Source organism: Nocardia seriolae NBRC 15557, assembly GCF_007990715.1.
GTDB lineage: Bacteria > Actinomycetota > Actinomycetes > Mycobacteriales > Mycobacteriaceae > Nocardia > Nocardia seriolae.
Window position 1 is genome coordinate 57,265 of record NZ_BJWY01000004.1, and the last position, 55,700, is coordinate 112,964.

Genomic DNA, 55,700 nt, shown 5'->3' on the forward strand with positions numbered 1-55,700 from the left:
GCGGATCGGCTGAAGCGGCTGCTGGACGCCGCACTCGAGACGGTGACGGTCCCCGCCGACGCGGCGGTGCTGTTCGAAGGCTCGCTGGCCGAGGGCTTCGGCAACGCGGGCTCCGACATCGATTTCCTCGTGGTGGCACCCGGTTCCGGCGAACTGCCGACCCTGCCGACCCTCCTGTTCCTCGACGGCCGCCGGGTGGAGGTGCGCACCCGCTCGGCCGCCCAGATCCGGCGTCAATTCGAACAGGTCCTCGCCGCGCCCGACGAGGACGTGCTCAACCGCTGCCAGCGTTTCCTGCGGGCCACGGTCCTGGTACCCGGCACGGTGGACCTGCACGAGCTGCGTGCCCTCGTTCCCGACGACGCCTTCGCCGCCCGCCTGGGTGCCTGGTGGACCGCTCGCGCCCGCCACGCCCTGCGTTACGCGATCGCCCTGCGCGCCTTCGGCTCCCACACCGAAGCCCTCGCCTGGGCCGAGGACGGCCTGCTCCAGGCCGTGAAGGGCCGGCTCGCTCACCGCGGCGAAACCTACCTCGAAACCAAATGGCTGCCCCGGCAACTGGCCCGGGTCGAGCCGGACTCACTGATCGAGCGGTACCGCGCACTGACCGAGGCGACGCCCGATCAAACGGACACGGGGGTCGAGCCTCACGGGGGAGCCGAATCCGGTGAACACCCTGCGGGAACCTATTCCACCACAGTGGATTCCGTTCCCGATGCGGCCGAATCGGCGGCAGACCGGGACGATTCGGTGGGCGCGATCTTCGGGGCGAAGCGCGTCCCGCGCTGGTCGGCACTGCTGGAGTTGGCCACCGAGCTCGGGGTCGACGGGGTCGAGGACGATCCGCATGCGGTGATCTTCACCCGGCAGGCCGGGGTGACGACCTGGCCGCTGGCGGGACGGCTGCACGTACTGCGCTCGGGCGGTGAGGTTTTCGTGCTCTCCGAGCAGGGGGCGCGGGCTTGGCGATCGGTGGTGTTCCGGCAGTCGATCCGGGATGTCGTGGCGCGGGCGAGCGGCGATATCGGGGCCGAGCTCGCCGAGTTCGTGCGGTTGGGGCTGGTGGGATTGCAGTGGCGGGGCGGGGAGGTGCTGGAACCGGCGCTGGCCATGTGCAAGCCGGTGCAGCCCTATACGCCGGTGCCCGCGGTGACCACACCCGCGCTCGGCCTCACCGGCGCGGCGGGCGGCGAGGGCATCGCCACGCTCTCGCCCTTGCCCGCCGGGCGGTTCATCGGCTGCGGGTTGAATCTGGTGTGGTCCAACGTGGTGCTGGAGAACGCGCGCGAGGACCTGGTCGGGGCCGTGAAGGACGGGCAGGGCGGGGTGGCCGACATCGCGGCGCACCGGCTCGTCGCCATGAGCGTGCGAGTGTTGCTGAGCGCGTTCGGAATTCATCCGCTGCCCGCCGACGTGGATCCGGTCGGCACCGTCGCGCGGCTGCTGCCCGGTTCCGCACCGGATCGCGACGGGCTGATCGCGGCGCTGGAATCGGCTGTCCGCGTGCGATTCTCGCGGACGCTGCGAAACGGCGGCGACGCGCTCGACGATCTTGCCACCGTCGACACCGTTGTCACCGCGGTGCGCCGCCTGACCGCCGTCGCGGGTGCGGGCCGGGAGTTCCCGGCCTCCTTCGACTCCCGCGAGCAATGGCAGCGGACCCTCACCCTCGGCTACGACTGGCTGCGGCTGGCCGGGTACCTGGACGCCTCGTTGCCCCTGGACGAGGCCCGGGACCTGCTGGCCAGCGGCGGCCAGCAGCCGCACCTGCGAGAGAGCGAGCAGTCATGACCACCGAGAACACCGTGGCCGCACGAGATGCCGTGGCCGAACGCGTCCGGCAGCTGGTCGCCGCCATGGCCCCCCGCCCGGCCGCCACGCTCGACGACGAGCTGCGGCTGATCGAGGACCTCGGCTTCGATTCGCTGCGGCTCATGGAACTGACCGTGGTGCTCGAACGCGGCTTCGACCTACCGCGCTACCGGCCCGAACAACTCATGGGCGTGCTGCGGGTGGGCCAGGTCGTGGACCTGATCACCCGGACCCTGGAGGTGCGCGCATGAGTGAACGTCACGCCGTGCTGCTGACCGGAGCCAGCGGGCTGGTCGGCGCGGAGGTAGCCGCCCGGCTCGGCGACGCGGGCCGTGCAGTAACGGCCGTGCTGCACAGCAATTCGGAGATCCGTCGCAACGACGGCACGCCGTACGCGCCGGAACATCGGGTGAACGGGAATATCCGGCGGCCAGGATTCGGGCTCGACCCCGCCGTCTCCGCCGAGCTCGCCGACCGGGTGGGCATGATCGTGCACTGCGCGGCCACCACGGCCTTCGACGCTCCGCCCGAAACCTATGACGCACTGAATGTGGGCGGCGCGCGCAACGCGGTCGAATTGGCGCTCGCCTGGGACGTGCCGCTGGTGCACGTGAGCACCGCGTATGTGTGCGGCATGCGGCACGGGGTCATCGGCGAGGATGAACTGGATGCCGGTCAAGGCTTCGGAAACGGTTACGAACAGAGCAAACTGCGTGCCGAGCAGCTGGTCCGGGCTGCGGGCGAGCGTGGCTTGCGGTGGGCGATCGTACGGCCGGGCATAGTCACCGGCGCGGTCGCCGATGGCGTGATCCGCGAATACAAGAACCTGTACACCGTCGTGAAGCTCATGGTCGAAGGCAAACTGCGCACGCTGCCGGGCCGCTACGACGCGACGCTCGCGCTGGCCCCGGTCGATCACGTCGCGGAGGTGATCGCCGCGGCGGTCACCGGATTCGACGGCGTCGCCGGTGCCACCCTGCACGCGGTCGGACGCGACACCCTGTCGCTGCGTGAGGTTTCCGACGTGCTGGCCGAATACCCCTCCTTCGAGGTGGCGACCTTCGTACCCGAATCCTCCTTCCGCGCCGACGATCTCGACTCGATCGAGCGCGAGTACTACCTGCGCATCGGCGCGCTCTACACCAGCTACTTCCAGCGCCGCCTGAGCTTCGACACGTCCACCGCCGACCGCCTGCTCGACCGGCTGCCGCCGCGCACCGGGAAGGACTATCTGCGCGTGCTGCTCGACCACTGCCTGGAATCCGGGTACCTGGGTGCGCCACTGCCCTCCATCGAGGAAATGCTGGCGCGCAACGGCATCGGCGCAACTTTTGCGGGGACGGGGGACCGGTCATGAGCGACGACGACCTGCGCACCCTGCTCGCCGAGCTGACACCGTCCAAGGCCAAGGTCGACGCCTACCTCGCCGATACCTACGTGCTGGAAACCGTCGATCAAGCCGCACGCCTGGGCATCGACGCCGGTCGGTTCGCCACCGAGCACTCGTTGCTGCTGCTCAAGCCCGACGCCATCCTCGCCCGCGCCGTGGAACCGACCCTGACGTGGCTGGCCGACAACGACTTCCGGGTCGTCGCGGCCCGCCGCGTGGTGGTGGACCGGCATGTGGCGCGCGCCCTGTGGTACTTCGCCTGGAATATCGCCTCCCCGGAACGGCGGCTGCTGGCCGACCTGCTCGTCGGCATCTCGGACGTGCTGGTGCTCGTCGTGCGCGGACCGGTGACCGAGCTGCCGACCCCGATCCGCCTCGCGGAGGCCAAGGGCGCGACCGATCCCCGCAAACGGCGGCCCGGCGAGCTGCGCCACCTGCTCGGTCGGCACAACTACCTGCTGAATCTCGTGCACTCGCCCGATGATCCGGCCGACGTGCTACGCGAACTCGCCATCTACTTCGACGCGAACACCCGCGCCGAGGTCTTCGCCCGCGCGCTCGAAGCGAAGGATGCCACCGCGACGGCCGCCGCGGTGGCGCGCGAACTCTACGACGGGGCTCCGGCGCGCAGCTTCGAACGGGGAGATGCGGTCGCCCGGCTGACCGCGGGCCTGGACACCGCGGCGCTGCGGGCACTCGATGATCGGATGGCGGCCGTCGAACCCGGCTCCGACGCCGCCCAGGCCGCGCTTCTGGACGTGGCGTGGTCCAGCGGCCTCGACCTCGACCCGTGGTCGCTCATCGTGCTGGGTTCCTACGTTCTTCCCATGCGCACCGGGTCCGGATCGCAGACGCTGCGGCCCGTGGGCGCGACCGACTGGCTGGAGGCAAGACCGTGACGACCACACAGCCCCCGCGCACGACACGAGCCATGGCACCGCCCGCCCGCCCCGGAGTGCGCGCCACCCACCTGCGCACCATTCCCCGCGCCCTGGCGCATCGGCATTCGGTCGCGGAGGTCTTCGTGACCTCCCTGGCAGCCGAGGGCGAGGACAGCTTCGTGGCCGGGGCCCAATTGCCGCGCATGCACGGGCATTACGGTGATCACGCCGGAGCGCTGGCCGATCACCACGATCTGATCGCGGTCATGGAGGCCGCGCGACAGGCGTCCATCGCGGTCACCCACGAGTTCTACGAGGTGCCCACCGACCGGGCGTTCCTGGTGCGGACCTTCAACGGCAGCGGAATCGAGAGCGCCGCTTGGGAAGTCGGGTTCGCGCCCGCCGACCTCGAACTGCGGGTGCGGGCGCTGCGCAAGCACGATCGGGGCGAGGCGTTGCAGGGCCTGGATCTGGTGCTCGACATCTCCTGCGGCGGCGTCGCCATGGGTACGGTGGACGGCTCGTTCTCCTGGGTCGACCCCCGGCAGTGGGCGGGCATTCGCGCGGGCTACCGGAAACACCTGGGGCTCGGGCCCTTCGAGACGCCCGCCTCCGCCGGTCCGCGCGCCGCGGCGGCGCTGGTGGGCCGGGAGAACCCGCGCAATGTCGTGATCGGCGTCCCTGAGGCCACGCCGTCGCGGGCCCGCGCCGCGGTGATCGCCGACACCACCCATCCGATCCTGTTCGACCACCAGCTCGATCACGTGCCCGGGAATCTGCTCATCGAGGCCTGCCGACAGACCGCGCTGACCACCATGGGACCGGATCTGCGCCGATTGCTGAGCGTGACAAGCGCTTTCGACCAATTCGTGGAACTCGACCTGCCCGCCGTCTGCGTCGCGGAACGCGCCGAATCCGCCGTCGACACCACCGTGGTGCACTGCGAGATCCGCCAGGCCGGGGGCGTGGCCGCCCGCATCGACCTCGAATTCGCCGCCTCCTCGCGGGAGGATCCGCGCCGATGAACACCGACCTGCTGACCGGCACCCGCGCGGTCCGCAAACACCTGGATCTGTCGCGGCCGGTGGCGGATGCGGATATCCGGGCCTGCCTGGAGATCGCGATCCACGCGCCCAGCGGCTCGAACCGGCAGCCGTGGCGGTTCGTCGTGGTCCGCGACGCCGAACTCAAGGCGCGGATCGGCGAGTACTACCGGAAAGGGTTCGCCGCCAACCTGTCCGGACGCACCCCGCGCCCGGACCAGCTGGCCGACCTGGCCTCAGGGCAGTATCTCGCCGACCATTTGGGCGAGGTACCGGCGCTGATCCTGGTGTGCTCGCTGGGCCGCCCGCCCGCCGAGCCATCGCCGCCGCGGCTGGCCAGCTTCTACGGGTCGATCTATCCGGCCGTGTGGAACCTGCAATTGGCCTTGCGCGCACGGGGACTGGGCTCGGTCATGACGACCGCGCACCTGGCCTACGAACGTGAGGTCGCCGAGTTGCTGGGGATTCCGTTCGCTGAGGTCAGTCAGGTGGCGATGCTGCCGGTCGCGCATCTGCTGGGCGGCTCCGGCAAGCCGGTCCGGCGCACGCCCGCCGCGGAACTGACCGGGTGGGACGGCTGGGAGCGTCCGGGATCGGAAGGCGCGGCCCGATGACCGATCTCGCCGAAAACACGGTCGGCACCGGAGTTTTCACCTCGGTGCGCCGCATAGCGCGATTCACCCGGGTGATGTACAAGCCGCATTATCTGCTGTACGGCATCCTGTGGGTCTTCGCGCTCGAAGGCACCGCCGCGCTGCTGACCGATCCCGACACCGGCTGGCATCCGACCGGCGCGACCGCGGCCCGCATCGCCGTCGTCGCGATCGTCCTGCTCTACCTGCGCATGGTCGACGAGCAGAAGGACCTCGAATACGACCGCATCCACAATCCGGACCGTCCCCTGGTCACCGGTGCGGTCAGCGCGGTCGAATTGCGCAGTGCCATGGCCGTTATCGCGGTCGTCTCGATCGCCGGGAGCCTGGCCCTGTCGGTCCGCTCGGCCCTCGCGATCACCGCCGTGCTCGCCTACGGGCTGATCCTATGGGCCCTCGAACGACTCTCGGCCACGATTCGCACCGATATCGTGCTGAACCTGCTGGTCACCTACCCCGTTCAGTTGCTGGTGACCGCCTACGTGGTGCTCTCGGCCATCGACACCGGCGAGGCCGCCGCCCGCGGCCGGGTGGCCTGGGTCGTGATCGTCTTCGCGGGCGCTTTCCTGCAATTCGAATTCGCGCGCAAGACCGCCCGCCTCCCGCGCCCGGGCGAAATGTACTACTCCAATACCCTGGGTCCGGTGGGCAGTGCCGCCGCCTCGCTCGGATGCGCGACGGCCGCCGCGGTCTGCGAGATCGCCCTGGCCCAGCCCTGGGAACGACACGGTGCCGCCGCCGCGATAGGTTGGATCCCCCTGGCGCTATTGGTGATTCCGGTTTCCGGCGCGTTGCGTTTCGTGCGATCGCAGGACGAGGAATACCCCATCCTCCCGGCGGTCCTGTTCATCTTGACGCTCTATCTCACCCTCATCGGACAGGCCGTGGTAGCAACCGGCACGTGAGACGTGGCCGAAATCCAGTGGAGAGGGCCCGGCTCGGCAGGTTCCGGGACGGAGGTAGCGTCGGGTGTCATGATCGTTTCTTCGGATATCCCGACCAGTACCGGAACCGATCGCGTGTGGGGGCTGCCGATCGTGGTGCTCGGCGGGCTGCAATTGCTCACGGTGCTCGATGGGACGGTCGTCGCCCTGGCGCTGCCCCGGATCCGGGAGGGCCTGGGACTGTCCGAGGCGGGCGGGAATTGGATCATCACCGCCTACGTCCTGGCCTTCGGCGGACTGATGCTGCTGGGCGGCAGGCTCGGCGACGCCTTCGGGCGCAGACGGGTATTCGTGGCCGGGGTCGCCGCCTTCACCCTCACCTCACTGCTGTGCGGACTCGCCTGGGGGCCGGTGAGTCTGGTGGCCGGGCGGGCATTGCAGGGGATGGCGGCGGCGGTGGCGGCACCGACGTCGATGGCGCTGGTCGCGACCACCTACACGCCGGGGAGAGCGCGCAGTCACGCCTTCGCGATCTATGCGGCGCTCAGCGGCATCGGGTCGGTGGCCGGACTCATCGCCGGGGGAGTGCGCACCCAAATGTCGTGGCGTCTGGTGTTTCTGATCAATGTTCCGATCGGGCTGCTGGTGACCCTCGGCGCTCTGGTGTGCCTGCGGGAATCCGGGGGCGAGCGCGGTCGGCTCGATATCGCCGGTGCCGTCCTCGCGACGACGGGCGTGACGCTGCTGGTTCTCGCGGTGAACGAAGGCCCGGGCGGATGGGTGCGCCCGGTGGTGATCGTCCCCGGAGCCGTTGCGGTGCTGTTGTTGTCCGGGTTCGTCATGGTCGAGCGGCGCGCGGAGAATCCGCTGGTGCCTTTCGCGCTGTTCGGGAATCCGAGCCGGGTCGCGGCACTGCTCGCCATCGTGCTGGCGGGCGGGGTGATCATGTGCCTGGCGGTGTTCATCTCGCTGTATCTGCAAGGAGTACTGCGGTATTCGCCGATGCAGAGCGGATTCGCGGTGATTCCCTTCGCGATCGGATTCGCGGGAGCCGCGGCGGCGGCCGCCCGGCTGGCGTTGCGGGTGCAACCGCGCTGGCTGGTGATCGCGGGTGGCGGGGTCATCGTGGCGGGCTGCCTGTACGCCGCGGCCATCACATCGGGGCGGCCCGCGTACTTTCCGGGGATCGCGCTGCCGATTCTCGCGGTCGGGTTCGGGGTGGGGTTCGCGGTCGTTCCGCTCACGCTGTCGATCGTCGCGGGGGTGGGGGCGCGGGAGATCGGGCCGCTGTCGGCGTTGGCGCAGGTTGCTCAGAATCTGGGTGGTGCCGTGGGATTGGTCGCGGTGGGCGCGGCGGCTGCGTCCCGGGACGGCCTGGCCGAGGGCTACGGGCTGGCGTTCGTCTGCTGCGCGGGGATCGCGGTGGTGGCGGGGATTGTCGTGCTGTTCATGCGATTCACTCCGGCTCAGGTTGCGGAGGGACAGTTGGCCGAACGGGCCGCGCACGGCGAGCAGGGGCTCAGCGGTAGTTGAGGCGGCGGAAAGAGACGGCGGCGCAGGTGAATCCGATTGCGGCTATGACGGTGCACCAGAGGATGGCGGGGGCGGTGCGGTCGGCGGGGGTGCCGTCGAGGAGGCTGCGGATGGTGTCCACGACGGGAGTCGCGGGCTGGTGGTCGGCGACCGTGCGCAGCCAGGTGGGCATGGTGTGGGTGGGGACGAACGCGCTGCTGACGTAGGGGATGAAAGTGATGGCGTAGGTGAGGCCGCCCGCGGCCTCGGGGTTGCTCGCGGCCAGGCCGAGGGCGACCGCGATGGCGGTGATGGCCACCACGAACAGCGAGATGAGCGCGGTGGCCGCCAGCCAGCCCAGGGGGCCCGAACCCGGGCGGTAGCCCAGGGCGACCGCCACGCCCACCGCGATGGCGATGGCGGCCATGGTGCGGGCGAAACCCTCGGTGAGGTGACCCGCCGCCAGGGCCTGGCGGAACATGGGCAGGGTGCGGAAGCGGTCGACGCTGCCCTTGGTCATGTCGGTGCACACGCCGGTGGCGGTGATGGACGCGCCGAAACCGGTGCACAGCAGCATGATTCCGGGGACCACGTAGTCGAGGTAGGAGCCGCCGACCGCGATCGCGCCGCCGAAGACGTAGGTGAACAGGAGCATGACCAGGATCGGCATGGTCAGCGAGATGACCAGGGTGTCGGTGCTGCGCAGGGTGCGCCGGGCGCACCGCCGGAACATGACCAGGGTGTCGGGGACCAGGTAGCGGACGGCGGCGAGGCTGGGGGAGGTCACCGCGCGGCGGCCTCGATGAGATCGGCGGCCCGCTCGACGGTCCCGGTGGTGCGCAGGGTCTTCGCGAATTCCCCGACGCGCGTGCGGCGTTCGTCGTTCAGCAGCGGGGCCAGTTTGTGTTCGAGACGGTCGGCGGTCAGCTCGGCGAAGGGCAGATGCGCGCCGACACCGAGCTTTTCGACCTGACCGCCCCACATGGGCTGCTCGAACGACACCGAGCACACCAGCGTGGGCAGGCCCGCGCGCAGGCTCTCGAACAGCGTGCCGATACCGCCGTGATGCACCGCCGCGGCGCAGTGCGGGAAGATCCGGTCGAAGGCCAAACCCGTGCCGACCACCTTGATCCGCTCGCCCGTCACCGTGCCCGCCACATCCAGATCGCTCCAGCCGGCATGGACCAGCGCGCGGATCCCGAGCCGCGCCGACACCCGCTCCGCCATGGCGAACACGGCCGCGGCATCGCGGATCGGCATGCTGCCGAAACCGAAATAGACCGGGGGCTCGCCGGATCGGATCCAGTCCAGCAGGTCGTCATGATCGCCGGACAGCTCGCCGACGGCGGCGCGGGTGGCATCGTCGAGGGTGAGGAACCCGGTGAACGGGCGGCGCTCGTCCCATTGCTCGGCCAAGCCGGGTACCAGCGCCGGATCGTAGATCTGAATCTCGGGCACCCGGGTGCGAGCCAGCGCCGCCGCCGGGGAGTCGTACGACTTGCCCAGGCCGAGCGTGGCGCGCAACCGGTTGAGATAGCGCAGGAACACCACCCGGCGCAGATTCTCGGCCAGCAGCCAGGTGGCCCGGTTCGCCGGTGCGGGCGGATTCCATTGTGCCGGAAGCAATCCCGGGAACGGATAGGCGCTGTTCATCCGGCAGGGATAGTAGTGCAGGCTGACCAGCGGCACCCCCATGGCCTGCGCCACCGACAAGCCGCGATCCTCGGTGACCGTGGTCGCCACGATCAGATCCGCCTTCGCGCACACCTCGATGACCTCGCGGTTCATCCGGTCGGCATACTCCGACATCTGCTTGCCCACCAACTGCATCAGCCGCAGCGTATTCCCGGCCGCCAATGCGCGCCGGCCCTCCTCGGAGCTGTAGAGGTGCTGCACATCCGGTCCGCAGGATTGCGCGGGAAGTCCTGCGGCGGTGACGAAGTCGACCAGATTCGGTGGCGCGCCCAGCAGCACCTCGTGACCGCGCCGCTGCAACTCGACGCCGAGACCCACGATCGGGTGGACATCGCCGCGGGTTCCGGTCAGCGGTATCGCGATGCGCATGCGGCCTCTTTCGACACAGTTGGTGGGCACCCTGGACACTGGGTGCTGTGGCGGTCCCCGTCCAGACCGAAGAAATGTGGGCATTTCAGAGCGGGGCGACGCTGAGTAGGGTTCCGCTGATGCACATTGCGATGTTCGTGGACTACCACCCGGCCTCGCTCGGCGGGGTGCAGACCGCCGTCTCCGCACTGCGGCGCGGACTCGAGCGCGCCGGTCACCGGGTCACCCTGTTCGTCGCACCCGATCCGGAGGCCGCGCCCGACCCGGATATCGTTGCCCTGCACCCGCTTTCGATCCCGGCCGTGAACGGGTTCGCGGTGGTCGCGCCCACCCGCCGCAATGCCGCGCTCATCGACGCCGAATTCGCCGCGCGCGGGCCGATCGACCTGGTGCACACCCACACCACCTACGGCGTCGCCATCGCCGGAATGAAAGCCGCACGGCGGCACCGGATTCCGCTCGTGCACACCGCGCAGAGCCGCGACGACGCCTTCATCGAGCACACCTCGCCCGCGCCGTATCCGACCGCGCTGGCGCTGCGGCTGCTGCACGGACGGTTCGTGCCGCACGCGCATCGGATGCCGCACCGGGCCGGGGAATCCGGGGCGGCCCGGCACGCCTGGTGGACCATCAGCGGGCAGGCGCAGGCCGCCTACCAGGTGATCGCGCCGACCCGGCACTTCGCCGATCTGCTGCTCGCGCACGGGACCACACGGCCGATCACGGTGGTGTCCAACGGCGTCGACGACGCGCTGCTCGACGGGCGGGCCGACGTGGAACGCGCCGCCGACGGCCCGCTGCGGCTGGTCTGGTGCGGACGGCTGTCGGGGGAGAAGCGGCTGCTCGAATCCATCGAAGCGGTGCGGCGCACCGACAACTGTGTGCTCGACGTCTACGGCGACGGTGAGTTGCGCGGCGCGGCAGTCGGGCGGATCGTGGAACGGCGGCTCGGCGAACGGATTCGGTTGCACGGCAGGGTGACCCAGGCCGAATGCCTCGACGCCATGGCCGCCGCCGACGCCCTGCTGTTCCCGTCCGACGGCTTCGATACCCAGGGCATGGTGCTGCTGGAGGCGACCGCCATGGGATTGCCGGTGGTGTACTGCGATGCGGCGCTGGCCGAGTCGGTGCCCGCGGGGGTGCGCTCCGCGGACGCCTCCGTCGAGGCGCTGGCCGAGACCCTGGGCAAACTCGCGGCGGATCGGTCGCTGCTGGCCGGACTGCGGGCGGCGTCTGCGGGGGCGCGCGACGGGGTTCGCCAATCCCGGCAGATCGCGGCGGTATCGGAGGTCTACCGGGCGGCCATGGCCGCCACGACGGCGGGCACGCCGCAGGCCGTGCCGCGCACGCTCGCCGACATACCCACCGCGCCCGGGCGTGTGCCGGTGCTCGGTCACGGGCTGCGCGCCCTGTCGGACGCACCCGGATTCGTCGGCTCGCTGCCCGCACTCGGGCCGATCGTGCGCGTGCACTTCGGCCGCCAGACCGGGTACGTCCTGACCACCCCCGACCTGCTGCGCGAAGTCAACCTCAGCGATGCGGAGTTCGAGCGCGAGGACCTGCGCGAGGCCATCGCCGATATCGCGGGCGGCGCGGTCAATGTGCTGCGCGGGCCCGAACACCGGCTGCGCCGCCGCATGATCTCGCCCGCGCTGCGGCAGAGTCGACTGGCCGAATACGCCGAAGCCGCCGCCGATATCGCCAACGCCTGGGCCGCGCGGCTCCCGGCCGGAACCCGGGTGGACCTCATAGACGAGGCACACGGCCTGGTCCTCGACACCGTGTCGGCCACCCTGTTCACCGCCGAGTTCGGCGATGCCGCGCGCCGTGAGATCCGCGACAATGTGCCGTGGCTGCTCAGCCAGGTCATCGTGCGCACCGCGCTGCCGCCGCAGCTGCGCCGGCTGCGGGTCGTCGCCAACTACCGGTGGCGTAGCAAGTCCGCGCACCTGCGGGCCGCCGTCGGCGCGGTGGTGAGCGAATACCGCAGGCGGGACCAGGATTTCAACGATGTGGTGTCGGCGCTCATCCGTCACACCGACGCCGAGACCGGCGAGCGGCTCTCCGATGAGCACATCATCGACGAGGCCATCCTCATGCTGGCGGGCGGTGTCGGATCCATGGCCTCACTGACCGGATGGCTGTGGCACGAGGTGAGCCTGCGGCCCGCCATCGCCGAAAAGCTCTACGCGGAACTGGATTCCGTCGTGGGCAGCGGCGATGTGCGCCCCGCGCACCTGACCGCCATGCCCTACCTGAAACAGGTGGTGTCGGAGACCATTCGATTCTGGGGTCCCTGGATCAGCGCCGCGAACGCCAGTGCCGACCTGCCCATCGGCGAGGTCACCATCCCGGCCGGATCCGCGATCATGTTCAGCCCCTACCTGGTTCAGCATGATCCACGCTGGTTCGCCCACCCGGAGACCTTCGACCCCGAGCGCTGGTCCGCCGAGAACGCGGCCGACACCGCCAAGAAGGCCATGATCTCCTTCGGTGTCGGCCGTCGCCGCTGCCTGGGCGACCACTTCGCCATGCTCGAAATCGCGCTGGCCTCGGCGGCGCTGCTGTCCCGGTGGCGCATCACCCCCGCCCCGAACCACCGGGTCCGTGCCTCCAACCGGGACTTCGTGCTGTCCCCGAATGCCCTGCCCGCCACCCTCGAGCCCCGCTGAAACCGGCTGTCAGACCGTCAATCGAGCAGCACCGGGAGTTCCTGCAGGCTGTGAATGAGGGTGCTCTGGTGCCAGGTGAGGTTGTCCGCGGCCGGTGCCAGGCGCAGGTTCGGGAAACGGGAGAGCAACCCCGCGAAGGCGATGCGCGCCTCCAGGCGGGCCAGCGGCGCGCCGACGCAGAAGTGGATGCCGTGGCCGAAGGCGAGGTGGCCGGTGGTGTCGCGGTCGGGGTCGAGAGTGTCGGGTGCGGGGTAGCGGTCCGGGTCGCGGTTGGCCGAGACGAGCGCCACGAACACGAATTCGCCCGCGGGGATGGTGGTTTCGGCGATGGTGATCGGCTCGGTGGTGTGGCGGAGGGTGCTCATATTGACCGGGCCGTCGAAGCGCAGGAACTCCTCCACGGCGGCGGGGATACCCTCGGGGTCGGCGCGCAGCGCGTGCAGCTGCTCGGGGTTGCGCAGCAGGGCGAGGGTGCCGTTGGCGATCAGGTTCACGGTGGTGTCGTGGCCCGCGACCAGCAGCAGGAAGGCCATGCCGACGAGTTCGGACTCGGTGAGGATGTCGCCGTCGTCGGCGGGCACGCTCAATGCGGACAGCAGGTCCGCGGCGGGCTGCTCCTGCTTGGCCCGCACCAGCTGCTTCAGGTAGGCGGCCATGGCGAGGGAGGCGCGGGCGCGTTCCTCCTCGTAGCCCGCGACCGCGACCAGCGCCTTGGTCCAGTTCTGGAAGTCCGCGCGGTCCTCGAGGGGCACGCCCAGCAGCTCGCAGATCACCGTGATCGGCAGCGGTTCGGCGAAGTCACGCAACAGGTCCGCCTCGGCGCGGCCCGCCATGGCGTCGAGCAGGTCGGTGGTGATCTCCTCGATCCGCGGCTCCAACGCGGCCACCCGGCGCGGGGTGAAGGCACGGGTCGCCAGCTTGCGCAGCCGGGTGTGACCGGGCGGATCGGTGTTGAGCATATTGGTGAGCAGGGCCTGGGTGTTCGGATCCGACTGCGGCACCTCGCGCTTGCGGTTGAGCAGCGCGTTGTTGACGGCGGCGTCCTTGCGCAGGCGCGGATCGTTGAGCGCGGCCCTGCCCTCGGCGTAGTCCAGGATGATCCAGCGCACGATGCCATCCGGGAAGCGCACCTGCCGCACCACGTCGTGCTCGCGCCAGCGGCGGTAATGGGCATGCGGATCGGCGAAGAACTCCGGTCCGATGGATTCGATCCGGTCCGGGGCGTCGATATCGGCCATGGCGTGACCTTAGCCGAAGAAACGATTCGAGGGCAGGGGTGAAATGGGTTGCGGTGACATGTGATTCGAGAACGGTGTCAAAAATCCTGTACATTATGTCGAGTTTTCTTTACATTGAAGTCATGTCCTACGAGGAGAAGCGAACCTGGATCCTGGGTATCGCGGCGGTCGTCTCGTACACGATCTACCTGATCGTCGTGCTGACGCGGGCGCGGCACACGGCCGTGGTCGAGGTGGCCTATGTGGCGCCCCTGCTGTGGGCGGTCGGCGGATCCATCGTGGCCTCGATCGCGGCCAGCATCGCCGTCGCCATCGGGTCCCGCGATCGGGACCGGCGCGATCAGCGTGATCGCGAGATCGACGGGCGCGGAACACAGGTCGGCAATGCCTTCGTCGCGCTGGGTGCGGTGGCGGCGCTGGTGCTGGCCATGGTCGAGGGCGATCGGTTCTGGATCGCGAATGTGCTGTACCTGGGCTTCACCCTCTCGGCGGTGGTCGGCGCGATGGCCGAACTCGCCGCCTACCGGCGGGGGATGTGGCCGTGGTGAAACCGACCCGGGTCACGAATAATATTCGTGCGCTGCGCTTTTCCCGCGGCGAGATGACCCAGGCCGAGCTGGCGGACCGGCTCGGTGTGACCCGGCAGACCGTCAACGCCATCGAACAGGGCAAGTACTCGCCATCCTTGGAGATGGCATTCCAGATCGCCAGGGTGTTCCGTGCACCGCTGGACGAGATCTTCGAGTATCCGGAAGAAGATGAGCCATGAAGGCTATCGCGCAAGACGCGTACGGCACCGTCGACGTGCTGTCCTACACCGACGTTCCGACACCGGAGACCGGGCCGGACGGGGTCCTCGTGCGGGTGCGCGCCGCGGGTGTGGACCCCAGCGTCTGGCACATGATGACCGGCGAACCCCTGGTGGCCCGGCTGGCACTGGGGCTGCGCATGCCACGGGAACGGGTGCGCGGCTGGGACGTCTGCGGCACCGTCGAGGCGGTCGGGCCGCAGGTCACCGAATTCCGGCCCGGGGACGAGGTTTTCGGGACGGTACCCGGCTCGTTCGCCGAATTCGCCTGCGCACCGGCCGCCAAGCTCGCCCACAAGCCGGTCAATCTGAGCGTGGAACAGGCCGCGGCGCTGCCGATCTCGGGGATGACCGCGCTGTCCGGCCTGCGTGACGCGGGCCGCATCGAGGCCGGGCAGCGCGTGCTGATCATCGGGGCGTCCGGCGGGGTCGGTCACCTCGCGGTCCAGGTGGCCAAGCACTACGGCGCGGAGGTGACCGGGGTGTGTTCGGGGTCCTCCGCCGCCTTCGTCGCCGGACTCGGCGCGGACCACGTCATCGACTACACGACCGAGCAGCTCACCGGTCATTACGATCTCATCCTCGACATGGCGGGCAACAGGCCCCTGCCCCTGCTGCGTTCCCTGCTCACCGGCACCGGCACCCTGGTGCTCGGCGGCGGCGAGGGCGGTGGCCGCTGGTTCGGCGCTCTCGACCGCTTCCTGCGCGCCCAGGCCCTCTCACCCTTCACCCGCCGGCGGCTGCGGTCCCTGCTGGCGCTGCCCAAGCCCGAAACCCTGCACACCCTGGCCGAACTGGCGACGTCGGGTGCGGTGATCCCACGCATCGACCGCACCTACGCACTTCCCGAGGCCGCCGCCGCCATCACCTACCTAGCGGCCGGTCACACCCGCGGCAAGTCCGTGATCGTGGTGAGCTGACCCCGAAGGCGAATTGCCGAGGAAGGCCAGCAGGTCGGCGGCCAGGCGCGGGCCGTGCGTGAGATACAGGGCGTGCGGGACGTTCTCGTAGACGACCAGTTCGCTGCCGGGAATGAGCACGGCCTGCTTGCGGCCGCCGAGTTCGAGGGAGACCGAGGCGTCGGTGTCGCCGTGCACGATCAATACCGGCACGGTGATCCGGGGCAGCTCGGCACGGAAATCGGTCTCCACCACCGCGCGATTGCATTCGATGGCGGCGTGCGGGGAGGTTCCGAGGATCAGGGTCAGGACCCGGTCACGGGTCGCCTGCGAGACCTCGCAGCCCGGCAGGCCCGCGCCGATGTAGGGGTCGGCATTGTCGAGCAACCAGGTGTCGAGGCCGTGCCGCCGCGAATCCCGCAGCGCGTCGGCGGCTTCCACCGGGACGCCGTGCGGATTGTCGGTGGTCCGCATCAGGAACGGCAGTGCCGCGGCCACCAGTGCGATCCGGTCCACCCGGGCGCTGCCGTGCCGGGTCAGGTAGCGCACGATCTCGCCGCCGCCCATGGAATATCCGACCATGGTCGCGCCGTGCACGTTCAGCTCGTCGAGCACGTCGGACAGATCGTCGGCGAGGGTGTCGTAGTCGTATCCGTGGCCCGGATCATCCGAGCGGCCGTGTCCGCGCCGGTCGACGGCGATCGCGCGGTAGCCGTGCGCCACCAGATCGGCCATCACGGTGCGGGGTTCGGTGCTGTCCATGCCCCAGGCCGAGTAGAACACCACGGGGCGGCCGGTGCCCCAATCGCGGTAGAACGGCGAGGTGCCGGAGCGGGTATCGATGAAAGGCATTGCCGTGTCTTCTCATTCGATTCGTTCGGAACGGGGAGCAAGGTATCCGCGCTTCACTGACATCTAGTGTCAGTGGATTCCGGCAGAATCGGGAGGTGCGCGCCAGCCGTCTCATGTTCATCCGGTTGCTGTTGCAGACCCGCGACCGCGTCACCGCACAGGAGATCGCCGAGCAGCTGGAGGTCTCGGTCCGCACCGTCTACCGGGACATGGAATCGCTGAGCGCCGCGGGCATCCCGATCTACGGCGACCCCGGGCGCCAGGGCGGCTACCGTCGGCTCGACGGCTTCCGCGCCCGGCTCGAGCTGCTCACCCGCGACGAGGCCGGATCCCTGTTCCTGTCCGGAATCCCCAGCGCCGCCGCCGATCTGGGCCGGAGTGGGATCGTCACCGCCGCCAATCTCGAGGTCATGTCGGCGCTGCCGCCCGAACTGCGCGACCGTGCCGGACGCATCGCCCAGCGCTTCCATCTCGACGCACCCGGCTGGTACACCGAAGCCGAACCCACCCCCACCTGACCGCGGTGGCCGACGCCGTCTGGAACGAGCGCTGTCTGCGTTTCGATTACATCCGCTGGGCCACCCCGCACCTGGTCACCCGCACGACCGCGCCGCTGGGTCTCGTCTCAAATCCGGCAACTGGTACCTGGTCGGGCACTCCGACAGCGGTATCCGGACGGCTACCGGCGGATCCGACTGCCCATCGAATCCATCGACCGCTCCGTCCCCTACCTGCTACGGCTGGGATCCGGCGCGGAAGTCCTTGCCCCCGAAGAACTTCGGCACGCCATGGCAGCGGAGGTCGCCGCCATGGCGCGTGTGTACCGCGGATGAACCCTTGCGCGGGTGTCAGTCCAGTCGGCCGTAGATCAGGCGCAGGATCGCTTCGGTGAGATCGTCGAGACCGGTCGCCACCTCGTCCGGGGTCGCCGCCGCCAATTGCGAGAGGCGGCCGTCGCGCATCAGGGCGACCAGCGCCGCCAGGGTCGCCGGGGCGATTCCCTCGGGAGCGAGTCCGGCCGCGCGATCGCGCTCGATCTTGGCCGCCAGCGCATTGGTGAACCTGGTCGCGCTGGTGGCGATGAACTCCACCAGCGGGGGATAGCCGCTGTCGTAGCCCTCCAGTGAGCAGACCAGGATCGCGCTGTTGTCGTGCCAGACCTCGGCGGCTCCGGCGAGCTGGGCGCGCAGCAGTTCTCGCTGCGGGCCGGTGGACGGCAGCCATACGTGGGTCTGGGCGTAGCGGTCGCTCACGTCCTCCATCAGGCGGGCCAGCACCGCCTGTTTGGACGGGAAATAGAAGTAGAAGCTGGTGCGCGAGATGCCGGTCGCATTGGTGATGTCGTCGACGGTCAGGTTGGCCATCGGCTTCTTCGTCAGCAGCTGGCGGGTCGCGTCGAGGATCTGGGCCTCGCGCTGGTCGCCCTTCGACATGGTGCCGCGCCGACGCAGACCTTTGGTCGTGGGCTCGCTCTGCCCCTCGATCGTGGCTCGGCTCCGCTGCTTCTGCGCCATGGGTTCACCCTATGCGAGTTCCATTCCTGGAATTGACGTGGCGTCTATCATAATCGACACAGTGTCGATTTCGCGTAGAGTCCTGCGAATGACTTCACCGCTCGAGCCTCGGCGCACCGCCTCGCCGACCGCGATCGTGCTGACCATGGCCGGGACCGTGTTCCTGCTGGCCATGGCACAGACCCTGCCCGTCCCGGCGCTGCCGCAGATCGGCCTGCAGCTCGGCGTCTCGGCGACCACCGTCGGCTGGGTGACGACCGCGACCATGCTGGCCGCCTCGGCGCTGACCCCGCTGCTCGGGCGACTGGGCGATGTGTACGGGCACAAGCCCGTCATCGTGGCGACCCTGGTGGTGACGCTGATCGGCAGCCTGCTGGCCGCCTCCGCGGACAGCATCGAGTGGCTCATCGTCGGAAGGGCCTTGCAGGGAGCCAGTTTCGGACTGTTCCCGCTGGCGATCAGCGTGCTGCGCCATGAACTGCCCGCCGAGCGCCTGACCGGAGCGCTGGCCGTCACCGCCTCGACCCTGGGTGTGGGCAGCGGTGTCGCGCTGGTGGCGACGGGTCTGCTGACGCAGGGCGGCGCGGACTACCGCCGTATCTTCTGGCTGTGCGTGGTGCTGACCGTGCTGGTGCTGGCGCTCGCGGTGGTCGTGCTGCCGCGGCGCGCGGGCCAGGGCGGCCGCGTCGACTACGTGGGCGCGGCGGTCCTCGGACTCGGTCTGGTCTGCCTGCTGCTGCCGATTTCCCAAGGCCACGAATGGGGTTGGGGCAGTGCGCGGACGATCGGGTTGTTCATCGCCGCGGTCGTCGTGCTGGCCGGATTCCTGGTGCTCCAGTCCAAGCTGCGTTCCCCGCTGGTCGCGACCTCACTGCTGGCGCACCGCCCGGTCGCGGTGACCAATATGGCCAGCTTCTGCGTCGGCTTCGCCATGTTCAGCGTGTTCCGCGGCGCGACCTACTTCGTGGGCACGCCGCGGGCGCTGGCAGGCTTCGGATTCGACGCCTCCGTCCTGCGCACCAGCGTGGCCTTCATGCTCCCCGGCGCGGTGGCCTCGGTCCTGATGGGCCCGATCGCCGGACTCCTCGTCGGCCGCATCGGCGCCCGCTACGTCCTGCTGCTCGCCAGTGTCATCGGCCTGGGTTCCCTGACCTCCCTGGCGCTACTGCACACGTCCAGCGCGGAAGTCATTGTCGCCCTGATCATCGGCAACGCCGCGATCGCCATCGCCTACGCCGCCATGCCCGCCCTCCTCGTCGCGAACGTGGCCCCCCACGAGACCGGCATCGCCAACTCCATCAACTCGATCATGCGCACCGTCGGCGGCGCCATCGGCAGCGCCCTGGTCGTCACCATCCTGACCAGCGACACCCTGGCCCACAAACTGCCCAACGGCGCGATCGTCTCCCTCCCCGCCGAAGGCGCCTACCGCATCGCCTTCCTCACCGGCGCAGCCTTCTTCGCCCTCGCCGCCCTCCTGGCCGCATTCGGCCTGCGCCACAACGCCCGCCCCCTCACCCCTTACGAACTGGAGGAGGAAGCCGCCCTGGGCGCCGCAGGCGAATTCGCCACGGTATCCACCAGTCTCTGACCCTCGCCCCCCGCGGCCGACGCCCCGAAGAACTGTAAATCGAAATCCCCGGTCGACGGCGGTCGACCGGGGATTTCTTTGCGGCTGAAGCGAATCAGGAGAAGTCGGCTAGGCGGGACAGTAGGAATGAGATCGGGAACGGGTCGGAGACCTCGAGGATGTCGGCTTCCCCGATAACGATCGGCTCCTGATAGCTGGTCTCTTTGAGATGCCGGATCTGGATCCGTGGTTGTGGGTCGAAATCGACGATCCAGTACTGTTTGATTCCGGTGCGCGCGTACTCGGTAACCTTGCGCCCTCGGTCTTCTCGTTCGCTGCCAGAGCCGCGTGAAACGATCTCGATAGCCAGTTGCACATCACTGCCGGGGAACAGCGACAGTCCGAGTTCACGAGCGGTTCGCGCTGCCGCGCCGGTCATGACAGCGACATCCGGCTTGCGAGCGCCCGACGGCGTCGAAATATCCATTGGCGCTTGGACGTACACCTCGGCCCCGAAATCGTCGGCGGCACGTTCGAGGATGCGGGTCAGGACTTTCGCGAGGTAGTCGTGTCGAGTGCTCGGCGACAATTCGATCAGCCAGCCATCGACGAGTTCGTGTGCCTTGCCTTCATCGGGAAGGTTGTGCAGATCTTCCACCGTGTACGGCCCGTACCCGTAGCCGTCTTCGACTGCCGCACTCACTGGCTCCTGTCCTTTCATCAGGGAACTCTCGCCAGTCTAAGGTGAATCCCCGGCCGACATCGTCGACCGGGGATTCGTTTCACGAGGCTGGAGCGGATGTGTCTTACACCGACTTGTTGAAGGCCTTGGCCTCGCGGCGGCGGCGGTGCAGGATCGGCTCGGTGTAGCCGTTGGGCTGGCGGGTGCCCTCGAGGACCAGTTCCTTCGCCGCCTGGAAGGCGATGGAGGCGTTGAAGTCCGGAGCCATCGGGAAGTACGAGGAGTCGTTCGCGTTCTGGCGGTCGACGACGGGGGCCATGCGCTCGAGGGAGGCGATGACGTCGGCTTCGGAGACGATGCCGTGGCGCAGCCAGTTGGCCATCAGCTGGGAGGAGATGCGCAGGGTGGCGCGGTCCTCCATGAGGCCGATGTCCTTGATGTCGGGCACCTTCGAGCAGCCGACGCCCTGGTCGATCCAGCGCACCACGTAGCCGAGGATGCCCTGGGAGTTGTTGTCGAGTTCCTGCTGGATCTCCTCGGCCGACCAGTCGGTGTTCGGAGCCAGGGGGATCTCGAGGATCTCGTCGACGGTGGCGCGCGGGCCGCCCTTGGCGATCTCGGCCTGCCGCTTGAACACGTCCACCAGGTGGTAGTGGGTGGCGTGCAGGGTGGCGGCGGTGGGCGAGGGCACCCAGGCGGTGTTGGCGCCGGACTTCGGGTGGCCGATCTTCTGGACCAGCATCTCGGCCATCAGATCCGGCATGGCCCACATGCCCTTGCCGATCTGCGCCTTGCCGGGCAGGCCGGTGGCCAGGCCGGTGTCGACGTTCCAGTCCTCGTAGGACTTGATCCACTGCTGGGCCTTCATCTCGGCCTTGCGGACCATCGGCCCGGCCTCCATGGAGGTGTGGATCTCGTCGCCGGTGCGGTCCAGGAAGCCGGTGTTGATGAAGACCACGCGGTCCTTGGCGGCGAAGATGGACGCCTTCAGGTTCACCGTGGTGCGGCGCTCCTCGTCCATGATGCCGACCTTGAGGGTGTTCACCGGCAGATCCACGACCTGCTCGATGCGGCCGAACAGCTCGTTGGTGAAGGCCACCTCGTCCGGGCCGTGCATCTTCGGCTTCACGATGTAGATCGAGCCGGTGCGGGTGTTCTTGAGCTTGGTGTCGCCGTTGAGGGCGTGCTTGGCGATCAGGACGGTGACCAGGCCGTCCATGATGCCCTCGGGGATCTCGTTGCCCGCGGCGTCGAGGATCGCGTCGGAGGTCATCAGGTGACCCACGTTGCGCACGAACAGCAGCGAACGGCCGTGCAGCACAAGCTCACTGCCGTCGAGGGCGGTGTACACCCGGTCCGGGTTCATGGTGCGGGTGAAGGTCTTGCCGACCTTGGTGACCGACTCGGCGAGATCGCCCTTCATCAGGCCCAGCCAGTTGTGGTAGCAGAGCACCTTGTCCTCGGCGTCCACCGCGGCGACCGAGTCCTCGAAGTCCATGATCGTGGTGACCGCGGACTCCAGCACCAGGTCCTTGACACCGGCGGTGTCGGTGGAACCGATGGGGGAGGACGGGTCGATCTGGATCTCGATGTGAAGGCCGTTGTGCTTCAACAGGACCGAGGTCGGGGCGGCCGGGTCGCCCAGGTAGCCCACCAGCGCGGTGTTGTCGGCCAGGCCGATCTCGGTGCCGTCCTCGAGGCCGACCACGAGCTCGCCGTCCTCGATCGAGTACTTGGTGGAGCCGACGTGCGAGCCGGTGATCAGCGGCACCGCGTCGTCGAGGAAGTTGCGGGCCCACTCGATGACCTTGTCACCGCGGACCTTGTTGTAGCCCGAGCCCTTCTCCGCGCCATTGGCCTCGGAGATGGCGTCGGTGCCGTACAGGGCGTCGTACAGGGAGCCCCAGCGCGCGTTCGCGGCGTTGATGGCGAAGCGGGCGTTCATCACCGGGACGACCAGCTGCGGGCCCGCCTGGGTGGCGATTTCGGCGTCCACGTTTTCCGTGCCGATCTGGAAGTCGGCCGGTTCGGGACGGAGATAGCCGATCTCGGTGAGGAACTGCTTGTAGGCAGCCTTGTCGTAGCCAGCGCCCGGGTTGGCGCGGTGCCACTCGTCGATCTTGGCTTGGATGTCGTCGCGTTCCGCGAGCAGAGCACGGTTGCGGGGGGCGAGGTCATTGATGACGGCCTCGGCACCCGACCAGAACGCGGCGGAATCAACACCGGTGCCGGGGAGGGCCTCGTTCTCCACGAAGTCGTGGAGCACCCTGGCAACCTGCAGCCCGCCGACCTGAATCCGCTCTGTCATCTACTGCCTCATTTCGAGAAGCCGGGTGGAAAAAGTACGCGCGTCATATTACTCGCGGGTACCGGGCGGTTTTTCACGGCCTCGGGGTTGGGGCCTCGCACGATGGGTCTTGATTGTATCGATCGGTACATTTAATGTACTGGGTGGAACATTTTCTGGCGGCTCGTCGCGAAGGTGCGATTCATGGGAAATCCCTTGTCCGGCAAGGTCTCTGTGGTAACGGGCGGCAGCCGCGGGCTGGGGCGGGAGATGGTGCTCGCGCTCGCAGAGGCCGGGTCCGACGTCGTCATCGCCAGCCGCAAGCTCGAGGCGTGTGAGGAATTAGCCTCCGACGTGCGCGCCGAGACCGGGCGGCGGGCGCTGGCGGTGGCCTGCAATGTGGGCGATTGGGCGCAGTGCGAGGCACTGGTCGAGGCCGCTTACGGCGAGTTCGGCACCGTCGACGTGCTGATCAACAATGCCGGGATGTCGCTGCTGTATCCCAGCTTGGACCAGGTTTCCGAGGCGATGTTCGACAAGGTGATCGCCACCAACCTCAAGGGGCCGTTCCGGCTCTCGGCGCTCATCGGGGCGCGCATGGCCGCGGCGGGCGGCGGATCGATCGTAAATATATCTTCGATCGAAGCCGCCCATCCCGAGCCGATGGCCGTGCCCTACGCCGCCGCCAAGGCCGGGGTCGAGGCGCTGAGCGTCGGCCTGGCCCGGACCTATGGACCCGCGGTGCGCGTGAACACCATCCGCTGCGGGCCCTTCGACACCGATATCGCCAAGGCGTGGCCCGCGGAGATGCGCGCGGAGTTGGCCCGCCACACCGCCCTCGGCCGGATCGGAGTGCCCGCCGACATCGTCGGGGCCGCACTGTTTTTCGCCTCCGACGCCTCGACCTTCTGCACCGGCGCGACCCTGGCCCTGGACGGTGGTTTCCGGTGACCTCCGCGGTCCCGGCCCGCAAGCGCGGCCGCCCGCCCGCCTCGGCCGCCGGACCGGGGGAGACCCGGGAGCGGATCGTGCAGGCCGCCCTGGAGCTGTTCGCGGAGAAGGGATTCCACGGCACCGGCGTGGCCGAGATCGGGGATCGGGCCGATGTGCAGCGCGGGGCGCTGTACTACCACATCGGATCCAAGGAGGAACTGCTGTGGCAGATCCTCGGCGACTACACCCGGCTCATGCTGAGCGAGGCCGAGCAGATCGCCGACGGCACCGACTATCCGGTCACCAAGCTGCGCAAGCTGATCCACTCGCACGTGCGGCTGATCATCGAGAACCGCCGTGCGGTCGCCATTCAGCTGCGCGACGTCACCGCGCTGAGCGGTGAACGTGCGCGCGAACTCCAGGAACTGCGCGATCGCATCCAGGCCCTGTGGCAGCGGGTCCTCGACGCGGGCAAGACCTCCGGCGTGCTGCGCACCGCCGACCATGTGGTCACCAACAGCGTGCTCGGCATGCTCAATTCGGTGACCTTCTGGTACCGATCCGACGGGCAGCACACCCCCGACGAGATCGCCGACATTCTCTGCACCACCGTCCTCGACGGACTCATCCAACCGCGCAAGAGCACGAAAGGCTGATCATGGCTTGGGATTTCGAAACAGACCCGGAGTACCAGAAGAAACTGGAATGGGTTGCGGAGTTCGTCAGGACCGAGGTCGAACCCCTGGACCTGATCTACCCGAACCCCTACGACCGCACCAACCCCGAGATCCGGGCGCTCATGAAACCGTTGCAGGAGCAGGTCAAAGCCCAGCAGCTGTGGGCGTGTCACCTGGGCCCCGAACTCGGCGGCCCCGGCTACGGGCAGTTGAAGCTGGCCCTGCTCAACGAGATGCTCGGCACCTCCCAGTGGGCTCCGCTGGTATTCGGCTGTCAGGCGCCCGATTCCGGCAATGCCGAGATCCTCGCCCACTTCGGCACGGACGAGCAGAAGTCGAAGTACCTGCGGCCCTTGCTCGATGGTGAGATCGGGTCCTGCTACGTCATGACCGAACCCACCGGCGGCTCCGACCCGACCGCCTTCCAGACCCGCGCGGTGCGCGACGGCGACGAGTGGGTCATCAACGGCGAGAAGTGGTTCAACTCCGCCGCCGAATTCGCGACGTTCCATATCGTCATGGCCGTCACGGATCCGGAAGCGCCTCCGCACCAGCGGCTTTCCATGTTCATCGTGCCCGCCGACACCCCCGGCCTGGAGATCGTGAAGAACTTCACCGTCCCCGGATTCAGCGAACACGAAGGCCACCTGCGCTTCACGAATGTCCGCATCCCCGCCGACGCGCTGCTCGGTGCGGAGGGTCTCGGCTTCATCGTGGCCCAGACCCGCCTCGGCGGCGGCCGCGTCCACCACGCCATGCGCACGGTCGCGTTGGTACGCAAGGCCTTCGACATGATGTGCGAGCGCGCCGTCTCCCGCCCCATGGGCAAGGGCGTCCTCGGCGGCAAGCAGATGACCCAGGAGAAGATCGCCGAATCCTGGATCGAAATGGAGCAGTTCCGCCTGCTCGTCCTGCGCACCGCCTGGCGCATCGACAAGGAACAGGACGACCGCAAGGTCCGCCACGACATCGCCGCCATCAAGATCGCCATGCCGAAGGTCATGCACGACATCGCCCAGCGCGCCATGCACCTGCACGGCGCGATCGGCGTCAGCACCGACCTCCCCTTCACCGACATGATGACCTACGCCCAGATCATGGCAATCGCCGACGGCCCCACCGAGGTTCACAAGATCACCCTCGCCAAGGAGATCCTCAAGACCTACACCCCGGCCGACCCGGTCTACCCCACCACTTACCGGCCGACCCTCCGCGAGGCGGCCCGCGAACTGGTCGCCGCCCGCCTGGAACACTCCATCGCCAACCTCTGATCATTCGCCGAGTGGCAACTCCCGGAGGGGAATTCGGACAAAACCCCTCCAGGAGTTGCCGCTCGGCGATCAGGAGGAGGGGGTGGGTTCGTCGATGACCGCGGCCGTGGCGTCGGCCTGGGCTTTCGGCGATGAAGAACGTGCCACCCGGTCAGTTTCGCGGCTCGATCCACAGGGCCTCGGCCAGTGCGACCGGGTCGCCGTCGGGGGTGGAAAGTGCCACGCCGACGGTGTGTTTGCGGCCGTCGCGGTGGGTGATCCAGGCGTGGGAGATGTAGTCGGCTCCGGCGTACACGGGTTGCAACTGGGTTGCGGTGAGAGCGGCGGTGAACGCGCCCAGGCCCATGCGGGAGAACACGAAGGCGGCTCGGCCGCCGGGACAGTCGAGTGCCGACCACACCACCTCGGGCGGCAGCTCGCCGGTCTCGTCGGCGAGCGCTGGGTCGGGGGTCCAGGCCGCCGCCATCATCCGCTCGCCCGGTAGTTCCGAAGGGAACAGCACTAGTCCGCGGCCGGGCGCGCACGCCAGGCCGCAGCCGTAGCAGTCGGTGACCGTTCGCTTGCCCGACAATCCCAGCTCCACGGCGGATTTCGCCGCCGCCCAGGACGGCGCGGGCCGCGGATCCAGGGTCAGCGTGGCGGGTGCGGCCTCGACCAGCAGGGTGTCGTCGGTCGCGGTGAACGTGGCCCGGCCCGGCTCGGGGGCCGACAGCAGGATGGGGGTATCGACCGAGACCGCGCGGCGGAAGTCGACGCGCACGGTATCCCCACCGGCATGTGCGGCCAGCAGCCCGGCCAGATAGCCGCCGAAGGCGACGTCGGGATAGCCGTGGATGTGCGTGGGGATGGTGAGCGCCTCGGCCTGGGTGATGGTGAGAATCAACCTTTCCCGGCCGTGTGGCCGATCGACAAGATTGACGATACCGAGCGCCCCCACCGCCGCTCCCGTGAGATTTCGCACCGCGGCGCTACAGCGGCTGGGCTCCCCGCTGGGCCAGCATGATGGTCATCAGCCCGGCCTCCTGGGACTGGGCGGTGATCATGCCGCGCGCCGACTCCTTCACCGGACCCGAGGTGAGGAGCTGATCGGCGGCCTTGGCCATGGCCACGCCGCCGCGGTGGTGGCGCAGCATGAGTTGCAGGAACAGGACTTCCGCGTCGGTGCCGCGTGCGGTGGCGAGAGAGTCCCGCTCAGCCTGGGTGGCCATGCCGGGCATGGCGGTGCCGTTGGTGCCGGTCCTGGTCGGCATCGAATGATCGTGTCCGGCAGCGTTGTTCATCCACGCCATCGGGTGCCGGGACTCGGGGGCGGCATTGGCCAGGCGCAGCCAGCCCAGCAGTGTGCCGATCTCCATGCGCTGGGCATCGCCGATCTGCTGGGCCAGCTGCCGGACAGTCGGGTTCACGCCGGAGTCCAGGCGCTGCACCATGATCAGTGCCTGCTCGTGGTGGACGAACATGTCCTGGCTGAAACCGAGCTCGACCGGGGTGAGAACCGTTGCGGCGGAGGTGCTCTCACCAACGGCGATCGGGCGCACCAGGAATCCGGCCGTGAACACCGTCAGCAGCAACGCCGTGAACCCGACCGGCCGCCGCCAGCGATATCCGGCGGCGCGCAGGCGATTACGGAACCCACCGGCGTGCACCGCCGTCACGAGCCCACCACGGACTGCTGATCGGCGGGCGGGGTGTAGACGTCGTCGGCGAGCTGCAACACCATGAAGCCGTTGTCGTTGCAGGTGGCCCACAACTGGTTGCCGTGCCACTCCGGCGGCGAGAAGCACCAGTCGGTGGACAGATCACCGAAGGCGATCATGCCCGTGCGTGCGGAGAGCGCCTGATTCGGATCGAACTTGCCCTCCAGGATCGCGCGCGCCGCCGACGGGAACTCCATGGCGGGGATGCCGATCAGCGAGGCCAGGGCGTGGGGTGAATTCCACAGTTCCAGGTTGCGGCCCTTGCGTGCGGGCGGATTGAAGTACGCGATCTCCTTGGCGTGGAACGGATCCCGCACATCGAAGACCCGGATGCCGGACTCCTCCCCGCCGCAGGCCAGCGCCGTCGGATTGTTCGGCCGGTCCGCGGCGCAATAGTGCGCGTCGTAGGAGAACACCGACCCGCCCATGGCCGAGGCCATGGCCGAATCCTGGTTCTGCGGCAGGTTGATCTCCAGCTTGATCTTCGCGGCCACCTCCGGATTCGTCTCGTCGGAGATGTCGATGAGCTTCACCCCGCCCGCGCCGCCCTCGTCCGCGGTGAACAGGTAGGGCTTGCCGTCATAGGTGACCGGGATGCTGTGCTGGGTCGCCCAGCCGTCGGTCCAGAACACCCGTCCCAGATGGCCGACCTGCGGATTCGGATCGCGGCGCTGCACGGCGCTGATGTCGAGCACGGTGAAACCCGCCAGCGCGGACAGATACATGCGATTGCCGTCGGGACTGATGCCGAAGCCGTGCGCCTCGATGCCGGTCAGGCCCTGCCAGATCACGTGCGGATTCGTCGGATCGGTGAGATTGACCGCGCTCACGAATCCGGGCGCGATACCCGAGGCCCAGTAGGTGCGTCCATCGGGGGAGAAGCCGCCCTCGTGGGTCGTGATCGGCAGCGGCATCAGCAGATTCGTGCCCGCGCCCGGATTCAGCAGCCGCGGGTGCGCGCAGTCGGAGACGTCGTAGACCGACAGGTAGCCCACGCCCTCGCCGACCGGGACACCGGTGCCGACCAGCAGCTTCCGCTCGGCATTGACCTTGAGCGACTCCCAGGTGCCCGCGAGCATGGCCGGTTCGGTGAGGCTGCCGGTCACCACCGGATTCGCCGGATCCGACACGTCGAGCACCTGCACGCCCTGCGCGGGGCCGAGAATATCGCCCGGGAACAGCGACCCGGTGTACGAGCAGTGGTCATAGGTGGTCGAGGTGATCCCCGCGCCCTTGCCGACGTACCCGCCCACGAACGACAGATTGCACCGATACCCCAGTGTGCTGCGTCCACTGTTGCGGTCATCGGCCGAAACATCGCCCTGCAGACCACTTTCCGGCAGCGCATCCGCCCCGCATTCCGCGCGCGGCACCGAGGTCCGCCCGACATCGAGGAACTGCTGCACCTGATCCACGAGGTCGGACCCCAGATCCGCCGACGCCCCGTGCATCGGCAGCACGGCCGCTCCCAGCAGCGACACCGCCAGCACCGCCGCCGGTTTGGACCGGCGCACCCGCTCGAACCGCCTCATCGCGGTACCCCCATCTTCGTTCCGAACACAAGCCAGGTGACTGCAGCCACAACGGGGTGGCAACTGTGGTCACGGTTACGTCTCGAAACGTAACGCATGAACTGACCGTTCGGTAGGGGGTTGGCGGAATCTGTCTGGGCCACTTTGGCGTCAGCACTGTGTCAGCACTCGGTCAGCGCGGCGGGGGAGAGCCGGTGGCGTCCGAATCGCATTCCAGCCAAGGAGTTCAGGATGAATCAGGATTACACCGGCAGCGCGGTCCTCGACGCGGGCAGCTCTTCCATTCGCGATCTGCTCTTCTCGGTGGTTTCCACTTTCTCGGGAAATATGCGCTGACCCGAGGGCCTCTCTGCGCGACCGGGAGCGGTCCCCGCCGATTCTCATCGGCGGGGGCCGCTCTCAGCGAGCCTTTCCGGGTAGCTGCCCGGTCAGCGGCGTGATCTGCGGATACGCTGAATGTGGTTGCTGGGCAACGAAAGAGCGCAGAGTCCTGGTAGAAGGATGTTCGACCAAGAACACATCTTCATAGGGACTCTGCGCAGGATGAGTGTGACATACACCGGGGTGCTGGCGGTCCCGGAGGCCACTGTCGAGTTCGTTGCCGGGTTGCTCGAGCAGGTGCGCCGGGCCAAGGGGACGCGCTGGCGGGCGCTGGCCTGCGTCGAACAGACGGTGCTGGCGCTGCGCTGGTTCGTCGACGGCATCCGGGTCGAGCAGCTGGCTCTGGACAATGCGATCGGCAGGACGACCGCCTACGACTATCTGCACGAGGTGATCGACGCGCTCGCCGGTCAGGCGCCGAGTCTGCACGGAGCATTGCTGGCGGCGAAAATGGCTGTTCATGAGCATGTTTCGGGGGACGGCACGTTGATCGCGACCGATCGGATCAGTGAGCCCGGACCGACACCGCAGAAGGGCAAGCCCTCGCGGCGGGTGGATTTGTGGTGGTCGGGAAAACATCACCACCACGGCGGGAACGTGCAGGTGGTGACCGTGCCGGACGGGTGGCCGATCTGGACCTCGCCGGTGCGGCCGGGTCGTGAGCACGACGTCACCGCGCTGCGTACACATCCGGAAATGGTTCCAGCTCTCACCGATTGGGTATCCGACGACAGGCCGGTGCTGACCGACCTCGGCTACGAGGGTGAATCCGCGGTGGCCACCACCGCGGTCAAGAAGCCGGCCGGTGGCCGGCTCACCGAGGCGCAGCGGGCGGCGAACAAGGCTCACAACGGCAAACGTGCCCTCGGGGAACGTGGAAACTCCCTGCTGAAGATGACTTTCAAGGCGTTGCGGCGGCGAGTCGGCTTGTGCCCCTGGCGTATCGGCACCATCGTCGCGGCTGCTCTGGTGTTGCTGCGCCACGAATACCGCCGAACCACCTGACCACGACACGCCGCTACTCGGAAAGGCTCAATGAGCCTGCCGCACCCGACTATTACAAATTCGTTGCCAACGGCCAGGCGGACGGAACGCCTATCAAGGTCGGCACGCCGATGGACGTCACCTATGTCGGGCCCCAATTCGACGACGAGAGCTGGGGCTATTCGGGAATCATGGGCGTGATCGAACTGCGTTCGCCGGGCAACAGAGACCCCTTCAAGACCTGGGATCTGTCCTATGAACCGGGCACATACGAGATCGACGACTACGACGACACCGGCACATCCGGCAGATGGCTCGCGGACTATGTCGATGGAGCCCAGAAGACCGACTATCTGTCGCTCGGTGTGAAGAAGGACCAGTTCGCCTTCGAAAAGGCATATCCGGACAAGGCTTCCGATCACAAGGACGCGCGATGACGATGAAATCGAGGGCGATTCGCAAGGGAGTTCTCGTGGCCGCCGTCTCGTCGATGGCAATGTTCGGAGCGGCGATCGGGGCACCGGACGCGTTTGCCGCCCTGCCGACGGGATCCGCGGGTGGCTCGCCGGCGGACGGCCATCACCAGCCCGGTGTCGGGAACGATTACCCTCCGCTGCTCGACAGCGACGGCCACCAGATGGTCAGCGGTGGTGTCTACGAAATCTATGACGTCACCCAGAGCCTGCCGATAGGCACCGACAACGACCCGGAACACAATTGGTTCCAGGACACCGAACGGTTCGCCGGCGAATACAAGATCACGCTGCCGGGTGAGAAGGACGGCACACCCTTGTTCGTGCAGGAGCTGGTGGTGATCACTGCCAACGACACCCGGTACGACGGCGAGAGCCGGGGGGTATTCGCACTGGAACGGCGGGATCATCGCACTCCGCTCACCGGGCAATACCGATCGATTCAAGATCTGGGCCCAGGACGACACGACGTATCGCATCGACGATTTCGACGACACCGGTGGCACGGGCCGCTGGGTCTCGGAGAAATCTGATTTCGGCGGGACCGGCCTGCACCTGTCGTCGGACAAGGATCGATTCCAGTTCCGCAAGGCGTGAGGGTCGGGACGGCCGCGGATGCGTGAGCAGCGCCCGGCAGCGATCGAGCAGCCGGGCGCGCGGATCCTCCACGTGCCGTAGCCCATTCGTGCAGCCCGAAGCGGGACGACCGGGCGGGTCGTCGAACTCAGGATGCCTTGCGGTGCTCGTCGTTCTCGTGCTGCGCGATCACGGCGAGGAGTTCGCGCACCCAGGCAGGACGCTGTTCGCTGGTCCCGGCGGTGGCGATGTCGCGTTCGATCAGCGAGCGGATGTAGGCGGACTGCGACATGCCCAGGTTCGCGGCGCGAAGTTTGCACGCCTTGTCGAGTTCGCGGGTCAGCTTCACCGAACGCGGGATCAGTACCGGCTCGGCGTCCGCGCCGGTCGCGATCGCCGGTTCGACCGGATCGTCGGTGAAGACCAGCCGTTGCGTCATCGCAGCCACCTCGGCGGGACTCATGTTCTCGAATGGATCAGTCATTGCGGGTCGCCTCCCATTTCTCCAGCTCTGCGGCTTGATCGGCGGCGAGGTACTCGGCGTTGTACACCTCGATGTCCCGTCCGACGCGCCTGGCGAACACGGCCAGCGGTGTGCCGTCATCGGCGCGGCCCCAAATGACCAGGGACATCAATCCGGTCGTCGGGTCGACGGCTGGTCGTAGCCAGACTTGCCGGTTTCCCTTCATCCATGCGTCTACGAAATCGAAGACGTCGTCCGGATCGACACCTGTCCGCGCCAGCATCGGTGCGAGCGCCCAGTACCACTCGATCGCCACCTATCCAGACTACTGCAGAGACTACCTGCCTGGTTCTGATCGTGATGATCAGCCCGTTTGAAGGTGTAGTCGTCGCCGCTTGGTCCGCCTGGTCGCAAGCAGACGCACTGTGCGCGGGGTGCTAGGAGGTTCGGACCGTCAGCAGGTTTCGGCAGGCGTTCAGCAGGCGGGTGCGTAGCACCTCGGCGCGGGGTGCGATGTCCGCCTGGCCGCGGACGTATTCGGCTCGGCCGGAGGGGGTTTCGATGCGGATGGGGGTGTAGCCGAAGTCGCGGAGGTCGTAGGGGCTGGCCTTCATGTCGAGTTCGCGGGCGGCGCAGGCCAGTTCGAAGGCGTCGAAGAGGAGGTCGGAGCCGATGAGCGGGGTGAGTTTGAAGCCCCACTTGTAGATGTCCATGTTGGCGTGCAGGCAGCCGGGTTGTTCGCGGTCCATCTGGGATTCGCGGGTGAGAACCTCGAGGTTGAGGGGGAGGGCTTGCGGGGTGAAGAAGCGGAAGGCGTCGAAGTGGGTGCAGCGCAGTTGCATCGATTCGACGACCGCGTCGGTGCCCGCGTGGCCCAGACGGAGCGGGACCTGCTGGTGGCGGACGTCATCGGTGCGGTACACCATGGCCCACTCGTGCAGGCCGAAGCAGGACAGCTGGGGCGGGCGGGTGGTAGTGGCTGCGAGGAGCCGGGCTACGAATTCGATGGTGTCGCGGCGCTTTTCGAGGAAGTCGGGGTCGGCGGTCCAGCCCGGGACGGGCAGGCCGTCGGCGTCTAGGGCCGAAACCCGGTGGTAGCCGCGGAATTCGGTGTAGTCCGCGGCGTCGGCCAGGACAACCCCGAAGCCCGGGTGCCAGCGTTTGAGCTGGGCGGGCTTGTGGCCGTAGTAGGTGAACAGGAAGTCGATGACCGGGTGCTTCGAACCCGCCGCTCGCCGTTCGAGATACGGGCCGACCAGGGCGTCGACTCGGGCGCGGTGGGCGGCGGTCCGGCCCCGCCAGTCGGGGCCGGACAGCCGGGCGGAGCCGGGTAGGTCGGTGTGCGCGTTCATTATTCGGCGAGGCGGTGGGTGGCGTCGCGGACGGTGCCGACGAACTCCTCCACCAGGTCTTCCAGGGCCACGATGCCGACGGTATTGCCGCGGCTGTCGACCACCCGGCCCAGGTGGGAATTGGTGCGGCGCAACCGGGCCAGCGCCTCGAACAGGGTGGTGCCCATGCTCAGGGTAGGCAGCGGGCGGATGTCGGTGCGCGGGATCGGGGTGCCCGGGCCCGCGTCGTCGTCGGCCGTCAGATCGAGGACGTCCTTGACGTGCAGGTAGCCGACCAGGGAACCGTCGGTGGCGCGCACCGGGTAGCGTGAGAAACCCGTTTCGGCGACCGCGGATTCGATGTCCCCGAGGGTGGTGCCGTCGCCGCGCAGCGGGACCGAACGGGTCTCGGCCAGCGGCACCATGACATCGGCGACGATCCGGTCGCTGGACCCCAGCGCCTGGGTGAGGCGGCGGTGCTCCTCCTCGTCCAGCAGTCCCTCCGAACGGGATTCGCCGAACATCTCGGCCAGCTCCACCGACGACACGGTGGCGTCCAGCTCGTCCTTGGGCTCGATTCGCAAGGCGCGCAAGGTGATATTGGCCGCGAAGTTGTAGACCGCGATCAGCGGCTTGGCCAGCCGCAACCACATCAGATGCAGCGGAACCAGCAGCAGCGCGGAGCGTTCCGGCCCGGCGAGGGCGATATTCTTCGGAACCATCTCGCCCAGCAGGATGTGCAGGATCACCACGATGGTCAGGGCCAGCGCGAACGCGATCGGGTGCAGCAGCGAGGCGGGCACGCCAACCAGCTCGAAGGGCCCCTCCAGCAGGTTCGCCACCGCGGGCTCACCCACCCGGCCCAGCAGGATCGAGCAGATGGTGATGCCCAGCTGCGCCGCCGCCAGCATCATCGACAGGTTCTGACCCGCCTCGATGACGGTGTTGGCGCTGCGCTTGCCCTGCGCGGCAAGCGCTTCGAGGCGGTCGCGGCGCGCGGAGATGAGCGCGAACTCCGCGCCCACGAAGAACGCGTTGCTCAGTAGCAGCACCAGGGTCAGCAGGACGGCGTAGAGGTCACCCATGGCTGTGCTCCCAGTTCGCGAGGGCCTCGGCGTCGACCGGGCGGATCAGGACCCGGTCGATGCGGCGGCCGTCCATGCGTTCCACGGTGGCGATCCAGCCGCCGGTGGTCTCCGGGTCGAGCACGCCGGCGGGCTGCGGCAGCAGTACCTCGTCGCCCGCCACCGGGATCCGGCCCAGCCGGGTCAGGACCAGCCCGCCCAGGGTTTCGTACTCGCCCTCGGGCGCGTCGTAGCCGGTGGCACGGGACACCTCGTCGATGCGCAGCAGGCCCGAGCAGTTCCAGCCGTTCGGGGTGCGGCGCACATCGAGTTCCTCCTCGTCATGCTCGTCGCGCACGTCGCCGAGGATCTCCTCGATCAGGTCCTCCATGGTGACGATGCCCGCGGTGCCGCCGTATTCGTCGACCACCAGCGCCACCTGCATGCCGTCGCGGCGCACCCGGTCGAGCACCTCGTCGCCGTCGAGGCTGGCGGGCACGATCGGCACCGGATTGGCGATCGTCTTGAGCTTGATGCTGCGCCGATCCTTCGCCGGATACACGAACACCTGCTTGACGTGGACGAACCCGAGCGTGTTGTCGAGATCGCCGTCGATCACCGGGAACCGGGAGTAGCCGGTCTCGCGCGCGGCGTCGATCAGATCCGCCAGAGTGCAGTCCTGGTCCAGGGATTCGACGTTCATACGCGGGGTCATGAACTCCTCCGCGCTGCGCTCACCGAACTCCAGGGAGCCGTCCACCACCTGTGCGGTGCGCTGATCCAGGGCCCCGTGCAGCGCCGAAGTCCGCACCAGCGAACCCAATTCCTGCGGCGAGCGCGCCGAGCGCAGCTCCTCGGCCGGTTCGATGCCCATCCGGCGCACCGCCCAGTTGGCCGCGCCATTGAGGAAATTGATCATCCACTTGAACGTCGTGGAGAACGCGATCATCGGCGCGGCGGTGAAGCGCGCCACCGCCAGCGGCGCGGCGATGGCGATGTTCTTGGGCACCAGCTCGCCGTAGATCATCGACAGCGAGGTCGCGATGATCAGCGCCAGCGCCAGCGAAACCCCTTGCGAGGTACCCGGACTCACGCCGAACGCGCCGAACATCGGCTCCAGCAGCCGGGCCAGCACGGGCTCGGCGATATAACCGGTGATGAGCGTGGTGATGGTGATGCCCAGCTGCGCGCCCGACAGCTGGAACGAGAGGGTGCGATGCGCGCGGCGCACCTGGCGGGCCCGGCGGTCGCCGTCGCGGGCGTGGGCCTCCACGGTCGAGCGTTCCAGGGCGGTGAGCGAGAACTCGGCGGCGACGAACAGTGCGGTGCCGGCGGTCAGAGCGATGAATCCGAGCAGACTGAGAACGGTGAGCAAGGCCGACACGGTCAGCACCACCTGGCCGTTCGCCGTGCCGGTAGCGGGTGTTGTCGTGGCGGGACTGCGTGGGCGCCGGGTTTGTCACCCGGCTCGGTAGAGGAGCCCTCCTGTGCAGCGCCCTTGGACGCGGGTGACAACTGGTTCCTTTCGCAGGGGTTGCAAGCGGATGTTCGCTTCGGATGCCCAGGGTGTGGGTCCGGTCAGCCCATGTTACCGGGCGGCTTTGCCGGATTCCGCACGGCGGGGCCGCATCACATCACGACGGGGGTTACATCACCTCGGCACCCCCCGCTCGCGGCACACGCGAAACCCGGCGGATCCGAAGCGGACCCGCCGGGCTCGGGTTGTGCAGTACCAGCGGATTGTCACCAACCGGAGGGCAGCGGCCGACCCTCGGCGAAGCCGGCGGCCGACTGCACGCCCAGGGTGGCGCGCTCGTGGAACTCGGCGAGCGTGCGGGCACCCGCGTAGGTGCAGGAGCTGCGCACACCGGAGGTGATGTGGTCGATCAGGTCCTCCACGCCCGGGCGCTCGGGATCCAGGCGCATGCGCGAGGAGGAGATGCCCTCCTCGAACAGTGCCTTGCGGGCCCGGTCGAACGCCGAGTCGGTGGCGGTACGCGCGGCCACCGCACGCTTGGAGGCCATGCCGAAGGACTCCTTGTAGCGGTTGCCGTCGCGGTCGGTGCGCAGATCGCCCGGCGACTCGTAGGTGCCCGCGAACCAGGAACCGATCATCACGTTCGAGGCGCCGGCGGCCAGGGCCAGGGCCACGTCGCGCGGGTGGCGGACACCGCCGTCGGCCCACACGTGCTTGCCGAATTCCTTGGCGGCGGCGGCACATTCGGCCACCACGGAGAACTGCGGGCGGCCCACGCCGGTCATCATGCGGGTGGTGCACATGGCGCCGGGGCCGACACCGACCTTGATGATGTCCGCGCCCGCCTCGATGAGGTCGCGCGCGCCCTCGGCGGCGACCACATTGCCCGCCACCAGCGGCACGCCCAGGTCCAGGCTCGCCACCGAGCGCAGCGCCTCGAGCATCTTCTGCTGGTGGCCGTGCGCGGTGTCCATGACCAGCACGTCGGCGCCCGCGTCGACCAGGGCCTTGGCCTTGGCCGGGACATCGCCGTTGATGCCGACGGCCGCGGCGATGCGCAGCTGGCCGTTGGCGTCGACGGCCGGGGTGTAGATGCCGGTGCGGATGGCGCCGGTGCGGGTCATCACGCCCGCGAGGGTGCCGTCGGCGTTGACCAGCACCGCGATATTGGTGTGCTTGGCCTCGAGCAGGCCGAAGATGTCACGCGGCGAGGCATCGGCGGGAGCGGAGACGAAGTTGGCGTCGGCGACGGTGCTCAACCGCGCGAAGCGATCCACGTCGGCGCACGACGCCTCGGTCACCACGCCGACCGGCTTGCCGTTCTCGACCACGATGACCGCGCCGTGGGCACGCTTGTGGATCAGGGCCAGCGCATCGGAGACCGACTGCTCGGGATCGAGCACCACGGGGGTGTCGGCGGTGAGCGAGCGGCTCTTGACGAAGGCGATGGTGTCACTGGCGGCCGAGATCGGCAGATCCTGCGGCAGCACCACCAGGCCGCCGCGGCGGGCGACGGTCTCGGCCATGCGGCGGCCGGCGACGGCGGTCATATTGGCGACCACGAGCGGAATGGTCGTGCCGGTCCCATCGGCGGAGGAGAGATCGACATCGAACCGGGACGCCACATCCGTCCGGCGGGGGACGAGGAAGACGTCGTCGTAGGTCAGGTCGTAGGGCGGAGTCTGTCCGGGAAGAAACTGCACGTTGTTCGACGCTCCATAGGTTGACGTGGGGGTATGCCTGTTTTCGTGCTCCGATAGCAGGTCTATAGCACGTTTTCCCTCTGTGCCCGGTGTACCTGGTGTCACGCACGCCAACCGGACATCCTACCCGTGCAGAGCATCCGTGTAGTTAGCCACCTTCAACGCACGCTTGATGTAGTGCTTACCCGAGACCCTTGAGCCCTGAGCGTGCCCGCCCTCCCTCGTGGGCCTTCAACACCGCTGTGAAGGGCAGCGCACTGGCCCACACCCCGGCAGCTGAATGCTGCGAGTTCGCGGTGGTTTGGGGTAGCGAACAATGCCTGGCGACTGCCAGCGCGGTGCCCTAGCGTCGGGATCGTGACCGATCTCGCGGCGCTCGCCGACCGACTGGATATCAGCGACACCATCACCCGACTCTTCGTCTATTGCGATCAAGCCCGCTGGGCGGATCTGCGCGAATCCGTGTTCGCCACAGAGGTTTTCTTCGACAGCGGCTTCGGCGGACCCGTCGGGTCGCGGCCGGGCTCCGACATCGTCGACGACTGGGAAACCGGCCTGGGTTCCCTCGACGCCGTGCATCACCAGGCGGGCAACCACCTGATCGAGATCACCGGCGATACCGCGCTGGCGCATGCCGATTCGATCGCCGTGCACGTCAAGAACTCTGCACAGCACGGCACCACCCGCTGGTTCATCGGGAGCTACGTGCTCGGTCTGGCCCGCACCGAGAAGGGCTGGCGCATCGATCGTTTCGAGTACAAGTTGAAGGCGATCGACGGGAACGCGGACCTGACCTGATCTGTTTGCCATGCGATTGCTGAAGCTCGTTGGCGGGTTCGAGTTATCTCAATCTCGTCCGATTTGCCGGGTGACTCGGTCGAATTCGCCGCGCGTGTCGTAGGAACATCCGAACGTGTTGCGTCACTGGGCCGTGGGGATGACAGGGCCTCGAAAGGAGGCTCGCCCACCGCGATCGTGGTGTGGCCCGACCCTTCGGTATCGCCGGCGAGCACCAGATCACCGGGCGCGAACCGGCGGCGCTCACCGTCGGAGGTGGTCACCTCGATCGCGCCACGCAGCATGACCACCCATTGCCGGGCCGGAGCCGGGTGCGGCTCACTGTCGAAACCGGCGCTGCGCAGATAGGACGCGCCCGCCGCGACATCGCGCCGACGGCCATGGCGGGAACCCTGGCCACGAAAGTGCGTTCGGCGAGCGGGATTTCGGCGTCGACGAACGCCGATCCGCCGTCGGCGGTGGTCTCGATCAGCGTGTAGCGCAGCAACTGTGAGTCGATCATGGCGGCAATGTTCGCGCCCCGATCGCCTAGGCGCGATTCCCCGCCGGGAATGACCTCTGCCGTCGGGTTGCGTCAGCGGGCGGAACGGCGGGCCGCGCCCGGCTTGCGCTTCTTGTTGTGCGGACGGCTCGCGCCCTTGGGGCGCTGGCGGAAGCGCGGCTGTTCGGGCGCGGCCTCCGCCTTCGGCGGCGGGGCCGAGGGGTCGGCTACCGGACGGCCACCCGGGCGGCGCGCGCCGGTGATCTCGACGAGCCGTCGATCGCCGGGGCGGACATCCACGTCAGTGAGCGTCACCGACGCGCGCTGGGCCAGCTGCGCGGTTTCGTCGCGATTGTCCGGGGTGACGATGGTGACCACGGTCCCGGATGCGCCCGCGCGCGCGGTCCGGCCGGTGCGGTGCAGGTAGTCCTTGGGGTCCGCGGGTAGGTCGACGTGCACGACGAGTGAGACGTCGTCGATGTGTATTCCGCGGGCAGCCACGTCGGTGGCGACCAAGACGGGCGCGGTGCCGTCGGCGAAGGCCGCGAGCATACGGTTGCGCTGGTTCTGCGCCTTGCCGCCGTGGAGTGCGACGGCCCCGATGCCCACCTCGCGCAGCTTGGTCGCGAGCTTTTCCGCGCCGTACTGGGTGCGGACGAACAGCAGCGTGCGACCCTCGCGCGCGGCGATCTCGCTGACCACCATGCGCTTGTCGGGACGCCGGACGTGCAGCGCGTAATGCGCGATATCGGGTCCGGCTGCGACGTTGCTCAGCTCGCCCGTGCTCTCGGCGGTCGAATCCGTATCCGCCGCAGCGGTATCCGCGCGCTTCGCCGGGCTCGCCCCGATCGCGTGGGTGGCCGGTTCGCGCAGGTAGCGCTGCACCAGCCCGTCGATCGTCTCGTCGAGGGTCGCCGAGAACAGCAATTGTTGGGCCGCGTCCGGAACCTTGTTGAGCAACGCGGTGAGCTGCGGCAGAAAGCCCAATTCGGCCATGTGATCGGCCTCGTCGACCGTCACCACCCGAATATCGTCCAGCTGCACGGCTTTGCGCCCGAGCAGATCGGTCAGCCGCCCGGGCGTCGCGATGACCACGTCCACCCCGCGCCGGAGCCGCTCCACCTGCTTCTGAATCGGCAGCCCGCCGACCGCCGTCGCCAGTCGCAACCCGAGCGAGAGCGCGGGCTCATCGAGGGCCTGCTCGATCTGAATCGCCAACTCCCGTGTCGGAGCCAGGATCAATCCGCGCGGCCGCTTGGGCGCACTCGGCGCACCGAAGAGTTGCACCAACATCGGCAACCCGAACGCGAGCGTCTTCCCCGAACCCGTTGCCGCCCGGCCCAGCACATCCCGCCCGGCCAGAATGTCCGGAATCACCGCCGCCTGAATCGGAAACGCCTCGTCCATCCCGTCCCGTCGCAGCGCCTGCACCAGCACCGGCGGCAACCCGAGATCTGCGAATCGCACATCGCGATTCTTCGCGGGTGCGGACTGCGCGGCAGGCGACGGGTCGGTGTGGATGGTGTTCTCCTGGTCTGGGTTGTGTCCGGGCACGGCGGATTGGGCCGCACCCGAGTCGGATTCGGGGACGGATGGATCGGGATCAGGCACGGCTGACCAGGCGGGTGAGCTCGACGAGCCAGGGGATGGCCACGGCGAGGGTTGGGACCACGAGGATGGCGGTGGCTGCGAGGTAGGCGGCGATCGCGATGCGGAGGTCGCCGATGGGACCGGCCAACCGCTGGATGCGGATCAGGGTGGTGGGGCCGCCTACGGCCATGGCGCCTTGGGGGGCGGGGGAGTTGGAGCAGGCGACGAGGGCGCGGGCCAGGGGAGTGGGGCCGGTGACCTTGACGGCGGAGTCGTCGGCGAGGAGTTCGATGAGCAGTTTCACCGAGTCCAGGGCGGATTTGGAGCGGACCACGCGGGGGAAGGCTTCGTGGGCGGCGGTGAAGGCTTCCAGGACCAGGTCGTGGCGGGCGCGCAGGTGGGAGCGCTCGTGGCTGACGATGGCGGTCAGTTCCGCGTCGGAGAGGTTGGTGACGGTGCCCTGGCTGAGGACGACGCGGCGGCGCAGGCCGGGCAGGCAGTAGGCGATGGGCTCGGTGGCGGCGAGGACGCGGATATCGGCCGATTTACGGTGCACGCCGGACTGATCCAGCAGGTCGACCAGCATGCGGTGGTGGGCGCGGCGGCGGCGGGTGTGGATGCCGACGCGGATCACCGACCAGATCAGCCGTGCCCCGACCAGCAGGGTCAGCGCGAACACCAGCACCAGCGCCAGCCACAGCGGCAGGCCCAGGGCGTCGATCTCCTCGGAGGGGGTGGTTGTCGGGCGGCCGTCCGCGCCGGGCACCAGCAGCCGCGAGGCGATGGCCAGGCCGGAACCGAAGGCGCTGAGCACCGCGGCCAGCGCGATGGCCTGCCAAAGCACCAGTGCCGCACGGGGACTGCGATAGGGCCAGGTGGCCCGGCTGAGCAGCGCTGGTACCGGTCCCGCCAAAAGCAAGGCGAGACCGGCGAAAACCGGCGCTGTCCAGTCCATGTCCTCAGCTCACTGCGTTGTGGGGCTCGGGCCGAGGCTACAGCTACTTGGACTCGGGTTTGTCCTTACGCGCGGCCTCGGTCGCTTCGAGCTTAGCGAGTGCATCGCGTAGAGCGGCAGCCTCATCCGCACCGACCTGCTCCACGAAGTGCACCAGTGCCGCTCGGCGGCTTCCGACTTCATCGGCCTGCTGCAGCGCGTCCACCATGAGACTTGCGACGAGTTCGTCGCGGGTGTGCACGGGGGTGTAGCGATGTGCGCGATCATCGCGCTGCTGGACCACCAGGTTCTTCTTCGCCAGACGCTGCAGAACCGTCATCACCGTGGTGTACGCGAGTTCGCGACGTGCAGCGAGAGCTTCATGGACCTGCCGGACCGTTTGCGGTTCGTCGGCCGACCACAACTGGTCCATGACCGCTTTCTCGAGTTCACCAAGACCTGCCATCCCACAAGTTTACGGAGACAACGACAGGAATGCGTACTACAGGTTGTCGTAACCGGGTGGTTGCTGGTGTGGTATTCCTCATAGCCCGGCGTCTACCGGCATGTCCGCTCGCGCGGACGCGCGCACGTGCCGGGTTCCGATCGGGACGATCATCGGCCGCCCGGACACCGGATCCTCGAGCACCTCGGCGCGCAGCCCGAAAACCTCGTGCAGCAGCTCGGCCTCGATGATGTCGGCGGGACGGCCCTGGGCGACGATGCGACCGGACCGCATGACGATGAGGCGGTCGCTGTAGCGGATGGCGAGGTTCAGATCGTGCAGCACCATGACGACGGTTCGCCCGAGATCGTCGTGCAGCCGGTCGACCAGGTCGAGGACTTCCAGGGAGTGCGCCAGGTCCAGGTAGGTGGTCGGCTCGTCGAGCAGCAGGATGTCGGTGCCCTGTGCGAGGGCCATGGAGATCCAGGCCCGCTGCCGCTGTCCGCCCGAGAGCTCGTCGAGGGTCCGCTCGGCCAGATCCGCGATACCGGTCTGCTCGAGTGCCGCGGCCACCTCGGCCTCGTCGTCGGCGGACCATTGGCGCAGCCAGGATTGATGCGGATGCCGCCCGCGTGCGACCAGATCCGCGACGGTCAGGCCCTCCGGGGCGACCGGAGTCTGCGGCAGCATGCCGATGATCTGTGCGATGTCCTTGGTCTTCATGGTGGAAATGTCCTTGCCGTCCAACAGGACCCGGCCCGACCTCGGGCGCAGCAGCCGCCCCAGCGAGCGCAGCAGGGTGGACTTGCCACAGCCGTTGGGCCCGATGACGGTGGTGATCAGCCCCGGCTCGATGTCCACCGACAGCCCGTCCACGATGACCCGCTCGCCGTATCCGAGGGTGATGTCTTCCGCCGCGAGAGTCACAGTGCCACTTCCCGAATCACAGTGTCGCCTTCCGATCGGTGCGAACGAGCAGGTAGAGCAGGAACGGCCCGCCGACCGCGGCGGTGACCACGCCGACCGGCAGCGAGACGGGAAACACGGTGCGCGCGAGCAGATCCGCGCCCACCACGGCAATGGCCCCGACCAGCGCCGAGGCGACGATCGGCTCACCGGGGGTGCGCAGCGGCCGGCGCGTGATCTGCGGCGCGGCCAGGCCGACGAAGCCGAGCGGACCCACCGCGGCGGTGGCCAGCGCGGCGCAACCCACCGCGACGGCAATCAGAATCGCCTGCTGGGTCTGGATCCGGACGCCGAGGATGCGGGTGGTGTCGGTGCCGAAGCGCAGCGCGGCCAGCGAGCGCGCGGACCCGGCCGTCACCAGCAGCGCCAGCCCCAGCCCGATCGCGGCGGGGATCAGCGTCGACCAGTCCGCGGCATTGAGCGACCCGGTCAGCCACTGCTGGGCGTGGGCGGCATCGGCCAGAGTCGCGCGGGTCAGCAGCCAGCTCACCACCGACAGCAGCGCCGCGTTCACGCCGATCCCGATGAGTACCAGCCGAAATCCCATGACCCCACGGTCCCCGGTCGGCGTGCGGCCCCAGGCGAGCAGGTAGATGAGCACCGCCGTCAGCAGGCCCCCGGCCAAGGCCGCGGCCGAAACTCCGAGCGCCGCAGTCGCGCCCGTCGCGACCCCGCCCGTCCCCACCAGCACCGCGACCGCCCCGCAGCTCGCCCCGGAGGTGATCCCCAGCAGATCCGGGCTGGCCAGCGGATTGTGCAGGATCGATTGCGTCACCGCCCCCGCCAGCCCCAGCGCCGCCCCGACCACCACGGCCGTCAGCGCCCGCGGCAGCCGCGAATCCATGATCACGAACCGCTGCGCCCGGGTGCCTCCGCCGCCCAGCACGTCCAGCACCCGCCCGAGCGGAATCCGGAACTCGCCCACCGCGATATCCAGCGCGAACAACCCGAACAGCAGGGCCGCGAGCCCGATCACGGCGACCAGCGCCCTGGCCCGCAGGACCGCCGAGAACCTGCCGACCCGCACGGCGGGCCGGGCGGTCCGTAGTCCGGTGGGGATAGCTCGTGCGCTGCCGGGCCGCGTGGCGGCGGTGTCCAGGGGTATTCCGGGTGCGGCGGCCCGATCCCGTTCGGGCACCCGCGCATCCGCTCCGGCGCGAACGTGGTGGCCGCCGGAAGCTTTCGGGTGCGATGCCCGCGCGGAGTGTTTCGGCGGCGGTTCGTTGCCCGCCACCGCGTTTGCCGCCGAGTCGCCGGGGCTCACCGGGGTGGGCGCGCCACCGAGAGGTGTCGGAAGAGTCACAGGCTCACCAGCTTTCGGCGGCGGACCAGCAGGACGAAGAAGGGTGCTCCGAGGGCGGCGAGGGTGATTCCGGCCTGAAGTTCGCCGGGGCGGGCGATGATCCGGCCCGCGGTATCGGCCAGCAGCAGCACGAGTGCGCCGAGCGAACCCGAATAGGGCAGCAGCCAGCGGTAATCCGGTCCGGTCAGGGCGCGGGCCAGGTACGGGACGATCAAGCCGAGGAAGGCGATCGGGCCGACGGCGGCGGTGGCCGCACCGGCGAGCAGCACGACGGCGGCCAGGCCCAGGGTCCGGGTGCGGGTGAGGTCGACACCGAGTCCACGGGCCACGTCGTCGCCGAGGCCGAGCAGATTCAGGCCGGGGGCGCAGGCCAGCGCCAGGATCGCGCCCAGCACGAGGAACGGCAGGACCTGGCGCAGGGTCGAGGCGTCGTGACCGGCGACGTCGCCGACCACCCAGTACCGGTAGGTATTGAGGGCCGTGCCGTCCAGCAGGACAACGATATTGGTCATGGCCTGCAAGAAGGCGGTGACCGCCGCGCCCGCCAGCACCAGGCTCAGGGGACCGGCCCGGCCGCCGCCCAATGCGGAGACGCCGAAGACGACCGAGCCCGCCAGCAGTGCGCCCGCGAAGGCGAACCAGATGTACTGCGCGGGCGTGGTGAGGGCGAGCAGATGGATGCTCAGCGCCGCGAGGAAGGCCGCGCCCGCGTTGATGCCGAGTAATCCCGCGTCCGCGAGCGGGTTTCGGGTGTAGCCCTGGATCAGCGCTCCGGCCATGCCGAGGGCCAGTCCGGTGCTCAGCGCCAGACCGGTTCGCGGGAGCCGCAATTCGCGCACGATCTGTGCCGATGACCCCTCGGCGGGACACGAAAGTGGCAGTCCACCAGGGCAGACGAGCGCGTCGTAGACGGTGCCCAGGCTCAGATTCCGGGAGCCGAGGGCAATGCTGGCCGCCAGCGCGCACAGCAGCAGCGCGGCGAGAACGAGAAGTCCGAGCAGACGTCGCCTTCTGTTGGTGACTACGGCGGGCACGGTGACGAACTACTCCTGACGCATTCATTGCTCGTTAAGTCTGGTAAGCCTAACCTATCTTTCCGTTCTCGTTGTCCATGCATTGGCCGAATAGTCGATGAATGAGGAGGTTCGATGCTCGAACCCGTAACGCTGTGCCCGCCGCGCGATTCCCGGCTGCCCTTCGGGCTGGCCTGCAACCGCCTGCGCGCCCTGCAACCCGAACACCCGCGCGTCTACGCCGTCGCGGCCATGGCCGATCAGGGCAAACGCCGCTGGTGGCGGCTGGCCGACGGAATCCGCGAGGGACGCATCGAACTCATGTACCGCCGCCACGCCGCGGAGATGAGCAACCCCGATACCGCCGCCGAGGTGGTGGCCACCGCCCTGATCCACGCCGTGGTCGGCCGGGTGCTCGCGATGGTGGTGTCGGAGGGACGGGCCTGGGATCCGGGCCTGGAGAACCTGTGGATCCACACCGACAACGACGGCGGCATCGACTGGGCGGGACTGTCCGACACCACGATTCGCGTGGTCGACGGCGATCCGATGGCCGGGCAGGAGGGCGTGGTGGCGCTGCCGTGCGAGGCCGCGCTGTACGTGTGGCTGGCCCACCGCTGCATTCCCGCGCTGACCCTGGTCCAGGAGGCGATGGCGCACTGCGCCGGACTGGGCGCGCGCCGCTTCTGGTCCCTGGTGGCCGAATCCGTGGTCGGCGCCGCGACCTACGTCCCGGCCCTGGCCCGCACCTCCTCCACCGAGGGCGCGCGTCGCGGCCAGGCCATGCTGGCCGCCTTCGAGGATCGCGGTCTGCCGGTCCGGCGGGCCTGCTTCGTGCGGTAGGTACCGACGCCGGGCAGCCCGGAGGCGTCCGGCCTCAGTACTCCCAAGGGTCGGCTCAGTACGGGCAGGTCGACTGGAAGGACTTGCCCGCGAACAGGTCCGCGATCCAGCCCAGCCACTGCTCGCTCACCGCCGCGGGGGCATCGTGACCGCCGGGAACCACCAGATCGTGCACCGGGGTGCCGAGGGTGCACATATCGTTCACCGCGGCATTGGACCAGGCGGTCTCGACCAGTTTGTCTATATCGCCGCGCGCGATATAGACGGGCAGGGTGGTCGCGGACTTCGGCAGATTGGTCCGGGCCTGCAGATCGGCGAACGGCTGGGCCGCGGCCTGATCCACGAACCGGACCTCATCGGGATTGCCCGCCATACCCACGGCGAGCTCTTGCGGGGTGACCTGGCCGGTGCACCGGGATTCCAAACCCGGTGCGGCGGCGAGCAGATCGCCGTGCAGCACCTGATCGTAGGCGTAGCCGGGATGGTCGTAGCGCACGGCGGCAACGAGATACGGCATCACCAGGTACTGCTCGGGGGCGTTGAGGCGGTGGCCGTCGGCGGTATCGACGAAGCGCACGCTCAAGGCCGGGGACAGCAGCACCGCGCCGCGGATCTTCAGTTCCGGCGCATAGGCTTTCGCGGTCTCGGCGGCCGATTCGGCGGCGCGCCCGCCCTGGGACGCGCCGACCAGCACGGTGTCCGCGGCCAGCGGCAGCCCGGTGGCATGGGCGGCGCGCACCGAATCGAGCACGTCGTAGCCGGAGGACGGGGTGTCCAGATACGGTGCCCTGCCGGGGCCGTCGAGCCCCTGATAGTTGGTCATCACGACCGCCCGCTGCCCGGCCAGCAGCTGCTCGACCACCGGCGCGGACCCGAACAGCGTCGGCGAATTCGTCGGCGCACACGCGCTGACCACGCCGGAGGTGCCGTGCGCGAACGCCACCACCGGCCATCCGCCCGCGGGGGCCTCGCCGGGCGGCACGAACACCGCGCCCGACACCTCGATCGGATCCCCGGCCGGAGAGGTCGACTCGTAGCGGATGTAGGTGGCCGAACCGGCCGCCGCCGACAGCGCCGGATCCAGCTGTTCCAGTGGCCTTTTGGTTACCAGGGCACCCGGCGACGCCGCTTTCGACGCGGGCGTATCGCCGGTGGTGCCGCAGGCGGCGAGCAGTGCGACCGCCAAGATCGGGAGGACAATTCCTGCTCGCACGCTGCTCCTTCGGCTGGATTCAGCTACAAGGTGGCCTGCCCTGCATTATCCGACGCGGCGGTCGAAGTCGCGGCGGTGTCAGTCTCCCCTCGGCGAGTCGCGCGGGGCTCCGACTTCGGCGGTCGGCCCGCCATTGTGGAGCTGTACGTCTCGTACCTGCGCAAGAAGATCGACCGCGAGCGGAGCCGCTGCGGCAGGCCGGGGGACCGTGGCTGGCGTCGGCGAGGATGACCTCGGACGGGCGTGCGCCGCACGGGCTCGCGGTGCGAGGGATGACGCGGATTCCATCGGCGGAGGCGCGTTTCGAGCCCGGGCGCACCCAGCATCGCCCGGCGCTCGCCTGCCGCGCATCGCGAATTTCCTTCAACGAGAGTGTTTACCCGAGAGCGCCGTCACGCCCGGAACGCCCGCGTGGTGAGCGCCGCTTCGACCGCGACCGCCTGCAGGGTGTCGGCCACGCGGGCGACCGGTTCCGGGAGCGGACCCGGCGGGCGGGCCAGCAGCAGGCGGCGTTGTTCGGCGGGGCCGCCGTGCACCGGGAGAACCCGCACGCCGGGCGGGCACACCGGGGCCAGACTCGCCGGGACGGTGGTGATTCCGCATCCGGCGGCGACGAGATGCAGTTTGGCCAGCCAGTCGCGAACGGTGTGCGCGATCGTCGGCCGCTCGTCGAGGCCGGGCCACACGCCCATCGCGAGGTCCGTGCCGGGACCGGCGATCCACGTCTGCCCGTGCAGATCCGCGATATCGATGTGCTCGCCGCGGGCCAGCGGATGCGCGGCCGGGACGGCGACGCGCAGGCTGCGTTCGGACAGCACCTGGACTTGCAGCGCGGGGGATTCGGCGTCGAGCGGGCGGTAGGGCGGGGTCGAGGCGACCAGCGCGAGATCGAGGGTTCCCGCGCGCAGTGCGCGGACCAGGGCGGGGGTGCCGCCCTCGCGGCCGACGACGGTGATGCCGGGATGGCTGTGCCGCAATCGCGTCAGTGCGGGTGGCACCAGAGCCGCTCCGGCACTGGCGAACCAGCCCAGCCGGACGGTCGCCCGGTCATCGGGGAGCCCGGCCAATTCCCGTGCGGTGGCGTCGATCTGGTCGATCACCGCTGCGGCCCGGCGGGCCACGATGCGCCCGGCGGGGGTCAGCCGCACCCCGTCGTGGCGGCGTTCCAGCAGCGGCGTGCCCGCGGCCCGCTCCAGGGCGGCGATCTGGCGTGAGACCGCCGATTGGGTGTACCCGAGCGTCGCGGCCGCCGCGGTGAGCGTGCCCCGCTCGGCCACCTCCCGGAAGACGCGCAGTGCGGTCAGCGAGGCATCACCGAAGGTCATGACATTTACGCATACCACCGATGCGAATCCTGCGCTGCCGACATGGCTCAACGATTCCTAGCGTGGAGTCATGAGCTTGTCGCACAACATCTTCGGAGCAGCGCAATGAGCCGGGTCGCGCTCGTCACCGGAGCCACCCAGGGGCTCGGGTCGGCTCTGGTCGAGGGCCTCGCCCGGCGGCTGGGCCCCGACGACACCGTCTATCTCACCGGTCGTGATCCCGGCCGGATCGACGCCGCCGTGGCGGGCATGCCCGTCGGCCGCGCGCGAGTGCGCGGCGAACTCTTCGACGTCGCCGACCCGGAATCGGCCGAACACCTTGCCGCGCAACTGCTCTCCCGGCATGGCGGCATCGACGTGGTGATCGGCAATGCCTACCGGCGGGTCGGCCCGGACGACGATCCGCGCGAAATCATCGGCGAGTACGCCGAGGTCAACAATTTCGGCACCACCCGCCTGCTGCGCGCCTTCGCCCCGATCCTGCGCGACGACGCCCGCCTGCTCGTCGTCGCCAGCTCCCTGGGCACGCTGCACCAGCTGGCCCCGGTGCTGCACAACCGATTCGACGCCGTGGCGTCCCTCGACGAACTCGACGCGCAGGTCGCGGCCTGGCGCGATGCCGTGGCCGACGGCAGCGCCCGCTCCGGCGCCTGGCCCGGCTTCGTCAATATCCCGTCCAAGATCGCCCAGGTCGCCGCGGTCCGCGTCCTCGCCGCCCGACGCCGCGAATCCGACCGCGCCCGAGGCATACGCGTGGCCGCCGTATGCCCCGGCATGATCAACACCCCCACCTCGGCCCTGTGGTGGAACGTCGCCGCCGCCCCGACCCCCGCCGAAGCCGCCGTCGCCCTGCTCGACCTCGCCCTCGAACCGATCGATCCCGCCCACTACGGCCAACTCGTCCGGGCCGGAAAGGTACTGCCCTGGTCGCCGTCCGCAGGCGCGGCCTGATCACCCCCGTAGGCGGCCATCGTCCGGGCCTCGCAGCCTGATCCGCTCGACCGGGGCGTGTCATGGACCGTCGGCTGCCGCGCTGCCGATAGGTTGGCGCGCGAGGGGGTGAACCTTCCCGAGACGAGGCGGAACCGATGCGATGCCCCGATCGACCCAGTATTCGCGCCCTGGTGGCGGCCGTGTTCCTCGCGGCGCTACCGGTCGCTGTGATGCCGATGGTGCGGGTCGATGCCCCCGCCGGGGCGCAGCCCGGCGGGATGGGGGAGGTGGTCGAGTCGCATCCGGTGGCCATCCCCAGCATCCCCACCGGCGCGGCATTCTCGGCGTGGCAGGTGCGCTATGTCAGCCAGAACACCCAGGGCGCGCCGTGGACCACGGTGGCGACGGTGATGCGCCCGGCCAACCGCGTCGAGCCGCCGGTCCTGCTGGCCTACGACGCGATCATCGATGCCCTTGCGCCCCAGTGTTTTCCGTCGGCCCAGATGCAGGCGGGCCTCGGTGTGCAGGCCACGACCGGCGTGATGGGAATGGACATGGTCTATCTCGGCCGGGTACTCGAGCGTGGATGGACGGTCGTGGTGCCCGACTACCTGGGCCCCGACGGTGAATTCGCGGCCGGATACGTGGAAGGCCGCAATACCCTCGACGCCATTCGCGCGGCCGAGAACTTCGCGCCCGCAGGGCTTTCCGGCCCCGCGACCCCGGCCGCGATCTTCGGCTACTCCGGTGGCGCCCGCGGCAGCGAGTTCGCCGCCGAACTCGCCTCCGCCTACGCCCCGGAACTCAACCTGCGCGGCGCCGCGGCGGGCGGGGTGACCGTGGATGTCGCCTCGACCGCGCGAACGATCGACGGCACCTTCTCCGGGCCCATCGCGGCGGCCGCGGCCCTGGGCATCGACCGCGCCTACCCCGAACTCGGTATCGCGTCCTATTTCCCCGACCCCGGATTCCGCCACACCGTCGGCGACCTGTGCCTGCTGCAACTCGAGGCCGCCTATCCGATGCTGCGCCTGAGCGACCGCACCGCCACCCCCGGCGGTGTCAGCCTGCTCGACATCCCTTCCATCGCAACCGTTCTCGCGAGTCTGCGGGCCGGCGCCTACGGCACACCATCGGCCCCGCTGTACATCTACCACGCGATGAACGACGAAGTCTCGCCCATCGCCGACACCGACGCCCTCATCGGCGACTACTGCGCCCGCGGCGTGAACGTCACCTACCGCAAACTCCCCGGCGTCGAACACCTGACCGGCAATGTGGCCGGCAGCCCCGCCGCCCTCGACTGGCTCGGCGACCGATTGGCCGGTTTCCCGGCATCCGCCACCTGCGGCAATTGAGGCTTGATTTGTTAGGTAAGCCTGACCTACACTGGGGACCGGCGTCAGGACCGAGCGAGTATCCGGAGGGCTGCCGTGATCCCCGGTCCGCTGCCGCGGCGGGCTTCCCCGGTTGGGGGAGCCCGCCGCTTCGTATCCGGGACGCGCGTGCGAACGTGGAGCTATGAGTGACGATTTCTCCTCGGTCAAGTCCCTGGCCGATGCGACCCCCGAGCTGATGAACAAGCTCAGCGAAGGGACCTTCACCGATCTGCTCGGGCTGAAGTACACCGAGATGAGCGGTGACGGGGTGAGTGCGGAGTGGGTGGTCACGCCGCAGCAATTCCAGCCGGCAGGGATCGTGAACGGCGGGGTGTACTGCACGGTCATCGAGACCCTCGCGAGTGTGGCGGCGGGGGTGTGGCTCGGTGAGCGTGGAACCGTTGTGGGAGTGAACAACAACACCGATTTCCTGCGCGCGGTGCGCGAGGGCAAGCTGACCGGTGTGGCCAGCCCGATTCATCGGGGGCGTTCCCAGCAGCTGTGGGTCGTGGTGATCAGTGATGAGCAGGGGCGCACGGTGGCGCGCGGTCAGGTGCGGTTGCAGAACCTGTCCCCGCAGTCCTGACGACACGGACAGAATGGTCTGCGACCAGTGAAACATGCTGGTAACGCAGGCCATGCCAGAATGACCGACGATCCATCCCCGCGATTCGACGAGGAGTCCGAATGCGATTGTCGCCGCACGAGCAGGAACGCCTGCTGCTGAGTTACGCGGCCGAATTGGCCCGGCGGCGACAGGCTCGGGGACTGAAGCTGAATCACCCGGAGGCGATCGCGCTCATCACCGATCACGTGCTCGAGGGCGCGCGCGATGGGCGTACCGTCGCGGAGCTGATGGCCTCGGGCCGGACCGTGCTGAGCCGCGCCGACGTCATGGACGGCGTGCCGGAGATGATCCACGACGTCCAGGTGGAGGCCACCTTCCCGGACGGCACCAAGCTCGTCACCGTCCACCACCCGATCGGATGACGCGCATGATTCCCGGCGAATACCTCTGTGCCGAAGGCACTATCGAGTTGAATCAGGGTGCCGATCGCATCGAACTCGACGTGGTCAACACCGGTGACCGTCCGGTCCAGGTCGGCTCGCACGTGCACTTCCCCCAGGCCAATTCCGCGCTGGAATTCGACCGCGAGGCCGCCCACGGCCGCCGCCTCGACATTCCCGCCGGTACCGCGGTGCGCTTCGAACCCGTTCTGGGGCAGCGGGTTTCGCTGGTGCCGCTGGGCGGCACCCGCGAAGTGCACGGAATCAGCCTCACCCCACCCGGAAAGCTGGATGCCTGATGGCCGAACTGTCCCGCGCCCGCTACGCCGAGTTGTTCGGGCCGACCGTCGGCGACCGAATCCGCCTGGCGGACACCGATCTGCTCATCGAGATCACCGAGGACCGTTGCGGCGGACCGGGTCTGGCCGGTGACGAGGCCGTCTTCGGCGGCGGCAAGGTGCTGCGCGAATCCATGGGCCAGGCCCGCGCCACCCGCGCCGAGGGCACCCCGGACACCGTCATCACCGGCGTGGTGATCGTGGACCACTGGGGAATCATCAAGGCCGACATCGGGATTCGCGACGGCCGCATCACCGCCATCGGCAAGGCGGGCAACCCGGACACCATGAACGGAGTGCATCCGGACCTGGTGGTCGGGCCCTCGACCGAGATCATCGCGGGCAACGGCCGCATCGTCACCGCCGGGGCCATCGACTGCCACGTGCACTTCATCTGCCCGCAGATCCTCGACGAGGCCATGGCGGGCGGCATCACCACCCTCATCGGCGGCGGCACCGGACCGGCGGAGGGCACCAAGGCCACCACCGTCACCCCCGGCTCCTGGCACCTGGCCCGCATGCTGGAGTCCACCGACGCCTGGCCGGTGAACATCCTGCTGCTGGGCAAGGGCAACACCGTGCGCGAGGACGCGCTGTGGGAGCAATTGCGCGGCGGCGCGGGCGGTTTCAAGCTGCACGAGGACTGGGGCACCACCCCGGCGGCCATCGACCACTGCCTCACCGTCGCCGACGCGTCCGGGGTCCAGGTGGCACTGCACTCGGACACTCTCAACGAGGCCGGATTCGTGGAGGACACCCTGGCCGCGATCCGCGGCCGGGCCATCCACTCGTATCACACCGAGGGCGCGGGCGGCGGGCACGCGCCCGACATCATCACCGTCGCTTCGCATCTCAATGTGCTGCCCAGCTCCACCAACCCGACCCGGCCGCACACCGTCAACACCCTCGACGAGCACCTCGACATGCTCATGGTGTGCCACCACCTGAGCTCCTCCATCCCCGAGGATCTGGCCTTCGCGGAGAGCCGGATCCGGCCCTCCACCATTGCCGCCGAGGACCTGCTGCACGACTTGGGCGCGATCTCCATGATCGGTTCGGACTCCCAGGCCATGGGCCGCATCGGCGAGGTGGTCATGCGCACCTGGCAGACCGCGCACGTCATGAAGCGCCGCCGCGGCGCGCTGCCCGGCGACGGGGCAGCCGACAACAACCGGGTCCAGCGGTATGTCGCGAAATACACCATCTGCCCGGCGGTTACGCACGGCCTCGACGCCGAGATCGGCTCGGTCGAGGTGGGCAAGCTGGCCGACCTGGTGCTGTGGGATCCGGCCTTCTTCGGCGTCCGCCGCACGCGGTCATCAAGGGCGGCACGATCGCCTGGGCCGCCATGGGCGACGCCAACGCCTCCATCCCCACCCCGCAACCGGTCCTCCCGCGCCCGATGTTCGGAGCCGCCCCGAGCGTGACGGCGAGCACCTCCCTGCATTTCGTGTCCGAGCAGGCCATCGAGGACGGCCTGGCCGATCGGCTGCGGGTGAACCGGAAACTGGTACCGGTGGCCAATGTTCGCCGCCGCACCAAGGCCGACCTCCCCAACAACGACGCCATGCCCCGCATCGAGGTCGACCCGGACACCTTCACCGTCCGCATCGACGGCGAGGTGTGGGCCGAGGAACCCGCCACCGAACTGCCCATGGCACAACGGTATTTCCTGTTCTGACCGCCGCCACGGCTGTTCGGACACACCCTGCGGTGACGCCGATGCCCCTCGGGCATCGGCGTTCTTCGTCCGCGCGCCGAGTGTGAAATCTCTCGGCTCGAGCGCAATGCTGGGAGTGCGCCGGGGGCGGTGGCAGACTGCGGGTATGACGACTGCCGAGTGGGCCGAAGTTGATCGCTATCTCGTCGAAACCCTGGTGGGAGACGGGGATTCGGAAACCTTGCGGGCGAACGCGGAGGCGGGGCTGCCCGCCATCGACGTGTCGCCGCCGCAGGGGAAGTTCCTGTATCTGATCGCGAAGTCGGCGCGGGCGCGGCGGGTGCTCGAGATCGGGACGCTGGGCGGATACAGCACCACCTGGCTGGCGCGGGCCGTGGGCAAGTCCGGTCAGGTGGTGACCCTCGAGTTCGAGCCCAGGCATGCGGAGGTCGCGCGGGTCAATCTGGATCGCGCGGGCGTGGGCGAGCGGGTGGAGATCCGGGTCGGGGCGGCCCTCGACACGCTGCCGGTGCTGGCCGACGAGCAGCCCGCGCCCTTCGATCTGGTGTTCATCGACGCCGACAAGGTCAACAACGCCAACTATGTTCGCTGGGCGCTGAAGCTGACCCGGCCGGGATCGGCGATCATCGTCGACAATGTGGTGCGCAAGGGCGGCATCGCCGATCCCGACTCGGCCGACGCGGCCGTGCGCGCCAGCCGCGAGGTCATCGAATTGATCGGGGCCGAGCCGCGTTTGGACGGGACCGTGTTGCAGACGGTTGGCGGTAAGGGCTGGGACGGGTTCGCCTATGCGGTCGTGCTGGGCGAGGACGACTGAGTCCGAGGTCACTCACCCCGGGTGAACTGGGCCGATGGTGTCTGGTTCACCCGAAAAGGGTGAATTAGCTGAATGGTTGCTTGAATTCGCTCGGGTGGGGTCAATACGGTCATATGAATGAGCGACCCCTACGGCCCGACCTTCCCGCCGCCGAACTTCATGGCCCCTCGGGAACCCGAACCCGGCCCGGGCGCGCTCGATCGGGTACGCAAGACCGTCGCCGTGACCGCTCCGGTGGCGGCGCTGGTCCTGATCGTCGGTGTGCTGGCGGTCGTCATCTATCGCGGTGAGCATCCGGGTGACGCCGTGTCCGACGGCGACCGTCGTGCCAATGTCCCCACCTCGGCCGCCGTCGCCCCGGCGCGTCCGGCCGTGCACGCCTCGTAAGACGCCGCCGCGCAGTCACTTCCGCGATCCGGGTGCTTGCTCCGGATTCGCGGCCAATTCCTCCCAGTAGTCGACATACGCCTGCTCGTGCATGATGCCCAGGCGTAGCACCCGTGCGCGCGAGACCGCGCGGACGCTGTCGTCCGGGTCGATCTCCGCGTAGAGCTCGCGATACAGCTCCAGCCAGCGGCGGTGTTCGGCGGCCTGGCCACGAGCCAGCGCCACCACGTCGCCGGGCTCGCCCAGGTCGGCGAAGAACAGTTTCAGCTGCGCCGGATCGCGGGTCTCCGGCGGCGGCGACGTCGGGTCGCCGAGCCAGCGGGTGAGTTCGGCGCGCCCGGCCTCGGTCAGATGGAAGACGCGGCGGCGGCGTCCGCTCTCCTCGGCCTCTTCGCGCAGCAATCCCTGGTCGGCCAGTCGCGGTGGGACGCGATAGAGCTGGGCGTGGGGGATGGGCCAGAACTTCTCGACGCTCTCCTCGATGCGGACCTTCAGGTCGTAGGGGGTCAGCGGTCCGTGCCGGGCGATCAGACCCAGCACGATGTGGTCCTGCGGGCCGAGTTCGGCCATGTCGCAATCCTTTCCTTGACACCATCTCATTGAGACTATAACTTCGTCTCAGTCAGACGGTATCAATGAGACTATTGGAGTTGGAATGCGCGACCACGCCATCGACCTGTTCGACCGCTGGACCGCCATGTGGGACGGCGACCTCGCCCTGGCCGAGGAGATCATGGCCCCCGAATTCACCCTCCGCTACGCCCAGCCGGGCGCGAGCGAGTACGACGACATCCACGATCCCGCCACCTTCGCCACCGCGATCGACAAGTTCCGCGCCGAGCGGCCCGGCCTGAGCTTCTCGGTGCAGGGCCAGCCGATCGTCGAAATGAGTGACGCCCGAACCGGAATCATCGCCCGGCCCT

The 55,700-nt window shown here is 68.9% G+C and carries 57 protein-coding genes and 2 pseudogenes (2 of these 59 only partly in view); 34 read left to right on the top strand and 25 right to left on the bottom strand.

The window, feature by feature from the left end; all coding sequences use genetic code 11:
- The 8 genes from NS2_RS01955 to NS2_RS01990 all read left to right on the top strand — a co-directional run.
- Positions 1-1,791: the 3' portion of an AMP-binding protein gene (locus NS2_RS01955; RefSeq protein WP_033085282.1), read on the top strand. The gene continues 1,731 nt to the left of window position 1, outside the view; the window shows 1,791 of its 3,522 coding nt (coding positions 1,732-3,522); the start codon falls outside the window, past its left edge; it ends in the stop codon at positions 1,789-1,791.
- Positions 1,788-2,063, top strand: a complete 276-nt coding sequence (locus NS2_RS01960) for an acyl carrier protein (RefSeq protein WP_045436010.1) — start codon at positions 1,788-1,790, stop codon at positions 2,061-2,063. The genes NS2_RS01955 and NS2_RS01960 overlap by 4 nt, the downstream gene beginning before the upstream one ends.
- Positions 2,060-3,169 (top strand): SDR family oxidoreductase, encoded by a 1,110-nt coding sequence (locus tag NS2_RS01965; protein ID WP_033085281.1) that lies wholly within the window; start codon positions 2,060-2,062, stop codon positions 3,167-3,169. The genes NS2_RS01960 and NS2_RS01965 overlap by 4 nt, the downstream gene beginning before the upstream one ends.
- Positions 3,166-4,101, top strand: coding sequence for a nucleoside-diphosphate kinase (locus NS2_RS01970; protein WP_033085280.1), 936 nt, complete (start codon positions 3,166-3,168; stop codon positions 4,099-4,101). Before NS2_RS01965 ends, NS2_RS01970 begins: the two co-directional genes overlap by 4 nt.
- The gene (locus tag NS2_RS01975; protein ID WP_228102767.1) at positions 4,098-5,108 is read left to right on the top strand and encodes a ScbA/BarX family gamma-butyrolactone biosynthesis protein; all 1,011 of its coding nucleotides are present in this window, start codon (positions 4,098-4,100) and stop codon (positions 5,106-5,108) included. Before NS2_RS01970 ends, NS2_RS01975 begins: the two co-directional genes overlap by 4 nt.
- Positions 5,105-5,740: a nitroreductase family protein gene (locus tag NS2_RS01980; protein WP_033085278.1), complete on the top strand. Its 636-nt coding sequence runs from the start codon at positions 5,105-5,107 to the stop codon at positions 5,738-5,740. Before NS2_RS01975 ends, NS2_RS01980 begins: the two co-directional genes overlap by 4 nt.
- The gene (locus tag NS2_RS01985; RefSeq protein ID WP_033085277.1) at positions 5,737-6,684 is read left to right on the top strand and encodes a UbiA prenyltransferase family protein; all 948 of its coding nucleotides are present in this window, start codon (positions 5,737-5,739) and stop codon (positions 6,682-6,684) included. The genes NS2_RS01980 and NS2_RS01985 overlap by 4 nt, the downstream gene beginning before the upstream one ends.
- A 69-nt stretch (positions 6,685-6,753) precedes the next feature.
- Entirely contained in the window at positions 6,754-8,196 is a 1,443-nt protein-coding gene (locus NS2_RS01990) for an MFS transporter (RefSeq protein WP_045436013.1), read from the top strand.
- Here NS2_RS01990 and NS2_RS01995 read toward each other — a convergent pair.
- A complete protein-coding gene (locus tag NS2_RS01995; RefSeq protein ID WP_228102768.1) occupies positions 8,183-8,962 on the bottom strand; it encodes an ABC transporter permease in 780 nt (259 codons plus the stop codon). The two genes, NS2_RS01990 and NS2_RS01995, sit on opposite strands and share 14 nt — an antisense overlap.
- On the bottom strand, positions 8,959-10,239 hold the full coding sequence (locus NS2_RS02000) for a glycosyltransferase (protein ID WP_033085276.1): 1,281 nt from the start codon (positions 10,237-10,239) through the stop codon (positions 8,959-8,961). Before NS2_RS02000 ends, NS2_RS01995 begins: the two co-directional genes overlap by 4 nt.
- 119 nt (positions 10,240-10,358) lie before the next feature.
- Here NS2_RS02000 and NS2_RS02005 point away from each other — a divergent pair, with 119 nt between their 5' ends.
- Positions 10,359-12,911: a cytochrome P450 gene (locus NS2_RS02005; RefSeq protein ID WP_036549208.1), complete on the top strand. Its 2,553-nt coding sequence runs from the start codon at positions 10,359-10,361 to the stop codon at positions 12,909-12,911.
- A 17-nt stretch (positions 12,912-12,928) separates the two neighbouring features.
- On the opposite strand, the gene NS2_RS02010 is transcribed toward NS2_RS02005, so the two are convergent.
- Complete coding sequence (locus tag NS2_RS02010) at positions 12,929-14,149, bottom strand: cytochrome P450 family protein (protein ID WP_033085274.1); 1,221 nt, start codon at positions 14,147-14,149, stop codon at positions 12,929-12,931.
- 122 nt (positions 14,150-14,271) lie between these two features.
- On the opposite strand from NS2_RS02010, the gene NS2_RS02015 reads away from it, so the two are divergent.
- From NS2_RS02015 to NS2_RS02025, 3 genes are read left to right on the top strand one after another with little or no spacing between them, the layout of a single operon-like run.
- Positions 14,272-14,697, top strand: coding sequence for a hypothetical protein (locus NS2_RS02015; RefSeq protein ID WP_096490536.1), 426 nt, complete (start codon positions 14,272-14,274; stop codon positions 14,695-14,697).
- Positions 14,691-14,918: a helix-turn-helix transcriptional regulator gene (locus tag NS2_RS02020; RefSeq protein ID WP_033085344.1), complete on the top strand. Its 228-nt coding sequence runs from the start codon at positions 14,691-14,693 to the stop codon at positions 14,916-14,918. Before NS2_RS02015 ends, NS2_RS02020 begins: the two co-directional genes overlap by 7 nt.
- A complete protein-coding gene (locus NS2_RS02025; RefSeq protein ID WP_033085273.1) occupies positions 14,915-15,877 on the top strand; it encodes an NAD(P)-dependent alcohol dehydrogenase in 963 nt (320 codons plus the stop codon). The genes NS2_RS02020 and NS2_RS02025 overlap by 4 nt, the downstream gene beginning before the upstream one ends.
- On the opposite strand, the gene NS2_RS02030 is transcribed toward NS2_RS02025, so the two are convergent.
- On the bottom strand, positions 15,830-16,708 hold the full coding sequence (locus tag NS2_RS02030; RefSeq protein ID WP_045436015.1) for an alpha/beta fold hydrolase: 879 nt from the start codon (positions 16,706-16,708) through the stop codon (positions 15,830-15,832). The two genes, NS2_RS02025 and NS2_RS02030, sit on opposite strands and share 48 nt — an antisense overlap.
- Before the next feature lie 95 nt (positions 16,709-16,803).
- Between NS2_RS02030 and NS2_RS36665 the strand changes: the two genes are divergently transcribed.
- From NS2_RS36665 to NS2_RS38315, 3 genes and pseudogenes are all read left to right on the top strand, one after another.
- A complete protein-coding gene (locus tag NS2_RS36665) occupies positions 16,804-17,226 on the top strand; it encodes a helix-turn-helix transcriptional regulator (protein WP_211724337.1) in 423 nt (140 codons plus the stop codon).
- 5 nt (positions 17,227-17,231) lie between these two features.
- Positions 17,232-17,282: pseudogene (locus NS2_RS38695) on the top strand (hypothetical protein); the annotation flags it as partial.
- Positions 17,283-17,346: 64 nt separating this feature from the next.
- Positions 17,347-17,541 (top strand): WCX domain-containing protein, encoded by a 195-nt coding sequence (locus NS2_RS38315; protein ID WP_353526439.1) that lies wholly within the window; start codon positions 17,347-17,349, stop codon positions 17,539-17,541.
- Between the two features lie 15 nt (positions 17,542-17,556).
- Here the strand turns inward: NS2_RS38315 and NS2_RS02040 are convergent, their stop codons facing one another.
- Complete coding sequence (locus tag NS2_RS02040; RefSeq protein WP_081985554.1) at positions 17,557-18,222, bottom strand: TetR/AcrR family transcriptional regulator; 666 nt, start codon at positions 18,220-18,222, stop codon at positions 17,557-17,559.
- Positions 18,223-18,310: 88 nt separating this feature from the next.
- Between NS2_RS02040 and NS2_RS02045 the strand changes: the two genes are divergently transcribed.
- Positions 18,311-19,813: an MFS transporter gene (locus tag NS2_RS02045; RefSeq protein ID WP_033085272.1), complete on the top strand. Its 1,503-nt coding sequence runs from the start codon at positions 18,311-18,313 to the stop codon at positions 19,811-19,813.
- Positions 19,814-19,907: 94 nt separating this feature from the next.
- Here the strand turns inward: NS2_RS02045 and NS2_RS02050 are convergent, their stop codons facing one another.
- On the bottom strand, positions 19,908-20,513 hold the full coding sequence (locus tag NS2_RS02050; RefSeq protein WP_045436018.1) for a Uma2 family endonuclease: 606 nt from the start codon (positions 20,511-20,513) through the stop codon (positions 19,908-19,910).
- Between the two features lie 85 nt (positions 20,514-20,598).
- Complete coding sequence (locus tag NS2_RS02055; RefSeq protein WP_033085270.1) at positions 20,599-22,782, bottom strand: malate synthase G; 2,184 nt, start codon at positions 22,780-22,782, stop codon at positions 20,599-20,601.
- Positions 22,783-22,965: 183 nt separating this feature from the next.
- Here NS2_RS02055 and NS2_RS02060 point away from each other — a divergent pair, with 183 nt between their 5' ends.
- Genes NS2_RS02060 through NS2_RS02070 form a run of 3 tightly spaced genes read left to right on the top strand, consistent with a single transcriptional unit; the run spans position 22,966 to position 25,642 of the window.
- Positions 22,966-23,712 carry an SDR family NAD(P)-dependent oxidoreductase gene (locus NS2_RS02060; protein ID WP_033085269.1) on the top strand — a complete coding sequence of 249 codons (747 nt, stop codon included), beginning with the start codon at positions 22,966-22,968 and terminating at the stop codon, positions 23,710-23,712.
- Positions 23,709-24,350, top strand: coding sequence for a TetR-type transcription factor C-terminal domain-containing protein (locus tag NS2_RS02065; protein WP_033085268.1), 642 nt, complete (start codon positions 23,709-23,711; stop codon positions 24,348-24,350). Before NS2_RS02060 ends, NS2_RS02065 begins: the two co-directional genes overlap by 4 nt.
- A 2-nt stretch (positions 24,351-24,352) precedes the next feature.
- Positions 24,353-25,642 (top strand): acyl-CoA dehydrogenase family protein, encoded by a 1,290-nt coding sequence (locus tag NS2_RS02070; protein WP_033085267.1) that lies wholly within the window; start codon positions 24,353-24,355, stop codon positions 25,640-25,642.
- A gap of 151 nt (positions 25,643-25,793) precedes the next feature.
- Here the strand turns inward: NS2_RS02070 and NS2_RS02075 are convergent, their stop codons facing one another.
- The 3 genes from NS2_RS02075 to NS2_RS02085 are packed head-to-tail and all read right to left on the bottom strand — an operon-like array spanning position 25,794 to position 28,871.
- Entirely contained in the window at positions 25,794-26,579 is a 786-nt protein-coding gene (locus NS2_RS02075) for a PaaI family thioesterase (protein ID WP_228102769.1), read from the bottom strand.
- A gap of 31 nt (positions 26,580-26,610) precedes the next feature.
- Positions 26,611-27,288 (bottom strand): DUF305 domain-containing protein, encoded by a 678-nt coding sequence (locus NS2_RS02080; RefSeq protein ID WP_373456090.1) that lies wholly within the window; start codon positions 27,286-27,288, stop codon positions 26,611-26,613.
- Between the two features lie 5 nt (positions 27,289-27,293).
- Entirely contained in the window at positions 27,294-28,871 is a 1,578-nt protein-coding gene (locus NS2_RS02085; RefSeq protein WP_033085266.1) for an LVIVD repeat-containing protein, read from the bottom strand.
- A gap of 543 nt (positions 28,872-29,414) precedes the next feature.
- Here NS2_RS02085 and NS2_RS02090 point away from each other — a divergent pair.
- The 3 genes from NS2_RS02090 to NS2_RS02100 all read left to right on the top strand — a co-directional run bounded on the left by NS2_RS02090 (position 29,415) and on the right by NS2_RS02100 (position 31,242).
- Positions 29,415-30,257: a transposase family protein gene (locus tag NS2_RS02090; protein ID WP_096490540.1), complete on the top strand. Its 843-nt coding sequence runs from the start codon at positions 29,415-29,417 to the stop codon at positions 30,255-30,257.
- A 110-nt stretch (positions 30,258-30,367) separates the two neighbouring features.
- Complete coding sequence (locus NS2_RS02095) at positions 30,368-30,673, top strand: hypothetical protein (protein ID WP_036552703.1); 306 nt, start codon at positions 30,368-30,370, stop codon at positions 30,671-30,673.
- A complete protein-coding gene (locus NS2_RS02100; RefSeq protein ID WP_145961817.1) occupies positions 30,670-31,242 on the top strand; it encodes a hypothetical protein in 573 nt (190 codons plus the stop codon). Before NS2_RS02095 ends, NS2_RS02100 begins: the two co-directional genes overlap by 4 nt.
- A gap of 191 nt (positions 31,243-31,433) precedes the next feature.
- Here the strand turns inward: NS2_RS02100 and NS2_RS02105 are convergent, their stop codons facing one another.
- From NS2_RS02105 to NS2_RS02130, 6 genes are all read right to left on the bottom strand, one after another.
- A complete protein-coding gene (locus NS2_RS02105; protein ID WP_143161349.1) occupies positions 31,434-31,769 on the bottom strand; it encodes a hypothetical protein in 336 nt (111 codons plus the stop codon).
- Positions 31,762-32,064 (bottom strand): hypothetical protein, encoded by a 303-nt coding sequence (locus tag NS2_RS02110; protein WP_033089449.1) that lies wholly within the window; start codon positions 32,062-32,064, stop codon positions 31,762-31,764. The genes NS2_RS02105 and NS2_RS02110 overlap by 8 nt, the downstream gene beginning before the upstream one ends.
- 121 nt (positions 32,065-32,185) lie before the next feature.
- The gene (locus NS2_RS02115; RefSeq protein WP_033089450.1) at positions 32,186-33,100 is read right to left on the bottom strand and encodes a hypothetical protein; all 915 of its coding nucleotides are present in this window, start codon (positions 33,098-33,100) and stop codon (positions 32,186-32,188) included.
- Positions 33,100-34,164, bottom strand: a complete 1,065-nt coding sequence (locus NS2_RS02120; protein ID WP_033089451.1) for a hemolysin family protein — start codon at positions 34,162-34,164, stop codon at positions 33,100-33,102. Before NS2_RS02120 ends, NS2_RS02115 begins: the two co-directional genes overlap by 1 nt.
- Entirely contained in the window at positions 34,157-35,527 is a 1,371-nt protein-coding gene (locus NS2_RS02125) for a hemolysin family protein (protein ID WP_147207059.1), read from the bottom strand. Before NS2_RS02125 ends, NS2_RS02120 begins: the two co-directional genes overlap by 8 nt.
- 359 nt (positions 35,528-35,886) lie before the next feature.
- Positions 35,887-37,323 carry a GuaB1 family IMP dehydrogenase-related protein gene (locus NS2_RS02130; protein WP_033089452.1) on the bottom strand — a complete coding sequence of 479 codons (1,437 nt, stop codon included), beginning with the start codon at positions 37,321-37,323 and terminating at the stop codon, positions 35,887-35,889.
- Positions 37,324-37,680: 357 nt separating this feature from the next.
- Between NS2_RS02130 and NS2_RS02135 the strand changes: the two genes are divergently transcribed.
- On the top strand, positions 37,681-38,121 hold the full coding sequence (locus tag NS2_RS02135) for a nuclear transport factor 2 family protein (RefSeq protein ID WP_033089453.1): 441 nt from the start codon (positions 37,681-37,683) through the stop codon (positions 38,119-38,121).
- 182 nt (positions 38,122-38,303) lie between these two features.
- Positions 38,304-38,600 carry a hypothetical protein gene (locus NS2_RS02140; RefSeq protein ID WP_033089454.1) on the top strand — a complete coding sequence of 99 codons (297 nt, stop codon included), beginning with the start codon at positions 38,304-38,306 and terminating at the stop codon, positions 38,598-38,600.
- A gap of 95 nt (positions 38,601-38,695) precedes the next feature.
- On the opposite strand, the gene NS2_RS02145 is transcribed toward NS2_RS02140, so the two are convergent.
- The 6 genes from NS2_RS02145 to NS2_RS02170 form a co-directional block, all read right to left on the bottom strand.
- Entirely contained in the window at positions 38,696-40,069 is a 1,374-nt protein-coding gene (locus NS2_RS02145) for a DEAD/DEAH box helicase (RefSeq protein WP_370737309.1), read from the bottom strand.
- 136 nt (positions 40,070-40,205) lie between these two features.
- Positions 40,206-41,147: a M56 family metallopeptidase gene (locus NS2_RS02150; protein WP_033089455.1), complete on the bottom strand. Its 942-nt coding sequence runs from the start codon at positions 41,145-41,147 to the stop codon at positions 40,206-40,208.
- A 43-nt stretch (positions 41,148-41,190) separates the two neighbouring features.
- On the bottom strand, positions 41,191-41,592 hold the full coding sequence (locus NS2_RS02155) for a BlaI/MecI/CopY family transcriptional regulator (RefSeq protein WP_033089456.1): 402 nt from the start codon (positions 41,590-41,592) through the stop codon (positions 41,191-41,193).
- A 78-nt stretch (positions 41,593-41,670) separates the two neighbouring features.
- The gene (locus tag NS2_RS02160) at positions 41,671-42,498 is read right to left on the bottom strand and encodes an ABC transporter ATP-binding protein (protein ID WP_033089457.1); all 828 of its coding nucleotides are present in this window, start codon (positions 42,496-42,498) and stop codon (positions 41,671-41,673) included.
- 16 nt (positions 42,499-42,514) lie between these two features.
- Complete coding sequence (locus tag NS2_RS02165) at positions 42,515-43,597, bottom strand: FecCD family ABC transporter permease (RefSeq protein ID WP_147207062.1); 1,083 nt, start codon at positions 43,595-43,597, stop codon at positions 42,515-42,517.
- A 239-nt stretch (positions 43,598-43,836) separates the two neighbouring features.
- Entirely contained in the window at positions 43,837-44,874 is a 1,038-nt protein-coding gene (locus NS2_RS02170; protein WP_033089458.1) for a FecCD family ABC transporter permease, read from the bottom strand.
- 114 nt (positions 44,875-44,988) lie between these two features.
- Between NS2_RS02170 and NS2_RS02175 the strand changes: the two genes are divergently transcribed.
- Positions 44,989-45,696, top strand: a complete 708-nt coding sequence (locus tag NS2_RS02175) for a hypothetical protein (protein ID WP_033089459.1) — start codon at positions 44,989-44,991, stop codon at positions 45,694-45,696.
- A gap of 55 nt (positions 45,697-45,751) precedes the next feature.
- Here the strand turns inward: NS2_RS02175 and NS2_RS02180 are convergent, their stop codons facing one another.
- On the bottom strand, positions 45,752-46,909 hold the full coding sequence (locus NS2_RS02180; RefSeq protein ID WP_096490541.1) for a lipase family protein: 1,158 nt from the start codon (positions 46,907-46,909) through the stop codon (positions 45,752-45,754).
- Positions 46,910-47,301: 392 nt separating this feature from the next.
- On the bottom strand, positions 47,302-48,234 hold the full coding sequence (locus NS2_RS02185; protein WP_033089460.1) for a LysR family transcriptional regulator: 933 nt from the start codon (positions 48,232-48,234) through the stop codon (positions 47,302-47,304).
- 105 nt (positions 48,235-48,339) lie between these two features.
- Here NS2_RS02185 and NS2_RS02190 point away from each other — a divergent pair, with 105 nt between their 5' ends.
- The 8 genes and pseudogenes from NS2_RS02190 to NS2_RS02225 all read left to right on the top strand — a co-directional run bounded on the left by NS2_RS02190 (position 48,340) and on the right by NS2_RS02225 (position 54,777).
- On the top strand, positions 48,340-49,185 hold the full coding sequence (locus NS2_RS02190; RefSeq protein WP_033089461.1) for an SDR family NAD(P)-dependent oxidoreductase: 846 nt from the start codon (positions 48,340-48,342) through the stop codon (positions 49,183-49,185).
- A gap of 137 nt (positions 49,186-49,322) precedes the next feature.
- Positions 49,323-50,525 (top strand): lipase family protein, encoded by a 1,203-nt coding sequence (locus tag NS2_RS02195; protein WP_083414959.1) that lies wholly within the window; start codon positions 49,323-49,325, stop codon positions 50,523-50,525.
- Positions 50,526-50,688: 163 nt separating this feature from the next.
- On the top strand, positions 50,689-51,132 hold the full coding sequence (locus tag NS2_RS02200) for a PaaI family thioesterase (RefSeq protein WP_045438616.1): 444 nt from the start codon (positions 50,689-50,691) through the stop codon (positions 51,130-51,132).
- Between the two features lie 101 nt (positions 51,133-51,233).
- The gene (locus NS2_RS02205; RefSeq protein ID WP_033089463.1) at positions 51,234-51,536 is read left to right on the top strand and encodes an urease subunit gamma; all 303 of its coding nucleotides are present in this window, start codon (positions 51,234-51,236) and stop codon (positions 51,534-51,536) included.
- A gap of 5 nt (positions 51,537-51,541) precedes the next feature.
- Complete coding sequence (locus NS2_RS02210) at positions 51,542-51,853, top strand: urease subunit beta (RefSeq protein WP_033089481.1); 312 nt, start codon at positions 51,542-51,544, stop codon at positions 51,851-51,853.
- Positions 51,853-53,573: pseudogene (locus NS2_RS02215) on the top strand (urease subunit alpha). The gene NS2_RS02210 and the pseudogene NS2_RS02215 overlap by 1 nt, the downstream one beginning before the upstream one ends.
- Positions 53,574-53,718: 145 nt before the next feature.
- Positions 53,719-54,390 (top strand): O-methyltransferase, encoded by a 672-nt coding sequence (locus tag NS2_RS02220; protein ID WP_033089464.1) that lies wholly within the window; start codon positions 53,719-53,721, stop codon positions 54,388-54,390.
- Between the two features lie 117 nt (positions 54,391-54,507).
- Positions 54,508-54,777: a hypothetical protein gene (locus NS2_RS02225; protein ID WP_033089465.1), complete on the top strand. Its 270-nt coding sequence runs from the start codon at positions 54,508-54,510 to the stop codon at positions 54,775-54,777.
- Between the two features lie 15 nt (positions 54,778-54,792).
- Here the strand turns inward: NS2_RS02225 and NS2_RS02230 are convergent, their stop codons facing one another.
- Positions 54,793-55,347: a PadR family transcriptional regulator gene (locus NS2_RS02230; RefSeq protein ID WP_033089466.1), complete on the bottom strand. Its 555-nt coding sequence runs from the start codon at positions 55,345-55,347 to the stop codon at positions 54,793-54,795.
- 85 nt (positions 55,348-55,432) lie between these two features.
- Here NS2_RS02230 and NS2_RS02235 point away from each other — a divergent pair, with 85 nt between their 5' ends.
- Positions 55,433-55,700, top strand: partial view of a nuclear transport factor 2 family protein gene (locus NS2_RS02235; protein WP_033089467.1) — the 5' portion only. Its footprint extends 140 nt past the window's final position; 268 of the gene's 408 nt are visible here — the first part of the coding sequence; the start codon lies at positions 55,433-55,435; the stop codon falls past the right edge of the window.

What these genes read in the sequence shown, in the direction of transcription:
- NS2_RS02090 (WP_096490540.1), top strand. Translation starts at nt 29,415, where the DNA reads ATGAGTGTGACATACACCGGGGTGCTGGCGGTCCCGGAGGCCACTGTC.
- NS2_RS02225 (WP_033089465.1), top strand. Translation starts at nt 54,508, where the DNA reads ATGAGCGACCCCTACGGCCCGACCTTCCCGCCGCCGAACTTCATGGCC.
- NS2_RS02150 (WP_033089455.1), bottom strand. Translation starts at nt 41,147, where the DNA reads ATGGACTGGACAGCGCCGGTTTTCGCCGGTCTCGCCTTGCTTTTGGCG.
- NS2_RS02025 (WP_033085273.1), top strand. Translation starts at nt 14,915, where the DNA reads ATGAAGGCTATCGCGCAAGACGCGTACGGCACCGTCGACGTGCTGTCC.
- NS2_RS02175 (WP_033089459.1), top strand. Translation starts at nt 44,989, where the DNA reads ATGCTCGAACCCGTAACGCTGTGCCCGCCGCGCGATTCCCGGCTGCCC.
- NS2_RS02000 (WP_033085276.1), bottom strand. Translation starts at nt 10,239, where the DNA reads ATGCGCATCGCGATACCGCTGACCGGAACCCGCGGCGATGTCCACCCG.
- NS2_RS02120 (WP_033089451.1), bottom strand. Translation starts at nt 34,164, where the DNA reads ATGGGTGACCTCTACGCCGTCCTGCTGACCCTGGTGCTGCTACTGAGC.
- NS2_RS02105 (WP_143161349.1), bottom strand. Translation starts at nt 31,769, where the DNA reads ATGACTGATCCATTCGAGAACATGAGTCCCGCCGAGGTGGCTGCGATG.
- NS2_RS02015 (WP_096490536.1), top strand. Translation starts at nt 14,272, where the DNA reads ATGTCCTACGAGGAGAAGCGAACCTGGATCCTGGGTATCGCGGCGGTC.
- NS2_RS02060 (WP_033085269.1), top strand. Translation starts at nt 22,966, where the DNA reads ATGGGAAATCCCTTGTCCGGCAAGGTCTCTGTGGTAACGGGCGGCAGC.
- NS2_RS02195 (WP_083414959.1), top strand. Translation starts at nt 49,323, where the DNA reads ATGCGATGCCCCGATCGACCCAGTATTCGCGCCCTGGTGGCGGCCGTG.
- NS2_RS02005 (WP_036549208.1), top strand. Translation starts at nt 10,359, where the DNA reads ATGCACATTGCGATGTTCGTGGACTACCACCCGGCCTCGCTCGGCGGG.
- NS2_RS02205 (WP_033089463.1), top strand. Translation starts at nt 51,234, where the DNA reads ATGCGATTGTCGCCGCACGAGCAGGAACGCCTGCTGCTGAGTTACGCG.
- NS2_RS02045 (WP_033085272.1), top strand. Translation starts at nt 18,311, where the DNA reads ATGACTTCACCGCTCGAGCCTCGGCGCACCGCCTCGCCGACCGCGATC.
- NS2_RS01980 (WP_033085278.1), top strand. Translation starts at nt 5,105, where the DNA reads ATGAACACCGACCTGCTGACCGGCACCCGCGCGGTCCGCAAACACCTG.
- NS2_RS02010 (WP_033085274.1), bottom strand. Translation starts at nt 14,149, where the DNA reads ATGGCCGATATCGACGCCCCGGACCGGATCGAATCCATCGGACCGGAG.
- NS2_RS02230 (WP_033089466.1), bottom strand. Translation starts at nt 55,347, where the DNA reads ATGGCCGAACTCGGCCCGCAGGACCACATCGTGCTGGGTCTGATCGCC.
- NS2_RS02085 (WP_033085266.1), bottom strand. Translation starts at nt 28,871, where the DNA reads ATGAGGCGGTTCGAGCGGGTGCGCCGGTCCAAACCGGCGGCGGTGCTG.
- NS2_RS01990 (WP_045436013.1), top strand. Translation starts at nt 6,754, where the DNA reads ATGATCGTTTCTTCGGATATCCCGACCAGTACCGGAACCGATCGCGTG.
- NS2_RS02040 (WP_081985554.1), bottom strand. Translation starts at nt 18,222, where the DNA reads ATGGCGCAGAAGCAGCGGAGCCGAGCCACGATCGAGGGGCAGAGCGAG.
- NS2_RS02200 (WP_045438616.1), top strand. Translation starts at nt 50,689, where the DNA reads ATGAGTGACGATTTCTCCTCGGTCAAGTCCCTGGCCGATGCGACCCCC.
- NS2_RS01965 (WP_033085281.1), top strand. Translation starts at nt 2,060, where the DNA reads ATGAGTGAACGTCACGCCGTGCTGCTGACCGGAGCCAGCGGGCTGGTC.
- NS2_RS02210 (WP_033089481.1), top strand. Translation starts at nt 51,542, where the DNA reads ATGATTCCCGGCGAATACCTCTGTGCCGAAGGCACTATCGAGTTGAAT.
- NS2_RS02030 (WP_045436015.1), bottom strand. Translation starts at nt 16,708, where the DNA reads ATGCCTTTCATCGATACCCGCTCCGGCACCTCGCCGTTCTACCGCGAT.
- NS2_RS02055 (WP_033085270.1), bottom strand. Translation starts at nt 22,782, where the DNA reads ATGACAGAGCGGATTCAGGTCGGCGGGCTGCAGGTTGCCAGGGTGCTC.
- NS2_RS02095 (WP_036552703.1), top strand. Translation starts at nt 30,368, where the DNA reads ATGGACGTCACCTATGTCGGGCCCCAATTCGACGACGAGAGCTGGGGC.
- NS2_RS02050 (WP_045436018.1), bottom strand. Translation starts at nt 20,513, where the DNA reads ATGAAAGGACAGGAGCCAGTGAGTGCGGCAGTCGAAGACGGCTACGGG.
- NS2_RS02220 (WP_033089464.1), top strand. Translation starts at nt 53,719, where the DNA reads ATGACGACTGCCGAGTGGGCCGAAGTTGATCGCTATCTCGTCGAAACC.
- NS2_RS02185 (WP_033089460.1), bottom strand. Translation starts at nt 48,234, where the DNA reads ATGACCTTCGGTGATGCCTCGCTGACCGCACTGCGCGTCTTCCGGGAG.
- NS2_RS02100 (WP_145961817.1), top strand. Translation starts at nt 30,670, where the DNA reads ATGACGATGAAATCGAGGGCGATTCGCAAGGGAGTTCTCGTGGCCGCC.
- NS2_RS01985 (WP_033085277.1), top strand. Translation starts at nt 5,737, where the DNA reads ATGACCGATCTCGCCGAAAACACGGTCGGCACCGGAGTTTTCACCTCG.
- NS2_RS02190 (WP_033089461.1), top strand. Translation starts at nt 48,340, where the DNA reads ATGAGCCGGGTCGCGCTCGTCACCGGAGCCACCCAGGGGCTCGGGTCG.
- NS2_RS01960 (WP_045436010.1), top strand. Translation starts at nt 1,788, where the DNA reads ATGACCACCGAGAACACCGTGGCCGCACGAGATGCCGTGGCCGAACGC.
- NS2_RS02115 (WP_033089450.1), bottom strand. Translation starts at nt 33,100, where the DNA reads ATGAACGCGCACACCGACCTACCCGGCTCCGCCCGGCTGTCCGGCCCC.
- NS2_RS01970 (WP_033085280.1), top strand. Translation starts at nt 3,166, where the DNA reads ATGAGCGACGACGACCTGCGCACCCTGCTCGCCGAGCTGACACCGTCC.
- NS2_RS02155 (WP_033089456.1), bottom strand. Translation starts at nt 41,592, where the DNA reads ATGGCAGGTCTTGGTGAACTCGAGAAAGCGGTCATGGACCAGTTGTGG.
- NS2_RS02070 (WP_033085267.1), top strand. Translation starts at nt 24,353, where the DNA reads ATGGCTTGGGATTTCGAAACAGACCCGGAGTACCAGAAGAAACTGGAA.